The 46,769-nt window shown below is 41.8% G+C and carries 38 protein-coding genes, 1 tRNA gene and 1 pseudogene (1 of these 40 only partly in view); 14 read left to right on the top strand and 26 right to left on the bottom strand.

Annotated elements, in window-relative coordinates; genetic code table 11:
- Nucleotides 1-222: 222 nt before the first annotated feature.
- A pseudogene (locus tag ORI98_RS02120) lies at nt 223-360 on the bottom strand (IS4 family transposase); the annotation flags it as partial.
- Between the two features lie 336 nt (nt 361-696).
- Here ORI98_RS02120 and ygjK point away from each other — a divergent pair.
- Nucleotides 697-3,168, top strand: coding sequence for an alpha-glucosidase (gene ygjK, locus ORI98_RS02115; protein WP_306134052.1), 2,472 nt, complete (start codon nt 697-699; stop codon nt 3,166-3,168).
- Nucleotides 3,169-3,535: 367 nt separating this feature from the next.
- Here the strand turns inward: ygjK and ORI98_RS02110 are convergent.
- From ORI98_RS02110 to rpsU, 5 genes are all read right to left on the bottom strand, one after another.
- A tRNA-Ile gene (locus ORI98_RS02110) sits at nt 3,536-3,612 on the bottom strand.
- A gap of 224 nt (nt 3,613-3,836) precedes the next feature.
- A complete protein-coding gene (rpoD, locus tag ORI98_RS02105; RefSeq protein ID WP_306134051.1) occupies nt 3,837-5,678 on the bottom strand; it encodes an RNA polymerase sigma factor RpoD in 1,842 nt (613 codons plus the stop codon).
- Between the two features lie 147 nt (nt 5,679-5,825).
- Nucleotides 5,826-7,553 (bottom strand): DNA primase, encoded by a 1,728-nt coding sequence (gene dnaG, locus ORI98_RS02100; protein WP_306134050.1) that lies wholly within the window; start codon nt 7,551-7,553, stop codon nt 5,826-5,828.
- 90 nt (nt 7,554-7,643) lie between these two features.
- Nucleotides 7,644-8,087, bottom strand: a complete 444-nt coding sequence (locus ORI98_RS02095; protein ID WP_188841385.1) for a GatB/YqeY domain-containing protein — start codon at nt 8,085-8,087, stop codon at nt 7,644-7,646.
- A gap of 7 nt (nt 8,088-8,094) precedes the next feature.
- Nucleotides 8,095-8,310, bottom strand: coding sequence for a 30S ribosomal protein S21 (gene rpsU, locus ORI98_RS02090; RefSeq protein WP_006080725.1), 216 nt, complete (start codon nt 8,308-8,310; stop codon nt 8,095-8,097).
- A gap of 302 nt (nt 8,311-8,612) precedes the next feature.
- Here rpsU and tsaD point away from each other — a divergent pair, with 302 nt between their 5' ends.
- Nucleotides 8,613-9,626 carry a tRNA (adenosine(37)-N6)-threonylcarbamoyltransferase complex transferase subunit TsaD gene (gene tsaD / locus ORI98_RS02085; protein WP_261297617.1) on the top strand — a complete coding sequence of 338 codons (1,014 nt, stop codon included), beginning with the start codon at nt 8,613-8,615 and terminating at the stop codon, nt 9,624-9,626.
- Between the two features lie 66 nt (nt 9,627-9,692).
- On the opposite strand, the gene plsY is transcribed toward tsaD, so the two are convergent.
- The gene (plsY, locus tag ORI98_RS02080) at nt 9,693-10,304 is read right to left on the bottom strand and encodes a glycerol-3-phosphate 1-O-acyltransferase PlsY (protein WP_306134042.1); all 612 of its coding nucleotides are present in this window, start codon (nt 10,302-10,304) and stop codon (nt 9,693-9,695) included.
- A 243-nt stretch (nt 10,305-10,547) separates the two neighbouring features.
- Between plsY and folB the strand changes: the two genes are divergently transcribed.
- The 4 genes from folB (at nt 10,548) to ORI98_RS02060 (ending at nt 13,233) form a co-directional block, all read left to right on the top strand.
- On the top strand, nt 10,548-10,901 hold the full coding sequence (gene folB, locus ORI98_RS02075) for a dihydroneopterin aldolase (protein ID WP_306134041.1): 354 nt from the start codon (nt 10,548-10,550) through the stop codon (nt 10,899-10,901).
- Between the two features lie 49 nt (nt 10,902-10,950).
- Nucleotides 10,951-11,463 carry a 2-amino-4-hydroxy-6-hydroxymethyldihydropteridine diphosphokinase gene (gene folK, locus ORI98_RS02070; RefSeq protein WP_306134040.1) on the top strand — a complete coding sequence of 171 codons (513 nt, stop codon included), beginning with the start codon at nt 10,951-10,953 and terminating at the stop codon, nt 11,461-11,463.
- Nucleotides 11,464-11,507: 44 nt separating this feature from the next.
- Complete coding sequence (locus ORI98_RS02065; protein ID WP_261297512.1) at nt 11,508-12,308, top strand: undecaprenyl-diphosphate phosphatase; 801 nt, start codon at nt 11,508-11,510, stop codon at nt 12,306-12,308.
- Nucleotides 12,309-12,393: 85 nt separating this feature from the next.
- The gene (locus tag ORI98_RS02060; protein WP_261297513.1) at nt 12,394-13,233 is read left to right on the top strand and encodes a putative RNA methyltransferase; all 840 of its coding nucleotides are present in this window, start codon (nt 12,394-12,396) and stop codon (nt 13,231-13,233) included.
- Nucleotides 13,234-13,504: 271 nt separating this feature from the next.
- Here ORI98_RS02060 and ORI98_RS02055 read toward each other — a convergent pair whose 3' ends face one another.
- Nucleotides 13,505-13,771, bottom strand: coding sequence for an Lpp/OprI family alanine-zipper lipoprotein (locus ORI98_RS02055; protein WP_124017059.1), 267 nt, complete (start codon nt 13,769-13,771; stop codon nt 13,505-13,507).
- A 263-nt stretch (nt 13,772-14,034) separates the two neighbouring features.
- Nucleotides 14,035-15,267 carry a multifunctional CCA addition/repair protein gene (locus ORI98_RS02050; protein ID WP_261297514.1) on the bottom strand — a complete coding sequence of 411 codons (1,233 nt, stop codon included), beginning with the start codon at nt 15,265-15,267 and terminating at the stop codon, nt 14,035-14,037.
- A gap of 128 nt (nt 15,268-15,395) precedes the next feature.
- Between ORI98_RS02050 and ORI98_RS02045 the strand changes: the two genes are divergently transcribed.
- Both ORI98_RS02045 and ORI98_RS02040 read left to right on the top strand, forming a co-directional pair.
- The gene (locus ORI98_RS02045) at nt 15,396-17,039 is read left to right on the top strand and encodes an ExeA family protein (protein WP_306134039.1); all 1,644 of its coding nucleotides are present in this window, start codon (nt 15,396-15,398) and stop codon (nt 17,037-17,039) included.
- Nucleotides 17,039-18,082 carry a general secretion pathway protein GspB gene (locus ORI98_RS02040; RefSeq protein WP_261297516.1) on the top strand — a complete coding sequence of 348 codons (1,044 nt, stop codon included), beginning with the start codon at nt 17,039-17,041 and terminating at the stop codon, nt 18,080-18,082. Before ORI98_RS02045 ends, ORI98_RS02040 begins: the two co-directional genes overlap by 1 nt.
- Nucleotides 18,083-18,158: 76 nt before the next feature.
- On the opposite strand, the gene nhaD is transcribed toward ORI98_RS02040, so the two are convergent.
- The 5 genes from nhaD to ORI98_RS02015 form a co-directional block, all read right to left on the bottom strand.
- Nucleotides 18,159-19,406: a sodium:proton antiporter NhaD gene (gene nhaD / locus ORI98_RS02035; protein WP_261297517.1), complete on the bottom strand. Its 1,248-nt coding sequence runs from the start codon at nt 19,404-19,406 to the stop codon at nt 18,159-18,161.
- 510 nt (nt 19,407-19,916) lie between these two features.
- On the bottom strand, nt 19,917-21,203 hold the full coding sequence (gene hemL / locus ORI98_RS02030) for a glutamate-1-semialdehyde 2,1-aminomutase (protein WP_306134038.1): 1,287 nt from the start codon (nt 21,201-21,203) through the stop codon (nt 19,917-19,919).
- Between the two features lie 27 nt (nt 21,204-21,230).
- Nucleotides 21,231-22,250 carry an aspartate carbamoyltransferase gene (locus ORI98_RS02025; protein ID WP_261297519.1) on the bottom strand — a complete coding sequence of 340 codons (1,020 nt, stop codon included), beginning with the start codon at nt 22,248-22,250 and terminating at the stop codon, nt 21,231-21,233.
- Nucleotides 22,251-22,371: 121 nt separating this feature from the next.
- Nucleotides 22,372-23,445 carry a glucosaminidase domain-containing protein gene (locus ORI98_RS02020; RefSeq protein ID WP_306134037.1) on the bottom strand — a complete coding sequence of 358 codons (1,074 nt, stop codon included), beginning with the start codon at nt 23,443-23,445 and terminating at the stop codon, nt 22,372-22,374.
- Between the two features lie 10 nt (nt 23,446-23,455).
- Nucleotides 23,456-25,180 (bottom strand): chloride channel protein, encoded by a 1,725-nt coding sequence (locus ORI98_RS02015; RefSeq protein ID WP_306134036.1) that lies wholly within the window; start codon nt 25,178-25,180, stop codon nt 23,456-23,458.
- 63 nt (nt 25,181-25,243) lie between these two features.
- Between ORI98_RS02015 and ORI98_RS02010 the strand changes: the two genes are divergently transcribed.
- Nucleotides 25,244-26,068, top strand: coding sequence for a DUF6776 family protein (locus ORI98_RS02010; RefSeq protein ID WP_306134035.1), 825 nt, complete (start codon nt 25,244-25,246; stop codon nt 26,066-26,068).
- Nucleotides 26,061-26,411 (top strand): iron-sulfur cluster insertion protein ErpA, encoded by a 351-nt coding sequence (gene erpA, locus ORI98_RS02005; protein ID WP_055024237.1) that lies wholly within the window; start codon nt 26,061-26,063, stop codon nt 26,409-26,411. The genes ORI98_RS02010 and erpA overlap by 8 nt, the downstream gene beginning before the upstream one ends.
- Before the next feature lie 61 nt (nt 26,412-26,472).
- On the opposite strand, the gene ORI98_RS02000 is transcribed toward erpA, so the two are convergent.
- From ORI98_RS02000 to aqpZ, 3 genes are all read right to left on the bottom strand, one after another.
- Nucleotides 26,473-26,898 carry a hypothetical protein gene (locus tag ORI98_RS02000; protein ID WP_306134064.1) on the bottom strand — a complete coding sequence of 142 codons (426 nt, stop codon included), beginning with the start codon at nt 26,896-26,898 and terminating at the stop codon, nt 26,473-26,475.
- A 96-nt stretch (nt 26,899-26,994) separates the two neighbouring features.
- Nucleotides 26,995-27,381, bottom strand: coding sequence for a DUF2750 domain-containing protein (locus ORI98_RS01995; RefSeq protein ID WP_261297523.1), 387 nt, complete (start codon nt 27,379-27,381; stop codon nt 26,995-26,997).
- A 138-nt stretch (nt 27,382-27,519) separates the two neighbouring features.
- Nucleotides 27,520-28,218 carry an aquaporin Z gene (gene aqpZ / locus ORI98_RS01990; protein WP_261297524.1) on the bottom strand — a complete coding sequence of 233 codons (699 nt, stop codon included), beginning with the start codon at nt 28,216-28,218 and terminating at the stop codon, nt 27,520-27,522.
- A 609-nt stretch (nt 28,219-28,827) separates the two neighbouring features.
- Here aqpZ and ORI98_RS01985 point away from each other — a divergent pair.
- The 3 genes from ORI98_RS01985 to ORI98_RS01975 all read left to right on the top strand — a co-directional run bounded on the left by ORI98_RS01985 (nt 28,828) and on the right by ORI98_RS01975 (nt 35,587).
- Nucleotides 28,828-31,845, top strand: coding sequence for a TonB-dependent receptor domain-containing protein (locus tag ORI98_RS01985; RefSeq protein ID WP_306134034.1), 3,018 nt, complete (start codon nt 28,828-28,830; stop codon nt 31,843-31,845).
- A 446-nt stretch (nt 31,846-32,291) separates the two neighbouring features.
- Nucleotides 32,292-33,386 (top strand): metallophosphoesterase, encoded by a 1,095-nt coding sequence (locus ORI98_RS01980; protein ID WP_306134032.1) that lies wholly within the window; start codon nt 32,292-32,294, stop codon nt 33,384-33,386.
- Nucleotides 33,387-33,439: 53 nt separating this feature from the next.
- On the top strand, nt 33,440-35,587 hold the full coding sequence (locus tag ORI98_RS01975) for a winged helix-turn-helix domain-containing protein (RefSeq protein ID WP_306134030.1): 2,148 nt from the start codon (nt 33,440-33,442) through the stop codon (nt 35,585-35,587).
- Nucleotides 35,588-35,604: 17 nt separating this feature from the next.
- Here ORI98_RS01975 and ORI98_RS01970 read toward each other — a convergent pair whose 3' ends face one another.
- Nucleotides 35,605-36,717: an anhydro-N-acetylmuramic acid kinase gene (locus tag ORI98_RS01970; protein ID WP_306134029.1), complete on the bottom strand. Its 1,113-nt coding sequence runs from the start codon at nt 36,715-36,717 to the stop codon at nt 35,605-35,607.
- A gap of 84 nt (nt 36,718-36,801) precedes the next feature.
- Nucleotides 36,802-38,271 (bottom strand): peptidoglycan DD-metalloendopeptidase family protein, encoded by a 1,470-nt coding sequence (locus tag ORI98_RS01965; protein WP_306134028.1) that lies wholly within the window; start codon nt 38,269-38,271, stop codon nt 36,802-36,804.
- Between the two features lie 186 nt (nt 38,272-38,457).
- Here ORI98_RS01965 and tyrS point away from each other — a divergent pair, with 186 nt between their 5' ends.
- Nucleotides 38,458-39,654: a tyrosine--tRNA ligase gene (gene tyrS, locus ORI98_RS01960; protein WP_306134026.1), complete on the top strand. Its 1,197-nt coding sequence runs from the start codon at nt 38,458-38,460 to the stop codon at nt 39,652-39,654.
- Between the two features lie 107 nt (nt 39,655-39,761).
- Here the strand turns inward: tyrS and ORI98_RS01955 are convergent, their stop codons facing one another.
- The 7 genes from ORI98_RS01955 to gltB all read right to left on the bottom strand — a co-directional run.
- Nucleotides 39,762-40,238 carry a nuclear transport factor 2 family protein gene (locus ORI98_RS01955; RefSeq protein WP_306134025.1) on the bottom strand — a complete coding sequence of 159 codons (477 nt, stop codon included), beginning with the start codon at nt 40,236-40,238 and terminating at the stop codon, nt 39,762-39,764.
- A gap of 1 nt (nt 40,239) precedes the next feature.
- Nucleotides 40,240-40,866: a trimeric intracellular cation channel family protein gene (locus ORI98_RS01950; protein ID WP_261297529.1), complete on the bottom strand. Its 627-nt coding sequence runs from the start codon at nt 40,864-40,866 to the stop codon at nt 40,240-40,242.
- Nucleotides 40,863-41,252, bottom strand: coding sequence for a DUF2721 domain-containing protein (locus tag ORI98_RS01945; protein ID WP_261297530.1), 390 nt, complete (start codon nt 41,250-41,252; stop codon nt 40,863-40,865). Before ORI98_RS01945 ends, ORI98_RS01950 begins: the two co-directional genes overlap by 4 nt.
- A gap of 69 nt (nt 41,253-41,321) precedes the next feature.
- A complete protein-coding gene (locus ORI98_RS01940; protein ID WP_306134024.1) occupies nt 41,322-42,341 on the bottom strand; it encodes a cobalamin biosynthesis protein in 1,020 nt (339 codons plus the stop codon).
- Between the two features lie 42 nt (nt 42,342-42,383).
- Entirely contained in the window at nt 42,384-43,076 is a 693-nt protein-coding gene (locus tag ORI98_RS01935) for a 5'-methylthioadenosine/adenosylhomocysteine nucleosidase (protein WP_306134023.1), read from the bottom strand.
- A gap of 272 nt (nt 43,077-43,348) precedes the next feature.
- Nucleotides 43,349-44,755 carry an FAD-dependent oxidoreductase gene (locus ORI98_RS01930; RefSeq protein ID WP_306134022.1) on the bottom strand — a complete coding sequence of 469 codons (1,407 nt, stop codon included), beginning with the start codon at nt 44,753-44,755 and terminating at the stop codon, nt 43,349-43,351.
- 5 nt (nt 44,756-44,760) lie between these two features.
- On the bottom strand, nt 44,761-46,769 hold the end of the coding sequence (gene gltB / locus ORI98_RS01925; RefSeq protein WP_306134021.1) for a glutamate synthase large subunit. It continues 2,440 nt past the right edge of the window; 2,009 of the gene's 4,449 nt are visible here — the last part of the coding sequence; its start codon lies beyond the right edge, outside the window — the gene reads right to left on this strand; its stop codon occupies nt 44,761-44,763.

The following is a 46,769-nucleotide window of genomic DNA, read 5'->3' as shown; positions in this document are numbered from 1 at the left end:
CACTTTCTTCAACAGACTCATGAACTAATTCAAGCTCTTGCTCAAACATAAAAAATCCCCACCAGAATACTGGTAGGAATTATCATTCATCTTCAAGATCGGTCAAGTGCCCTTAAACGATCGGCATTGATTTATAAAATGGGCTTTTTTGTTTTAAATTGGTGGCCCCTCCCAGACTTGAACTGTTACGTGGGGTATTTAATTCAATAGAGATCGCTATTATCGGCCAAGTTCAGTTAATGTAAGAGTTTTACTGTTGAGTAAGGCTTGGCATGCCAGCGTCAGACTGTTAAGTCGTTTTAGATGAAGTTCAGGGCAGAATTGATAAAGAGAATGGTGTAAAATATTAAATTCGCGCATCTTTTTGTTTGGTTTGTTGTGTTTTGGCCAATTCATTAGATCATATGGAAAGATGCGCTTCAATATAAATCAGTTTACCCTGAAATTATTAGGGGATTCCTCAGCACTAAATTCGCAATAACTAAAATTAGTACGCTGGAGATTCAGCAAATTACTTTTCTTTTTAAAATTAAAATAAGCTACGGAAAACCATTGAATTAAAAACTGCAGTATCAATAGTAAAAGTCACCCTTAATTATAATATAAATAGTACTGTATTAATTATAGCATAATACTTCTTAATTTGGCATGCTTTAGAAATATTGCTATAAGGCAACGATTTGATAGGTAATTTGGATGATGAAAAGTTTAATTTTTTTGAGAATAGGTCTTTGCTTATGGATATCTCTCTCATTTTCTGCTCTAGCAAAATCCAATTCACCTATTGAGATAACTATTGAACATCCCATTGCACGTAATGTTATTGACCGTACTGGTATTCCATACCAACATAAAGAGTATGACAGTTATCAAAACCAAAAATTTAATCCTTTGTTCGATTTAGGCGCTTGGCATGGTTTTTTGTTACCTGATGATAAAAGTGGTTACGGCGCTTTTTCAGGGCCCATGATAATAGCTCAAGAGTACAGTTTGTTCATCGCAGATAAATTAGAGCTTCTAGGTATTATCGATAGCAAAAATAATACAAAGTTGGATTTTTCAAAAGCAACAGTAGCAATATATTCACAACCCGGCGCACTCATTCAGCAATATTCATTTTCTCAATTTGACGTAATGCTAGAACTTCACTTTATAAGTAATAGAACTGCTTTGATCAGTACAAGCATCAAAAATAAAACCAGCAGTCAAAAATCATTGCAACTTAGCTGGAATGGCGCGCTACTTTCCAAATGGGATGATAGACGCTCAGTTGAAAGTGCTTTACCAAATTGGTCGAGAACTATAGTGGCTAATGAAAATAGTCTTATTATTAATTTTGGTAAAACAAGAGAAATATGGGATGTATTAACGAGTGATAGCTCTCAATACAATATTACACGGAGCATAGCAAGTACAACGCAGGTGAATCCAATTAAGAAGAGTTATACCAGTACCGCAAATGTGAAGATTGAGGCACATACTAGTCTTGAACTATTTACCACACAAAGTTATTTTCATAATGAACATGAGGCTAACAAAGAGCAGGCTGCTATTAATGATGCGCTTGCTGAGCCTGAAAAATATATATTAGCGTCAAGAGCAAGATGGCAAACGTATTTAGATAAAGGTATAAATATTGGAGAAAAAACAGATAAACAAAAGCGAGTGGCTATAAAATCTATAGAAACATTAATAGGTAATTGGCGTAGTGCAGCCGGTAATTTATTACATGACAGTGTAACACCATCGGTAACAGCACGATGGTTTAACGGCACTTGGGCATGGGATAGCTGGAAACATGCTTATGCAATGGCTAGCTTTACTCCTAGCTTAGCTAAAAACAATGTTCGAGCAATGTTTGATTATCAAGTTAAAGATAACGATACAATTAGACCTAAAGATCACGGAATGATGATTGATGCTATTTTTTATAACAAAGATAATCCTCGCGGGGGAGATGGTGGCAATTGGAATGAGCGTAATAGTAAACCACCATTAGCAAGTTGGGCTGTATGGCAAATTTTTCTAGCAAGCAAAGACGTTAACTTTATTAAAGAAATGTTCCCGAAACTTCAGCAATATCATCAATGGTGGTACAGAAACAGAGATCATAATCAAAACGGTTTAGTAGAGTATGGCGCGACTAAACATCGATTCCATAATGATGAAAAGAGTAACATCAGTTTTAAAGTACAATACTTAACCTCATCAAAACTTAAATCTGTCGATTTAAAACAATGTAAAGCAGCAAACGAGCACTGGTATCATTGTTCTGGGATGGCTTTGTATCATCAAATCATTAGTAATGGCCAGTATGACGATATTGATATTGGCGCTCAACATGGTGCCGCTTGGGAATCAGGTATGGATAATGCTGCAAGATTTGGATTTATCACTCCGTCGCAATTAAGTATTTATGCAACCCAGCACTATCAGGGAAATATTGAACAGGCCCATAAAGACTGGCAAGTACTATTTTATGAAAATAGAGACGCTTCTGGAGCACTACTTGGTTTTTCTATTAATCAGGAATCTGTTGAGTTAAATACCTATTTAGCACATGAAAAAACACTGCTAGCGAATATGGCTGAATTACTCCAACAAACAAAACTGGCACAGCATTATAGAGAAGCAGCAAAAGTATTAGCAGCAAGAATTAACCAATGCTTTTACGATGATGATAGTGGGTTTTATTATGATAGAGAAATATTAAACCCTGAGGAAAGTTCTACAAAAACGTGTACAGGAAAATTGCTAACTAAACGAGGTAAAGGCCCCGAAGGTTGGAGCCCATTATGGGCAAATATTGCTGATAAGGATAAAGCATCTCGAGTTAAAGACATCATGCTTAATGAAAAAGAATTTAATACTAAAGTACCTTTAGGTACTGCTGCATTGTCAAATCCTGCTTATGATGCTGACATTTATTGGCGCGGTCGCGTCTGGCTTGATCAAGTCTATTTTGGTTTGATCGCTTTAGAGAATTATGGTTATTTTACTGAAGCAAAAAGCTTGTCTAAAAAACTATTAAAAAATGCTGAAGGCTTAAGCGAAGATGGAGCGATAAGAGAGAATTACAATCCGGAAACTGGTGCTGTACAAGGCGCAACCAACTTCAGTTGGAGTGCCGCACATCTATTGATGATTTATCACGAGTTTTCACATTAGATATCGCAGAAGTGTCTGTGCATAAGGTTGCTCTTAGGAATGCTGCCATTACGATATTGTGTATCTATGCATATCAACTGAGGTTGGCAATTGGTCACAATACAGGGGCATGCTTCATATGAACGAGCTAACAATAAATGAGCCATGAGCTAAGAAGTTTAATCAATCTTCATTCGAAGTTCTGTTAATTTGGTGCAAAAGCTAGTTATTTGCATTTCGTGCAGATGAGTGAGTAGGGGATGAACTAAAAGTGGGTAGGGGATTCGAACTGGATTTATTGAGCAATAATCTGCTACATATTTGCTACACAGAACTCCAGATATGAAAAAGGCGTAGTAGGTATTAACCTGCTACGCCTTATCAGAATTGGTGGCCCCTCCCAGACTTGAACTGGGGACCTGACGATTATGAGTCGTATGCTCTAACCAACTGAGCTAAGGGGCCGACTTAAGATAGTCGTCACTATCGAAAGCGGGGGGAATTATACGAAGTTTATCTCTGCTTGTCACCCGTGATTTTCATTGATTTTTAGTATCTTGATTCAATTGGTTATCTGTTAATCAAAAAGCGTGCTATGGGACAGAAAAAAAGCATAAAAAAACCTGCCGAAGCAGGTTTTTGATGAATCAAGATTAAAAATATATTGATTCAATGAGTATGACTAGTGATTACTCATCTAAGAATGATTTTAAAATCTCAGAGCGAGAAGGGTGGCGTAACTTACGTAACGCTTTTGCTTCAATTTGACGAATACGTTCACGGGTTACGTCAAACTGCTTGCCCACTTCTTCTAGCGTGTGGTCTGTATTCATGTCGATACCAAAACGCATACGCAATACTTTTGCCTCACGGGCGGTTAAGCCTGCTAGCACTTCATGCGTTGCATTTTTTAGACTTTCGCTAGTCGCTGAGTCTAAAGGTAGCTCGAGGGTAGTATCCTCGATAAAATCACCTAAATGCGAATCTTCGTCGTCACCAATAGGGGTTTCCATTGAGATTGGCTCTTTAGCGATTTTCAGTACTTTGCGGATTTTATCTTCAGGCATCATCATACGTTCTGCCAATTCTTCAGGAGATGGTTCACGGCCCATTTCTTGAAGCATTTGACGAGAAATACGGTTTAGCTTGTTGATCGTTTCTATCATGTGTACTGGAATACGGATTGTGCGTGCTTGGTCAGCAATCGAGCGTGTAATCGCCTGACGGATCCACCAAGTTGCATAAGTTGAGAACTTATAACCACGACGGTATTCAAATTTATCAACCGCTTTCATCAGACCGATGTTACCTTCCTGAATTAAGTCCAGGAATTGTAAACCACGGTTGGTGTATTTTTTAGCAATCGAGATAACCAGACGTAAGTTAGCTTCAACCATTTCTTTCTTAGCACGGCGCGCTTTCGCTTCACCGATTGACATACGACGGTTAATGTCTTTGATGCCAGCGATGGTTAAATCGGTTTCTTTTTCAACTGCATCAAGCTTGTTTACACAACGAATAACGTCATCTTCAACCATACGTAAACCTTCTGCGTATGGTTTAGTGCTGTTCATTTCAGTGGTAAACCACTCAAGGCTAGTTTCTTTACCTGTGAATGCTTTAACGAAGTTTTTCTTCGGCATTTTTGCTTGTTCAACAACAAGCTTAAGGATAAGACGCTCTTGAACACGCACGCGATCCATCATGGTACGCATGCTTTTTACTAAACGGTCGAATTGCTTAGGGACTAAGCGGAATTCTTTGAATAGCTCACCGATAACAAATAACGAGCCGATTGCTTCAGGATGGTCGCGACCTTTCTCTGCAATGATCGCTAAGCTTTTCTCGTAAGCTTCACGTAATTGAGTGAATTTCTCTTTAGCTTCTTCAGGATCTGGACCTTTTGGACCTTCTTCCTCTTCTTCGCCATCGTCATCATCATCGTCATCATCGTCTTCATCATCTAATTCATCATCAGATAGTTCAGAACCTATGTGTGTTGCCGTTGGGGCAACGTCTTCTTCGTCAGGGTTTACAAATCCAGAGATAATATCAGACAAGCGTATTTCGTCAGCTTCATACTGGTCGAATTGCTCTAAGATCATTGCAATGGCTTGTGGGTATTCACTCACTGAGCATTGAACGGTATTGATACCTTCTTCAATACGCTTTGCAATAACAATTTCGCCTTCGCGGGTTAAAAGCTCGACCGTACCCATTTCACGCATGTACATACGTACAGGGTCAGTTGTACGACCTAATTCACTTTCAACGGTAGCAAGTGCGGCAGCAGCTTCTTCTGCTGCATCTTCGTCTGTGTTGTCTTCCGACATCATCATGTCATCGGCATCCGGTGCTTCTTCAAACACTCGAATACCCATGTCATTTATCATCTGGATAATATCTTCAATCTGATCAGAATCGACCATGTCTGCAGGTAAGTGGTCGTTCACTTCTGCATAGGTTAAATAACCTTGCTCTTTACCTTTAGCGAGCAACAGTTTAAGTTGCGACTGCGGAGTGTGATCCATAGATATCATCCAAGTTTGGGGAACTGAAATAACGATAGGACACTGAGCCTAGCTTAGTGTCGCGCAAATCGTCAATTATAGCTGTGTGGACTCATCTTAGCTAGTCCATGGCGTTGTTTTAACCGCGAAAGTTTTGTCATTTTCGGGTTACTTCGCAACACCTTTCATTATTGAAATCAGCTTAGTAAGCTGCATTTTCTCAGCTTTTGTCAAAGTCTGTTTAAGACTAAGTTCCTGATAGCGTTGTTCTATATATTGGTTAGTCAACCATATCAGGGTTTGTTTAAACTCGGTCAACACATTTTCATCCGCCACTTGATGGTCCCATTGGGCTAACTTTATTAGAGTGCTCTTCTGTTCGTGCTCTCTATGTATCTCAAGTAGTTGTGCGCTATTAAATTGTTGAGTTCGAGTTATTTCAAGCAAATGATTCAGCAAGTCAATGCCAGCCATTTGAATTTTGTTTAATGCTGGTTGCGGGGCAAGTCCAAAGCCTAAGCTTGGTTTTTGCACTAACAATGCAATCGCTAATCTTAACGGTGTGCCTCGCCCTTGTAATCCTTTGGCATTAAGCGGCTGCGGCTTTTTGACCGCAAAACCTAATTTTTTCTTTAAATCATCACTGCTGTTCATGCCCAATTTGTGGGACAAACTTTCTAACAACAGGTTTTGTAATACGCTGTCTTGTACTTTTTCGATTAAAGTTATGGCCTGTTTTGCAAGGGCACCTTTATCGGTTCCATGGTTATTACTTAAGGTCTCAAACAGAAATTCAGGTAACTGCATTGCCTGTTGTATAAGCTCCTCAAAAGCAGCTTTGCCTATTTTTCTGACCATGGTGTCAGGATCTTCACCCTGGGGTAAAAACATGAATCTTACCATGTCCCCGGGTTTTAAAAGCGGCAAGGCCGTTTCAAGTGCTCGCCATGCAGCTTCACGTCCAGCTCTATCACCGTCATAACAACAGATGACTTCTTTGGCACTACGAACTAACAATTGAAATTGTTCAGCTGTCGTTGATGTGCCCAATGAGGCAACGGCATAATCAACACCAAATTGTGCTAGTGCGACGACATCCATATAGCCTTCAACAATCAACACATGTTGTGGATCGCGATGAAGCTGTTTTAATTCGTATAAGCCGTAAAGCTCGTTGCCTTTATGAAATATGGGCGTTTCTGGGGAATTCAAGTATTTAGGGGTGCCTTCACCTAAAACTCTTCCGCCAAAGCCGATAACTCTGCCGCGTCTGTCGCGGATTGGAAACATCAATCGGTCACGAAAACGGTCATAACGCTTACCGCTGTCGTTTTCTATCAACATGCCGGCGGTAAGTAATTTGTCTTGTGCTGATTGGTTTTGACGGTAGCGGCCTAATAATCCGTCCCAGCCGTCAGGCGCAAAACCTATGCCGAAATGTTTAATAACATCATCTGATAAGCCTCTGAAATCAAGGTAATCTAGTACTTTTTGCTTATCTTGATGCTGTCTTAACTGGCTTTGATAGAATAAATTGGCTTCTTCCATCAATTGATATAAATCACGACTTAATCCGTGATCCTGGCGTTTTGCGTTGCCATTTTCTTGTGGTACATCTAAACCAAGTTGACTGGCGAGTTCTTCGATCGCATCGACAAATTCTAATCGATCGTATTCCATAACAAAGTCAATAGCATTGCCATGTGCACCACAGCCGAAGCAATGATAAAACTGTTTATCTCTGCTGACAGTAAAAGAGGGCGATTTCTCGCTATGAAAAGGGCAGCATGCCGAATGATTTTTGCCAGCTTTTTTCAATGGCACTTTTCGATCGATAAGATCGACAATGTCAGTACGAGCAATTAGCTCATTGATAAAATCACGAGGGATCGCCATTGATTGCTATAAATTCTCGAAGTCACTTTATCAACTAATTAAAACAAACAAGCCGTGCAGGTGCACGGCTCATTCAACATTAACGCCTGATTATTTCAATTTTGCGCGGATTAAAGCACCTATGGCACTCATGTCTGCACGGCCTTGAACTTCAGATTTTAATGCTCCCATAACTTTGCCCATATCCGCCATGGATGCAGCACCGACTTTAACAATAGTTGCATCGATAATCGCTGCGACTTCTGCTTCAGTTAATGGTGTTGGCAAGAAGGTTTCAATGACTTGAATTTCTTCTGCTTCAGCTGCTGCAAGCTCTGGGCGATTCGCTGCTTCATATTGAGCAATTGAATCACGACGTTGCTTGACCATCTTGGTTAAGATAGCTATTACCTGTTCGTCATTCAAAGTCTCGCGGGTATCCACTTCAACTTGTTTAACGGCGGCAAGTGCCATACGAATAGTGCCTAAGCGTACCTTTTCTTTGGCACGCATAGCGTCTTTCATTTGGTCTTTTAGCTTATCGACTAGGCTCATAATGAGATTAGTATAAACGTACGCGACGTGCGTTTTCGCGAGAAAGCTTCTTAGCTAGACGTTTAACTGCAGCTGCTTTTGCGCGCTTACGTGCAGTAGTTGGCTTCTCGTAGAATTCACGAGCACGTACATCAGCTAAGATACCAGCTTTTTCACAAGAGCGCTTGAAACGACGAAGAGCTACGTCGAATGGTTCGTTTTCACGTACTTTAATAATTGGCATACGCCATCACCCCTTAGGTGTAGTTGAGTTGGTTATGTTAAGTGTTTTAAGTTTGAAACTTAAACCCTTAAATAGCCAAAAGGCTAATTAAAATGGTGCGGAATTTTACACCGAGCTAAGGGTATTTGTAAACCCTTTGTTCAGATTGTCTGCTTAAGGCCAGTTAAAAAACAATAAATAGCTGATTTTAAACTTATATAAGCGATCAAAAACGATCGTTACATTTGTCTGTTGATTTTATCTGGAGAAAACTTGCACCAAAGGCTAGAATTAGCCGCTTAATTTTACAGGAACAAGACATTATGCGCATTATTGGTATTGAAACATCATGTGATGAAACTGGCATCGCCGTTTATGATGATCAGCAAGGCCTGCTTTCACATGTATTATATAGCCAAGTAAAGTTGCACGCTGACTATGGTGGCGTGGTGCCAGAGTTGGCCTCCCGTGATCATGTACGTAAAATTATTCCGTTAATTAAACAAGCACTGACTAAAGCAAACTCTTCTATTGATGATATTGATGGCGTGGCATTTACCAAGGGTCCTGGCTTAATTGGTGCATTATTAGTGGGTGCCTGTGTTGGCCGTTCATTGGCGTATGCCTGGGGGAAACCTGCGGTAGGCGTGCATCACATGGAAGGACACTTATTAGCCCCGATGCTTGAAGATGATGCGCCTGAGTTTCCGTTTGTTGCCTTGTTGGTATCTGGTGGTCACTCAATGTTGGTGCAAGTGGATGGAATTGGTCAATACCTTGTATTGGGCGAGTCTGTTGACGATGCCGCGGGTGAGGCTTTTGATAAAACCGCGAAATTGATGGGATTAGATTATCCAGGCGGTCCGCGCTTAGCTAAATTGGCTGCGCAAGGTTTAGAAGTGGGGTACAAATTTCCGCGTCCAATGACGGATAGACCGGGCCTTGATTTTAGCTTTTCAGGTTTAAAAACCTTTGCAGCTAACACTATTGCCGCGGAGCCGGATGATCAGCAAACCCGTGCCAATATCGCTAGGGCATTTGAAGAGGCTGTGGTTGATACACTCGCCATCAAGTGTAAACGTGCCCTAAAGCAAACTGGGTATAAGCGTTTGGTTATTGCCGGTGGCGTTAGCGCGAATACGCGTTTGCGTGAGTCTTTGGCTAAAATGATGCAAGACATGGGGGGAAAAGTGTATTACCCACGTGGTGAGTTTTGTACTGATAATGGCGCCATGATTGCGTATGCGGGAATGCAGCGACTGAAAGCAGGACAAGTAGAAGACTTAGCCGTTAAAGGTGTTCCTCGTTGGCCTTTAGATTCATTACCTGCGGTTTAAAACGTTAGCGCCTGATATGCAAGATTAGATAAGATGAGTCATTAAAGCTTAACGTGTTAAATACCGTTAAGCTTTTTTATTACTTCTTTTTCGGCTCACTTTTGTTTCTTCGCCAATCCGCAGCCTTTCAATATTATCTTTATGCCTAATTAAAATCAGTGTCGATAACATGGCTACTGGCAGCACGAAGCGCTCATCCAGCCACCATGTGTACATGGGGGCAAGTACTGCTGTTGCCATGGCTGAAACGGAGGAGTAGCGGGTAATAAAGACTAATACAACCCAAGTTGCCACTAAACAAAGTGCTAAATCATGACCAATAGGGGCCATAGCACCGAAAGCGGTTGCAACGCCTTTACCGCCTTTAAATTGAAAAAATACTGGATAAATGTGACCTAAACAGGCTGCAACAGCAATAAAACCAAGGGATGCAGCATCTAAACCTAGTAAATAACTGAGGTAAGACGGTATAGCACCTTTTAGCATGTCAAAAAACAACACCAGCAATGCAGAACTGGCACCACCAATCCTTAATACATTTGTTGCACCAGGGTTGCCAGAACCGTTTTCTCTTGGATCTGGTAAACCTCTCATTTTGCAAACTAATATCGCACTTGAGATCGAACCTGCCAAATATGCAACAATTATCATCAAAACGGTTACGACTATGGTGTTCAAATTGGTTTCCTTACTCGTCTTAGGGTATTATCGCGCATGTTTTTTTAATGCGCTGTTGCAAATCATTCTGCAAGAATCAAAAACAAGTTCCGTGGCATGAATTAAATTCGTTACCTTTGTTTTGGTATTGGCTTATCCTACTGCTTTACGCTTGCAGGCAAAAGGCCAGACGGTGAGAATATCACTGTTTATCTGCAATTAATTTTGAACAGTCTAACAATATAGGTTTTTCTGGAGGTTCACATGGATAAAGTGCTTATCAGGCAGTTGAAAATTGAAACTGTGATTGGAATTTATGAGTGGGAAAAGAAAATCCATCAAACCTTGTTAATTGATTTAGACATGGCTTGGGATAATCGATTAGCCGCTGCTAGTGATGATTATGCCCATGCATTATGCTACGAAACCGTCTCGAACCGTTTAACGGCCTTGATTACCGAAAAACCATTGGAATTGATTGAAACTGTCGCTGAAATGGTTGCCCAGTGTTTGCTGAATGAATTCAATGTGCCATGGGTGAAGGTGGTGGTAATGAAACCTGGCGCCGTGCCTCATGCCGCATCAGTTGGGGTTGAAATTGAACGTGGCAATGTTTAAAACGACTTTTGATACGCTATCTTATTAATAACCCGGGTTAACACATTTAATGGCAAAAATTTATATCAGTTTAGGCACTAATATTGAACCTGAACTACACCTCCAAGCTGGATTGTTGGATTTGCAGCAACATTTTGGACATTTGTCTTTGTCTCGGGTATTTGAGAGTGAATCGGTTGGCTTTAAAGGCACTAACTTTTTGAATATGGTTGCCTGTGCAGATACCGACATGTCGATTGAAGACGTTGTAGCAACGTTTAAGATGATCGAACAAGCCAATGGCCGAATTAGAGGCGAGAAAAAATTTAGCCCCCGTAGTTTAGACATTGATTTATTACTTTATAATGACGAAATAACCCGCCAGCCTGTTGAACTTCCTCGTGGTGAAATTCTATTTAATGCTTTTGTACTTTGGCCATTGGCAGAGTTAGCCCCTGATGTATTGCATCCCGTTGTTGGATTGTCATATCAAACACTTTGGCAGCAATACGATAAGCAACAGCAACAGTTATGGCCAGTGCCTTTTACTTTCTCTCCCCAGTTACGTTGTACCAGTGTTTGATGATTCAAATCTGCATGCATCACGTTATTTAAACAAGGACAAATATGGAATCGCTACAAGTTATATTTTTGGCTCTTATTCAAGGTTTAACCGAGTTTTTACCTATTTCAAGTTCAGGACATTTAATTTTACCTGCACAACTATTAGGGTGGGAAGATCAGGGCTTATCATTTGATGTGGCGGTAAATACGGGGTCATTGTTTGCGGTGATTATCTATTTTCGCACAGAGATTGTGACCTTAACTCAGGCTTGGATTAAAAGTTTTGCTACTGGTACTCAAACCCAGGAAAGTAAATTGTCATGGTGGATTTTATTGGCCACCATTCCTGCAGTTATCGTTGGTTTTATGGCCAAAGATTTTATTGAAACCCATTTACGTAATACGTTAGTTATCGCAATTACAACTATCTTTTTTGGATTGTTGTTGTGGGTTGCAGACCGAATGTCAAAAGCACAGCTAAATGAGTTTCAGATGGGGTGGAAAAAAGCTCTATTAATTGGTGTAGCACAAGCTATGGCATTAATTCCTGGTACTTCTCGTTCAGGTGCGACAATGACCGCTGCATTAATGTTGGGACTCACCCGAGAGGCCGCAGCGCGTTTTTCGTTTTTAATGTCTATTCCAGTAAGTTGTGGCGCTGCGTTATTAGTGACTAAAGACTTGATAGAAAGCCCGTTACCGATTGACTATCAAGCATTAGGTTTAGGTTTGGTGGTATCATTTGTGGCTGCTTATATCTGTATTCATTACTTCTTGAAGTTTATTAGTCAAATAGGCATGACCCCATTTGTCATTTACCGACTAATATTAGGTAGCATCTTGCTCGGTTTATTGTATTTATAATATTCCGAGTCAGTATCAAATGAATTAAACGGGTATTTTTACCCGTTTTTTATTTTTAGTTTTTTTTCTTATTAAAAGTTTATTTATGATGATTTCTCCATTAATTTGCCCGACCTGTGCCCAGCCATTGCATCAACACGATGCTTCAAAAGGTTTATACTGCGATGCAAAGCATCATTTTGACCGTTTAGCACAAGGCTATTACCCTTTGGTGAAAGTAAAAGCAAAAACACCGCAATCATCGGTAAGTCGACAACAAATGCGCGCACGACAGTTTTTACTGCAAAGCGGTGTTTTTCAGCCTCTGGTTGATACGTTAAAGCAATTAATGCTGTCGCTGACAACTGATAAAAAACAGGTTAACTGGTTAGATTATCAATGTGGTGATGGCTATTATTTAGCACAAATTCATGCTTTTTTGGTCTCACAGCAACAAGCTGATAATGTGTCTACTTGGGGGGTATCAGATGCCGAAAATGCCTTATTTGCGGCATCAAAATTACAGTCACCCGCATGTTTGATTTTTAGTGCACTGAAGGCGTTACCTTTTGCCGATAACAGCATTGATATTGTGACTTTGTTCGATGCGCCAATAAAAGGTCAGGAATGTATTCGAATATTAAAAGATGATGGTCGGATAGTATTAGTGCAGCCAAGTCATCAGCATTTGTGGCAAATCAAACAACAGGTTTACCCCGATTTGGTGGAGAAACCATTTCAAATCAATATTCCTAAGCGTTTAAGTATTGACACCCAAGAGTGCGTGTCATTTGATATCAATGTCAGTGGCGATCAGGCGTTAGGATTGCTAGACAGTTCTTTGTTTGCGTGGCGCGCTAATGATGAGCTTCGTCATCAAATTAAAGCTAAGTCAATTGATGGATTGAAATGTGAGTTTGATGTATTGGTACTAAAGCAGATTTAGAGTGTGCTTAAAGGCAGGATCTGAGCGGGTTATTGATTGCTTATGCTGTTGCAACGAATATCAAATTTAACGATAAAATAGGATGGTATTGGGGTAATACAACAACAAGGGCTGGATAAGGAAACTTATACAGTTTTTTTTGAGCATTAAAAATATCTAACAAACACAAATAATTAAGGCTTGAAGTTGATTCAAACTGCATAGCAGCTAATCCACATTCAAGCCCTAATAATCAACCTATGAAAATAAGCTAATTCTTTATAGCTATGTCTTACTTCTTGTAAGAAGAAGCCATGTTGTCTAAACGGTCGTTAGCACGTTTAGCTTCAGCTTGTGCGTCCATAGAAGCAGCTTTAGCGCCTTTAACATCAGCAGATAATTTGCTTTGCTCAGACTTTAAAGAACCAACTTCTGCAGATAGTTGATCAACTTTGTTACCTAAGTTAGCAACGCTTTCTTCTAGAGCAGTAGTGTTAGCACAGCCACCTAGTAAAGCAGTCATAGCAACACCAGCAATCATCAGTACTTTTTTGTTCATGGGTAAATCCCTTAAATATAGGTTGTAGTTTTAGCGCAAAAGCCTATGCCTTTGCAGCGGCGTAATTATGTCACACATTTTGTTATTTGCTATAGGTAAACAACAAAATGTTTATCTAAAGTAGTTAAATAAATGAAAATTGCAAGCATTTCAATGCGTATTGGGGGGTTTCGTGCCCAATTTTAGCTAAAAGAGTGATTTATCCTAAAATAGTTGATAAAAAAGCAGCTTTCCCCCCCCCCATAGCTGTTTACGCTATAAGTTCATTTATTTTTGATTTGTTGTTTTAAAGCTTGCACGGCTTCGATTCTTTTTTGGTGCAATTGCTGTTTAATTTCTGCGCCTTGAAATCCACCCAATATAATTTGCTTAACATCGACGTCACTTGCTGCGCTGAAGCAGGATTCAAGATACGTTTGTTGCGGATATTCAGCGTATTCAAACCCGGTGCGACCACGCATATCGGCATGGCAACAAATTAACATTTGCTTCAATCGCTGTGGTTTACGCCAAAAATCTGCTTTATCGAATATTTTGATAATGGTTTCAGCTTTTAGTTCAAAAGCATTATGAATATTTTGATGTTGGTCGCTAACTAAAATCGCTAAATCACGATATTCATTTGGCACACGTAACCGTTGGCATAAACGTTTTATCAACGGTACACCTTTTTGACCGTGCCCATGATGCTTAGGTAAGGTTTCTTTGGGGCTAAGGGCTTTGCCTAAATCATGGGTTAAACTTGCAAATCTAATCGCTTTATCTGTCGATAATATACTTGCTTGTGCCAGTACTAATAAGGTGTGTATCCCAGAGTCAATTTCAGGGTGCCATTTCTCGGGTTGAGGAATGCCAAATAGCACGTCAACTTCAGGTAATATCACTTTCAATGCGCCGCAGTTACGTAGCGCTTGAAAAAACACTTCAGGGTTATTACCGCTTAATACTTTGTCTAGTTCTTGCCATACTCGTTCGGGAGTAAGATGTGCCAGTTCACCCGACTGTGCTATTTGCTGCATAAGCGATTGAGTTTCAGGGGCAATAGTAAAGCCTATATGATGAAAGCGCGCCGCAAAGCGAGCTACGCGTAATACCCTTAGCGGATCTTCAATAAACGCGTCTGATACATGTCTAAGAATTTTTTGTTCAATATCCTGTCGACCACCATAAGGGTCAACCAAGTTACCTGATTCATCTTCAGCAATTGCATTAACCGTTAAGTCTCGGCGTAATAGGTCTTGCTCTAAGCTGACATCTTTGGCGGCATAGCAGTCGAAACCCTGATATCCCATACCCGTTTTGCGCTCAGTTCTGGCAAGTGCATATTCTTGTTGTGTTTTAGGATGTAAAAACACAGGAAAATCTTTGCCTACCTGCTGATAGCCTTTTGCCTGCATTTCTTCAACATTACTGCCTACCACAACAAAATCTTTGTCTTTTATTGGAAGGCCAAGAAGTTTGTCTCGCACAGCACCACCGACTAAATAGATCTTCATTTGGGGTCACTTTTGGTCAATATAGTGAATAAATCTTACCAGAGTTCGATTTTTGCGGCTAACTTTTGACAAGCAACCTCGCAGGGATTAACTTGAGCCGTCAGTTTTAGTTAAGGATGCTAAGTCGTATGTATAAAGCTTTTTATGGATTAAACGATAATCCATTTTCTATTGCTCCTAATCCACATTACATGTTTTTAAGTGACCGTCACCGTGAAGCTCTGGTGCATTTGACTTATGGTTTAGGTGAAACCGGCGGTTTTGTGTTGCTTACTGGTGAAGTGGGAACCGGTAAGACAACCGTATCGCGTTGTTTATTACAGCAGTTACCTGAAAATACCGATACCGCATTTATTCTCAATCCTTCATTAACTGAGCAAGAGTTACTGGCTACCCTGTGTGATGAACTTGGCATTACCTATGGCGAAAACCCCAGTATTAAACAACTTACCGATTTATTGAGCCAATATTTACTCAATAGTCATAAAAATGGTCGTAATACGGTGCTTATTATTGATGAAGCACAGCATTTACGTTCTGAGGTGTTAGAGCAGTTAAGGCTATTAACTAACCTTGAAACCGATACTAAAAAGCTATTACAGGTTATTTTAATTGGTCAGCCAGAATTACAACAACTGCTAAAACGCCAAGACCTGCGCCAACTCGCACAGCGTATTACTGCTCGATATCATCTTTTACCGCTTAATGCTGATGAGTTAGCATTATATGTGCAGCATCGTTTACAGGTCGGTGGTCGGCACGAGCCCTTATTTACCGCAAAATCGACTCGCAGATTGCACCATTACAGTGGTGGAATCCCTCGATTGACAAACCTTTTATGTGAAAGAGCATTGATGGCAGGGTATGGCCAATCTAAGGTGCCGATAGATCATAAAATGGTTGATCAGGCAGCTATGGAGGTGCTGGGTGAATCCCTGCCTAACAATGATAAACGTTGGTACGGCGCAATTGCTGTTGCAACATTATTCACTTTTTCTGCGGCATTTTATGTTTTCAATCAAAGTGGTGAATCTAATTTATCTGCAGAGTTACCCAATAATCAACCCACTCCAACGCCGTCTGCTGTAACAAAAGCTGTGGCAAATCCACTGCCTGCAGAGACTTCATTGCAGGTTAATTCGAGTGCGATGAATGCCAACCAAAGGGTGATGCAAAATGCTATGGCACAAAGCCAGAATATTGATGTGGCTTTTGCTGCGTTATTTGGTTTATGGCAATTGCAACCAATTAGCGAGCTAACCCCTTGTCAGGCTGCACAACAACAAGGATTAACCTGTTACCAACAACAAGGTAATTGGAATAGCATTATGCGCCTCAATTATCCTGCGGTGGTGTATTTACAAGATGCAAAAATCAACCCATTTTATGGGGTGATTGTTGAGCGTCAGTATGAGCAAATATTATTGCAATTAGGTGAACAACAATTTTGGGTGGGTAAGGATTGGTTTGATCGCCATTTCAGTGGCACCTTTGAAATTTTATGGCAGTCGGATCAAGCCATGCCAAGAGAAATTGGCCAAAGTGCGCCTTTAGCGCAGGTACAGTGGTTAGAGAATAGTTTAGCCATGATTGAACAACGTCCTGCGCGTTTAGTTAGCCAGTTTGATGGTCAATTAGAACAGCATCTCATGTCGTTTCAGCGTTTGCATGGATTAAAAGCCGATGGCATAGCAGGCAGTCAAACTCTGGTGCAAATTAACTTATATCTGAGCCAAACTGGCCCTAGATTGAGTTTGGCGGAGCGTCAATAATGTCAATTTTATTGGATGCGGTAAGTAAACAAAAACAACAATCGGCCGGAGTATATGATCCGGTTTTGACGCCACGCCCTGCATCACCTCTGATCCAGCGTAAACGTGGTTTGGCAACCAAAGTAACTTTACTCGCGCTTGCTATGTCTGTCGCTATTACCGGTGCGTGGGGATTAAATACCTTGCTCAATACTGCTCATCAAGACGTGGCTAATCTTGATGTGCCGTCGGCAAAGTCTGTTTCGCCAGAGACCAATATTATGCCAGTGGTATCTAAGCAGGTTTTAGAAGAAGAGACACAAACTACGGCAGATTTCAGTTTAGCTGGCAAAGTGGCATTGCCTCGGCCTAAACCACTGTCATCTTCAGCAATGACTGAGCCGCAACTTCGCCTGCAACAGCCTATTAGCAACCAAAATCACCAGCAAGCTTTGTTACAACAACCAAACGCGGCCACTGTTAACTCATCTGATGCATTGACCATAGAGCAATTACAGCAATTAAGTCAGCAATACGATCAACAACTACAGAATGCGTATCAACAATCAAATGATACTCTTGATGCTGAACCGATTATTTTAGGTGCGAATGCAAATCAGCGCGGCTTGCAAGAGTTAGAAGCCTTAAAACTTCAAGTCAATATGGCTGCAAATGAAGTTGATTTTCGGTCGGTTCGCCAGGAGCGTGTCAATCAAGATAACAATCTTGCCGATGCATTTGCTGCGGCTTTAAAAGATGTCGAGTACGAGCAGTCAGCTAATCGCGATGTGACAGAGGCTAAATTAGATCCTATTCCAAAATCTAAGCCACAGGGGATCCCCAAATACGGTGATTTACCGGCCAGCCTTCAGCTGCGTATTCCCGAGTTTAATATTGTTGCGCATGTGTATTCAACAGAGCCCAGTAATCGCTGGTTAAATGTTGATGGCCAAGAGTTACAACAGGGCGATATGATCCAAGATAAATTAACCATTATTGAAATTCGTCCTCGGGATATCATTTTAGATATTGATGGTCAAGAGTTTAAAGTGCCTGCAATTTAATCATTTAATCTTGTATATGATGAACGAGTAATAAAAAAGGCGCCTAAGCGCCTTTTTTGTGTGTGGTAAATAAAGATTAACCGTGTAAGTGATTCGCTAAAAATAATGTTAATGAATAGCCTAAGCAATAACATAGCAAGAGTGCTGGCACATATTTTAAGTAACTGACGAAGGTTAACTCGGGCACTTTACTCATAGCGATGATACCCGACGCGGAACCAATGACGAGTAATGATCCGCCCACCCCCACAGAGTATGTTAAGCCTAACCATTGTGCTGTTGTTAGCACTGGATCCGCTTTTAATAACGCCGCAGTTAATGGTACGTTATCCAGTACCGCAGAACCCACACCTGTGAAAAAGTTAGAAATACTGGGGTCGTACATAGAGTAGACTTCAGTTAATAAATGCAGTGTACCTATTTCTTTTAGCATACCGACAAGTAATAAAATACCTAAGAAGAACAATAAGGTATCGTACTCAACCTGACGGATATATTCTAAAATTTGTACTTCTTCATCTTTACTTTTATTGCTACGTCCCACTAAAAACATCACCGATAAACCGGCTAAAAATGTCAGTACAGGGGGAATTGCGAATAGCACGTTAAGTAGCATAGTCAAAATGATAGTGATCAGGAAAATTACCCCAATAACGATATCGACAGTGTTGTAAGACTGCGCCATAGGCGTGGTGCTGACAGACCCTTCAGCTTTTAAAGAAAACAACACAGCTAATAACAATACGCTAATAGACGCAGGTATAAACAATACTAACAATTCAGAGATATGCACCTTGCCTGCAAGGAAAATCATCAAGGTGGTAACATCGCCGGTGATCAGTGCAACACCACCAGAGTTGACGGCAAAAATAATCAAAACCGCCATGCGTCGACGCATTTGGCTATCTAAATTAAACGTTGTCAGTAACCCTAGTGATACTAAGGTAGCCGTTACGTTGTCACAAAATGTCGATAATACTAAGGAAAACATCCCCACTTGCAGCATCAGCATTCTGACTGAAACCTGTTGTGGGAAGATTTTTTGCACCATGACCTGGATCATGCCCTTCGCGTTAAGGTAGGCCACAAAGGTCATTGTCGACATTAAAAATAGCCATAATGTGGCAATTTCTAATAAGTTCTCGTTCAATTCCTCTGAAATCAAGGCTGATTTCTCAGGCGTTTGAGCGGCAATAAATAAGGTAATCCAAGACACACAGCCTAAAAATAAGGTGGTCTTAGCTTTGTTTATGTGGGTAACTTCTTCAAAAATGATACTAAGTAGTGCGAGTACAGCAAGAGTGAGCAGAAAGGTTTCTAGCATAACGGCAATTCCAACGGCTTGTTAATGACATAGCTGCTATGTCATGAATTTAAGCTAGCTTAATTAAGTTTCAATTAAGCTTTCTTCAGGCGGTGCGGATCACATCACACTATGGCTATTTCTGCAACAGGCTTCTCATTGTTTTAGGCAAATAAATGCAACTCAGAACAATAATCGTTATCAAGCGAAATATTCAACATATGTTATTGAATAATTATCAATTTTGGCAGTGAATTTTTATCATTACCCAATTCCACTTAACTTGGAACGTTCGATGGATTTTAATAGACTCAAATTGAGGTTATTGGCTTCATTGTCAGGAAAAAAACAGATCAACATATCAATAGCGGCTTAAATGGACATAAATCTGATGCAGTCACAAAGATAAAAGCGGTTTGATATTCGGATGTTGGTAAGCGTGGTGATAAGCGTTAATGGCAGGAGTCAAACCAATAAAAAGGCCAATCTGAATCGATTGGCCTTAGCATTAGTACCTGACTAAAGCAGGTTTTATTTCATTGCTGCAAAAATACGGTCAACAGCGGCTAAAGTATAACTAATCTCTTCTTCACCATGCGCCATAGATAAGAATCCAGCTTCATATGCTGAAGGCGCTAGGTAAATGCCCTCATCTAGCATTGCATGGTAGAAATGACGGAAGTGTTCCATATTACATTTGGTCACCTGGCTGAATGAGGTCATTGGCGCTTTATCTTCTGTGAAGAAGAAACCAAACATACCGCCAACATAAGTGATGCTTAATGGAATGCCGTGCTTATCTGCAGCAGCTTTAAAGCCTTCAGCAATACGCTTGGTTTTAGCGGCAAGTGCTTCATATAAACCTGGTTCGTTTAAGGCTTCCATTTGCGCTAAACCTGCGGTCATTGCAATAGGGTTACCCGATAATGTACCTGCTTGATAAACAGGGCCTGTCGGTGCGATAAACTGCATAACATCTTTACGGCCACCAAATGCGCCTACTGGCATACCGCCGCCAATCACTTTACCTAAAGTGGTTAAGTCAGGTTTAACGCCATAATGACCCTGTGCACCGCTCATAGATACGCGGAAACCTGTCATGACTTCATCAATAATCAGTAATGCACCAAATTCATCACAAATTGCACGCAGACCTTGTAAGAAGCCTTCAACAGGAGGAATACAATTCATGTTGCCAGCAACTGGCTCAAGAATGATGCAAGAAATGTCTGTTGGATGTTGTTCAAACAATGCACGTACCGATGCTAAATCATTGTATGTTGCAGTGAGTGTGTGCTTGGCAAAGTCATCAGGAATACCCGGAGAGCTAGGTTGGCCTAAAGTTAATGCACCAGAACCTGCTTTTACCAGTAAGCAGTCTGCATGACCATGATAACAGCCTTCAAATTTCAAGATTTTGTCACGGTTAGTGAACCCACGCGCTAAACGAATAGCGCTCATGGTGGCTTCAGTGCCTGAGCTCACCATACGTACTTGTTCCATTGATGGCACCATAGAAATCACTTTTTCAGCCATTTTGACTTCAAGTTCTGTGGGGGCACCAAAAGATAAACCATTTTCAACCGCTGCTAATACCGCTTCACGGATTTTAGGATGGTTATGCCCTAAAATCATCGGTCCCCATGATCCGACATAATCGATATATTTTTTACCATCAGCATCATAGATGTAAGCACCATCAGCTTTTTCGATAAATAATGGTGAGCCACCTACGCCGTTAAATGCGCGCACAGGTGAGTTTACGCCGCCAGGAATGGTTTTTTTAGCCTGTTCAAATAGTGTTTCGGAACGGGTCATGTGTAATCCTTAATTTATTGCCGCTGATTAACGATCAGCTTTACGTGAATACCAGTTAACAGGACATTCATATTTTTCGAGTTGGTTCTCAACACCTAACGTTAATGCAAACAGTGCCATACGAATTAATAATCCGTTATCCGCTTGACGGAAAATAGCCAAACTTGGGTGGCTGTTTAGGTCGTTATCAAGCTCGTTTGCCTGTTCACGTGAATCACGTGGTAAAGGGTGCATGATCACAGTGTTCGATTTACAGTGTTGAGTATAAATATTATGATTTAATCGGAATTTACCCCGATATTTATTCGCCTCTTCCTGTGAAGGAAAACGCTCTTCTTGAATACGGGTTAAATAAAGAATATCAGCTTGATGCAGATTTCCTTCTAGTTGTTCGGTTATTTTGATCTTATGGCCAGCATTTTCAATGTCGGCGATCACATAGTCAGGCATTGCCAGTTCAGTAGGTGAAATTAATGTGAACTGGATATCTTTATACATGCATAACAAGCGTGATAGCGAATGCACAGTACGGCCATATTTCAAATCACCCACCATTGCGATGTGCATACCATTAATGCCCATACCTGCGTGGCTGAGTTCTTTTTGAATGGTAAATAAATCAAGCAAGGCTTGAGTTGGGTGCTCATTAGGACCATCGCCGCCGTTAATCACTGGCACACGACTGCCTTCAGCAAACTCTTTTACCGAGTATGCATCAGGGTGGCGCATAGCGATAACATCTGAGTAGGTCGACAGCACGCGTGCTGTGTCATACAAAGATTCCCCTTTTGACAGCGAAGACGATGCCATTCCAGTGGTTTCTCGTACATGTCCACCGAGTAGGTTAAATGCACAACCAAAACTAACACGGGTACGGGTGCTGGGTTCAAAAAATAAATTACCAAGAATCGCACCTTCTAATACCTTAGTACGCTTTTCTCGCAGCGCATAAGGGGTCATTTTGTTGGCGACATCAAAAATGGTAGTAATTGAATCCAGATTTAACTGGTTTACGGAGAGGATATGTGAACCTTCGAACTGAGTCATCAGCCTGATTTCCAATATTTGGGGGGTAAATCTTGCTTGAAATTCAGCGCGAGATTTACCCAAGTTGTGTAGGGTGGCTGAGGCGAAATTGTAGCAGACAATCTTGCACAGTTAAACTAGATTACTGTGAACCTGTTATCAAATGAATCGGATTAGCATCAGATAGATAAGCTTCATCAACTTGATCTAAACCATTATAGCGGATCATCGCGCGTAAACTGTCTATGTAAGCTTGGCCGCGTTCAGAATACTTATCTAATGTCCCCGCTAATTCCAGTCCACTTATTGGGGCATTTTTTTCCCTTAACTTGGCACGTAAATCACGTAGTTTTTGATAAGCTTGATTGGTGTTGATATTAATGAGATATCCAATGACCGACGCCAGTGGTGAGTCAAATTTTGCAATACCATAATTACCGAGTTCGGTACGTTGTTGCTTTGGTACCATGCCATTACCGCTAAAATCCCATTGGCCAAAAAAAGCATTACCTTCAATCGTAAATCGAGATGTTGCCCAACCGCTTTCTTCGGCAGCTTGTGCTAACACCAAAGAGGGCGGCACAATATCAACGCGATTAAGCAAAGTGGCTCGTTGTTCATCTGAAAGGCTTTCGATGCTTTGTCGTGTTTCTTCATCAATTACTTTGTATTTTAAGGCAAGCTTGATCACTTTTTCATCGCTGTTGGCCTTGGACTCAATATATCTGCGTTCCAGCAACATTTTTTCATTACTGAGTAAAATCAGTGGCGCCATCAAGCGGAAGAAAATCATTTTCTTCTCATCTACAGGAATATTTTTTGCATTTCGCTGCCATTTTTCGGTGACGGTACTGAAGGTCAGTCTTGGTACTTCACGATTGCCTTGCTGCCAGCTTTGGGAATTATAATTAAGTGAATCGAAGAGGTCTTTAATACTGTCTAACGAATAAATCGGCACCTTTGTAGGCTTTTGGGTTGGACGATTATCAGATATTAACGAAAAACTCCTTTGTAATTGGTCTGGTTCATTGTCAGTAAAGGCGTTTAATGGGGCTAGTTTTATGTCTGTTTTAGCATCTGTGGTATTTTTAACATCGGCTAAATTGATATCAAGGGACTCATCATTGTCTGTAGATAGGCTAAATATGCTATAAGTCAATGCTGAACATATGCCAATAACTAGCAGCGCCCAAAATGGTTTTGTGATCATTTTCATTATTTTAGTCCTATAGTTGGCCAGAGCGAATTTCTTGTAATAAATTAGCCCAGCTGATCACGCCTATAACATTATTTGGGGTGTTACGATAAATATAGACCTCTCCCGACCGTTTTGCTGCAAGCGCCTCATAAGCTTCATTCAGTGTCGCTGAATCCGGCAACCCGACCATCAAATGCCGTGATAAGGTGGTTTCATCTTCAAATGATTGGATTTCTAATCGGAGCATTTCTATCTGATGGTCTGCATTACGAACTAACACTGGTCGACCTTCTGCACGTTTTAACACTTCAAGTAATAATTCATCATCGTCATTTACCACCACAAAGCGTCTATTCATTAATACTCTGACGCCTTTTTTCTGTAAACCTTGATTCATCGGCGCGACTTTATATTCCAAGCCCATAATCTCTAGTTGCTTGATAAAAATGGAGCTGGTATTAAACCCCTGATAAGCAACTAAAAAAGCAGGAATAGTGACAAACATCGCCGGTAAAATAATAGATGCATCGTTGGTTAATTCAAGTAAAGCCACTAATGCCGCAAGTGGGGCACTTAAACATACGCCCATCATGGCTGTCATGCCTATTACAGTATAAAGTCCAACGTAAGGCGCAATAGATGGAAATAGCGCACTGCTGATCAGCGCCAGTATTGCACCGACTAAAGCGCCAATACCGTATAACGGACCAATCAATCCACCAGGCACACCAAAGCCAATAGCGGCGATGGTTGCCAGCATTTTTCCCAGCAATAGCGCAATTAAAAACCACAGGTTGGGTGACTCGCTAATGGCTTCATGGATCGCTAAATCACCAGAACCGAGCGCTTGAGGTAATACCAAACCAATTAAAGTGGTGATTGAACCAGCGATGAGCAACCGGTAGATCAATGGCCAATGCTGGCCTTTAGCGGTGACTTTTAATAATGAGTGATTAAATAACGCCGCCGTGCAACCTAAGCCTAAACCACCCAACAATAATATAGGATAATGATCGAGCGGAATGCGGATCACGTTTATAAGATCGTATTCATGGACATTACCAAACACTATTTGGCTTGAAACTGCACCACAAATGGCAGATAACATGATGGGGAAAAAGTAATGAATTTTATATTCTCTAACAATCACTTCAAACACAAACAGTACAGCAGCTAAAGGTGCGTTAAAGGTTGCAGCGATACCAGCAGCAATACCACTGGCACACATGATCCTGACACTGTTATCGGGTAATTTAAACTTCTCAGCCATGACACTGGCGCTCACGGCACCTAAATGAATTGCTGGACCTTCTCGTCCGACTGAAAAATTTGTTACCAGTGCGATAAGGGCTTGAAAAAATTGGCCCGCAGCAGATTGAAGAGGAACTTTTCCGTAATGGATTTTAAAGCGATGTAAAACATAGGCTATGCCCATACGGCGATAACGTTTCGAACCCAATAATGATAATAACCAAATTAACAGTGCGCCGATCAGGGGTAAATAAGAACGCCAATCGGTAAGGACATTATTGAAGCTAGTTGCATCACTATGGGTATACTGCTCAGCCCATACCAACATGAGTCGGAATAGAATAATCACGCTGGACGCGATAACCGCAAACAGCAATGCTAGGGCACAGAGTTGAACACTTATTTTCGCTTGTGATAATTTATCGCGAAATTCGTTGTTCAGATATTTGCGTGTGGCCCTTTTGGCGTGAATAATAGCAGCTTTATTAAGTTTGAGTTGCACTGTTACGCTCTTGCTTCCCTGTAGTTACTTTTATATTGTATTTTATTAAGGGCTTGTTACCTAATGCTAAATTATCATCGCATGCTGGACACTCTCAAATCAATCGAACGAAAAAAGCGTTCATCAAGTTCCTATCTTATCGCTTTGGTATTAGTCGCTTTCGTCACTGGGGCCTTATCACATCAAATTTGGTTATCCTTGGCACCAGAGGCCGCGCCAAATAGCGTTAGCGGTAAACGTAAATTATTATCTGAGCTTGACTCACAGGCCAAGGTATTAGCCAGTCGTAATTTAGCGTTAACTATAGAACAAGAAGCCAATAAAAATTTGCAGGAAATGTTCAGTGAGCAATTAGTTCGTCAAAAAGCACTAGAAAAAGAGTTGGCATTTTATCGAAGCGTAATGGTGGCCGATGCTGAAGTTGAAGGGGTGATGATCCACAATGTTGAAATAAATGCTGGAATATTGCCTGAACAACAACAGCTTAGAGTTATCTTAACTCAGCAACAAAAGCGTAAGGCTAATTTAAAAGTGGTTGTTGATGCTGTATTCATTGGGATTATGGATGATAAAGTGACTGAACTAACTTTGAGTAAGTTGTTGGGTAAAAAGAATAGTATCGACTTTAAGTATTTTCATATAATGGATAGCGATTTTATCCTGCCTGATGGATTTGAGTTGCAAAGAGTGAAGGTTAAAGTGCTAGTAAAATCATCGCGAGGCGTGAAAGGCGGCGAGATTGAACAGGTATTTAATATTGCCGATATTGCTTCATTAACCACCGAAGTCACAGACAATCAAAAAGAACCTCGGGTAATACTTGAACAAAACAGTCAGGTATCGGATAATTCACCGCAGAAAACTGAAGTAAGAGGTAGTAATGACTGAACAAACTGATGCAGCAATGCCGATCCAATTTACCGATGCTGCGGCGACCAAGGTAAAAGGGCTGTTAGAAGAAGAACAGAACCCTGAATTAAAACTGCGAGTTTATGTTACCGGCGGTGGTTGTTCAGGTTTTCAGTATGGCTTTACTTTTGATGAAAAAGTCAACGAAGGTGACTTCACTATTGAAAAGCAAGGCGTACAATTAGTGGTAGATCCAATGAGCCTACAGTACCTTGTTGGCGGTGAAGTGGATTACACCTCTGGCTTAGAAGGTTCTCGCTTCTTTGTTAAAAATCCCAATGCAACAACAACCTGTGGTTGTGGTGCTAGCTTCTCTGTATAATTGATTTAACTCTGAAGCACAAAAAAGCCGTCTTATGACGGCTTTTTGTTGTTCAATGGGATTAGCTCATAATATTCATGCTTTGTCTTGGTTTAAACCAAGCTTTCACTTTGCTATTAAAGCTTATCCAAACTTGAAGGGCACCCATAAATATTAAAACACTAAAGATTATCCAATCTGACACCACAGCCTGAAACAAACCAAAATCAACCGTTGTTGGACCGGCGACGAGGTTTTCTGGATCGTACATGATAGCAGGCAAGCAACTGTAAAACGCTAGTTGCAATACGCTGTAACCTCTTAGCATGTATAACGCTGCTTTTTGGCGTCCAAATACCGCAATTACCATCAATAAAGTCAACATGCATAACATTGAGCTTAAATCGGATACCGAACCTGCGGACATCAACCCGCTGAATGACGCTGCAGCATATATAAGCATCAGCGCAGTTAAACGCTTGGGCAACGTTGGTTTTGCAGGTTGCATGGACGAAGTGGCAGATAAAGCATCGGCATCTGGCAAAGTATTAGTTTGCACTGGCGTCACAACTTTAGGTTTAGCATCCATTGGATTAATCATAAATTAGTGTTTCTTGTCGCTTTTAGGCGTTAAACGCTGGTCAACTTCAAAAGGAGCGACGACAACACCTAAGTCTTCCTGAACAGGGAAAACGGCAATAAACAAGTCATCATCTTCCATGCCACTCACCCAGCGCTGTTGAAACTCATCAAGGGGAATCGCTAAAGGTTCACAATCTTTCCAATCATCAACTGCCCAAAGTGCTGCCGTTTCTTCAGATGGCCACATAGGGATGCAATCTTCATCTTCGGTGGTTAGCATCACGCAGCCATCGCTATCTTGTAAAGACCAAATGACTTTATTGGCTTTTACTTGCTCAATCATATAGTCATAACGGCCTTCAGGCGTTAGGTTCATTAGTTCAGCGATGGTTTTTTCTTTAGTGCTCATGTGGTTCTCATATGGCTGCAATCAGCAATAGCTATGCTGATCAGGGACAATTATGTGCGCATGATACCATTGACAAGAATAATTGAAAAAGAAAAGTCCGAACACTGTCGGACTTTTCTTAAATAGCGGATGTAAAAATTATTTGGTCGAGGGATTAAAACTGCGATAAATTATCCCAGCTAAAATAGCGCCAACAATTGGTGCAACCCAGAATAGCCACAGTTGAGACAGCGCCCAATCACCCACAAACAGTGCTGGCCCAGTACTTCGTGCGGGATTCACTGAAGTGTTAGATACCGGAATACTAATAAGGTGAATAAGGGTTAAACCAAAACCAATTGCAATGGGGGCAAAGCCTTTGGGAGCGCGATCATCGGTTGCACCTAATATAATCAGCAAGAAAAACAACGTCATGACAATTTCACAAATCAATACTGCAATTAAGTCATAGCCGCCTGGTGAGTGTTCACCAAAACCATTTGATGCAAAACCAGCACTTAATGAAAATCCATCCTGTCCTGATGCAATTAAATACAAAATACCCGCACCCATTGTTGCACCCGAAACTTGTGCAATGATATAGGGAAGTAGTTCACTGGCGTCGAAACGCCCACCTGCCCATAATCCAAATGACACCGCAGGATTTAGATGGCACCCCGAAATGTGCCCAATGGCGTAAGCCATGGTGAGTACCGTCAAACCAAAAGCAAATGATACTCCAAGCAGTCCTATTCCTACATCAGGAAAGGCCGCAGCAAGTACAGCGCTGCCACAACCACCTAATACTAGCCAGAGAGTACCTAAAAACTCTGCTAACATCTTTTGTTTTATATCCATAACTTAATTCCTTTTCTGTGGATTAATGTAGAACGGGGTAAAAGCTTTAAGCACGTATACCTTCATTTATATAACTGGAGAATGGATTTATGAAGTCCTAGTTAAACAGCCATTAAATAGGCTTTCATAAAAACGCTTTCTGCGGTAAATGCTCCTGCATTAATGATTTTTAATACAGTTTATATAACATTATTTTGATTAATCATAGACGCAATATTATCTGCCTTGCACTTTAATTGTCAAATATCAAAAACCAAGCTATGTACCGAAGGCTTTCGTCTTGCTCCTCGATTACTTTACTTACGGACAACTCTGAACCTTCAAAAGCGGTTAATTGTTACACTGGCGTTATAGTTCTATTAAGGTGTTGATTTGTAATGAATAGATATTAAATAGATACAAAACGGGCACAGAAACGAGTCATCATTTATTGCTGCATAACATAGACCGCAGTACAAAAGTATGTGTTTCGTAAATGTTAAATACGTTTCTCATTTGGTGTTAGCAAGGTTGAACTACCCGAATGGTTTTGAAGCGTGTTTGGAATCACGCACCAGTCGTAATAAAAATAAATCCTGCGTTTTTGGCAGAAAAGTGAAGGTGGGAAGGATGAACAAAAATCTATTAACTTTGGCAATACAAGTATCAATATTAGGCGGGATTCCTTCTATGGTATTTGCCGCAGATCCGGTTGAAGTCAAGACTGTTAGCGGCAAAGCCAAGATGGTTGAAATAGAAATTGATAATAGTGTGATAGAAAAAGTAGCAGTAACAGGTTCACGTTTAAAGCGCGATAGCTTTTCTCTTAGCACACCATTGCAAGGGATTGATGCGAAAGATATTGCCGATAGTGGTATCGGTTCTTTAGCTGATATTTTAGTTGACCAAATTCCTGCATTGTCAGAGGGAGTGAGCAGCACCAATAGTCAATCAAGTGTTCAAAACACAGGATTATCAACTATTGATTTGCGAAACCTTGGTACAGATCGTACTTTGACCTTAATTGATGGGCGACGTGTAGTTTCAAATAGTTACAGCGGAAATTACATCAGTTTAAGTACTATTCCAGCAGCAATGGTTCAAAAAGTGGAAATAATTACTGGTGGTGCTTCTGCCGTTTATGGTTCTGATGCTATAGCAGGCGTTGTAAACATTATTACTCAACAAAATAAGACTGGGTTCGAAATTAACGCACGCGGAGGGGAAACAACCGAAGGTGGCGGTGGAGAAAACACTGTTGATCTCGGCTATGGCGCCGACTTTGATGGTGACAAAGGCTATATCTACGCCAGTGCGACTTATGATGAGCAAGATGGATTATTCGCGACTGATAGAGAAAGAGCCCTGTTTGAGTCCAGCTTTGCCTACGATGAAGACTCGATGTGCAATGCGATGAATACCGTGGATGGCGATCAATGCATGCGCGATATCACCCGAGATGATTGGCGCGAGCGCAGCAATGACATTGTGGGTGGACGTTTCAAATCCAATGACTGGTGGTTTGATGGGACTGAGTTAAAGTCTGACTTTAAAGAAGAGCGTGACGGTTATAACGGCTACCAAACGGGGTTGTTAAAGGTACCAGAAGATACCTTGGCCGCAGCAATCAAAGTAGATTATGACCTGACAGATGATATTCGGGCAAACGTGCAAGTACAATTTAGCCGCAATACCGCCTTTCGCCGCACCGATGCCGAAGGCCAAGATTATAACGATGCAGAACTTTATATCGATCCGCTAACGGGTTTACCCGATCGGATTGCTGCTGGTTCTATTTCGCCTAACAATCCTTATGTGCCAGCGGAAATCGCAGCCGTTGCTGGTAAAAGTATTAGTTGGGATCGCCGCTTTCAAGAAGTGGGGCCAGTTGAAAGTAGCAACGAGCGAACCACTTTGCGCACTTGGGCTGGGCTACAAGGGAGCCTGTTCGATACTTGGACGTGGGATGCGTCAGTTGGCTATGGTCAATTTGAACAGCGCCAGCGCCGCAGTAATGAGATTAGCGTTCGCCGCTTACGAAATGCCATCGATGCCGAATATGCCGAGGATGGCGTTACGATTCAATGCGCGAGTGAAGACGCCAGAGCCGAAGGGTGTGCGCCAGTTAATCTCTTTGGTGAGGGGTCTATCAGTAAAGAAGGCGCTGACTATATTCGCGCCAATCCATATATCAACACCGACATTACGCAATTTAACGCCTTAGGATATATTTCAGGTGAATTATTTGAGTTGCCAGCAGGCGGCGTGCAATCGGCGTTTGGGGTTGAGTATCGCCGCGATACTCAGGCAGTCGATACGGATAAAGCGATGCGAGCGGATGCGATAACCTTTAACGACGTGCCGCCGTTTGAAGGTGAGGTGACTGTGTGGGAAGCTTTCGGTGAGGCGAGCCTGCCATTATTACGGGGCGAGGATTTAGCCCACAAACTTGATGTCGATTTGTCGCTGCGCCTCGCTGATTATAGTCAGAAAAACATCGATCTCATGTCAAGTTACCGAGTCGGCGTAATGTGGGAGCCTATCGCTAACTACGCGCTGCGCGCTAACTATTCCCGCTCGCAACGCGCCCCCAATATCACTGAGTTGATTTCACCGCCTCGTGGTGATTACGACAGTATTCGCGATATCTGTGATGGGGTGACCGCCACATCGACAGAGGCTGGCCATGATAGCTGCCGTCTCGACTCAGGAATTGCAGCGTCGATTGCAACCAATGGTTCCTTTGAGGCTGAGAGAGGTTCTAAATATTCGCCTAATGCAGGCAATGAAAATCTCACCGAAGAAACGGCGGATACCTATACCCTTGGCTTTACCATGGCGCCAGCGTTCCTCGAAGGGTTCAACGTAGCGGTTGATTACTACGATATCAGTGTTACCGATGCCATTGGTTCGCTGAGCAATGAGGATATTCTTGGCGAGTGTTATAACTCGAGCAATCCTTATGGCCCTGAGAATGAATACTGCAATGTGATTAGCCGTGATACGGAAGGTCAGATCACTCAAGTCATCCAGCAGGAGCTCAACCTCAATGACATCGTCACTCGCGGCGTCGATATTGCGTTGGCCTATGAGTGGGAGCTGGCACAATACGGTGCATTGACCCTAAAAACCAACTGGACTCATGTACTTGAGTACAGTTCGAGCTATTACGGTGCCGATGGCCTCGTAGAAGATGACTATGTCGGTGAATTGGCGAGCGGGATCTTTGAAGATCGTGGCACTATGTCATTGAGCTGGAGTAACGACGATTGGCGTGTGCGTTGGAGCGCGAAATATAAGAGCGCTATGGTAGATAGCCATGATCGGGTTGACGAGTGGAATGTGCTAAAAGCCGACAATCAAGCGAAGCTGGATAATGGTGACGCTAGCGCGGTGGCTAACCCTGAAACGCCTGCTTTCCTGTTTTATGACGCTTATATCACCCATGATTTATCCGTGTCTTACACTATGGATGTCAGTGATGCCGAGTTACGTTTGTATGGCGGAATGCGCAACATATTTGATAACCAAGGTCCTTGGGTAGCGGATACAGGCGATCTGGTTGAAACCGGCAATGGTAACTACAGCAGCGCTTATGGCGGCGGTGTAGGACGCTATGCCTACTTAGGTGCCGAGCTTAAGTTCTAGATCTTAACGTCTAGTCCTATATAGCCCTTCAAATGTAGTCCCGAATGTTTAAGCCTTCATGGTTAGGGAATTAGACCAGGACGTTAGATTACTTTTTCTAGCGTCATGGCACCTCAATTCGGGCAGCTAAAGTTACACACCGCATGTGTTGTTTTGCATGCGGTTTTGCCACCGGCTTTTTAGCCCATATTGAGTGTGACTGAGCGACTCACTCATCTGTTAGCGACTTATTTGACTGCAAACAATGTGACTGCTAACAATGTGACCGCTAACAACGTGACTGAGAAATAGAAGCTAAGCATTAAGGTAAGTTAGCCCTAGTTATCAAAATGAAAACGTCACAATGAAAGCTTCGGTAACTGATGAAATAAGGGTTTCACATGTCTACCCAGTTAGATTTTGTTTTTTGTTCGACGTATCAACCATTTAAAAAGGTATTTTTTAACGTGAAATCTATTATTTCGCTCATCTCGATTGGACTGTCGGTGTTGTTTGGGGCGTTATTTCCAAGCATTACCTTTGCCGCAGATAACGCCGTTTTGCCGCCCAGCATTACCGATGGCCCCTATGTTTTTCTCAACAATGGCGATGAAAACACCGCCTATTGGATTTGCCAAAGCGAGCTTAAGCAAACAAGCATTGAGGCGAATACTCTGATCCGTCCAGCCAACTGTGGTGATTTACCTGAGCCAAAACTGCATACTGAAGCTGTGATCCCCGACTTGGACACCTTTACGCACGTCGGCAAAATAGTCGCATTAAGTGATGTGCACGGTCAGTTCGATATCATGATTAACTTACTCCAAGCGCATAACGTTATTGATGCAGATCATCATTGGAACTTCGGTGATGGGCATATGGTGATGACGGGCGACATGTTTGATCGCGGCCATCAAGTCAATGAAGTGCTGTGGTTTTTATATGCACTCGATAAAGAAGCACAAGCGGCGGGTGGTCGCTTGCATCTGTTAATGGGCAACCATGAGCAGATGGTCTTTCGCGGCGATCTGCGTTATGTTAACGAGCGCTATCAAGTCTCATTAGATTTGCTAAGTCGTAGCTATGCTTCACTTTATGACAAAGATACCGAGATAGGTCGTTGGTTGCGAAGTAAAAACACCATAGTGAAAATCAACAATTTTTTATTTATGCATGGTGGAATAAGCCCTGAATGGGTTGAGCGTAAGCTCGATATTAGCAGCGTCAATCACTTGTTACGTCAACATGTTGATGATACAAAAGAAGTGTTAAAAAATAACGAGTTGCTTAATTTCTTGTTCTTTACCAATGGCCCCACTTGGTATCGTGGATACTTTGAAGATGCACTGCAAGGATCTGACGTCGACAGTATTCTGCGCTACTTTAACGTAGACCATGTCGTTGTGGGTCATACTTCTCAAGATCGAGTAATAGGACTTTACAATAACAAGATCATTGCGATTGATAGTAGTATCAAAAATGGTAAGTCAGGTGAATTGTTATTGATCAATTCAGATAAACTTACCCGAGGTTTATATAATGGTGACCAAGTGCAATTATAACCGCTTTGACTCGAGTTATTGTACAAAAATCAAGATTAGGTTGTAATTTAAATATGAATGATAAAAGTCAGTTGGTATTTTGCATAGGGCATTGCCGTATTGACCCTACCGATAACTCAATTACATTTCAAATGCAGGGGTGCTCCCCCTTTGCGAATGAAACAACTAAGGTATCGCTACAACCTAAATTTATTGAGGTCCTAAGTTACCTCGCTCTACGCCATCCAAATGTGGTCACTCGAAATGAATTAGTCGAGCAAGTTTGGGAGGGTAATGTCTATGTTGGTACCAAGGCGCTCACTAACGCCATTTGGCATTTAAGACAACACTTATTACCCTTAGCTCACTCCGGACCTGTGATTGAAACCGTTCGCAAAACGGGATATCGATTGCTGTTAGAGCCTGAATATGAACAGCTGAATGTGCTAGAAGATAACCTTAAAATCATTGAGGCTAAGTTAGATACAGCTAATAGGCATATGCAATTTATATTGTTGTTCATGTCAGCTTTAGTTGTGATAACGGGTGTAATTGTCGGAGTGCATTTATATCAAGATAACTTACGCATGATAGATACCCAAATAAAGGTCATTACTCAGGACCCTGGGTCAGAGCGTTATCCAAGACTTTCCCATAACCGAAGATGGCTGGTATATGGCGCAAGTCAGCCAAGTGGCAATAAGAGTCTTTTTCTCAAAGATTTGCAAGGCGATGATTTGCCTGTACGTCAATTAACTTCACTTAATTCGTCAGAGCTTCGAGCCGTTTGGAGTGCAGATGATAGCAAATTGTATTTTGCATCTCATTATTTAGACACAGATGAGTGTGCCATCACCCAATTAGATTTGGCTACTAATGAAATTCATTCTTTAGCCCCCTGCAGCTCAGAAATGGGTGCTATTGATATTTCTTCAGATGGTAATTATTTATCCTACATTTCAAAGCATGAATCAGATAAAAATGGCGGGATTTATCGCTTATCACTTAACACACAAAATGCTAAGGCGGAACGGTTATCCTGTGAATTAACATGTAACTATGAAGATAGAGATTTAGCTTATAGCCCTGATGGAAAGCTGCTTGCTATAGCTAGGCGATTCAGCAATATTTCTGAAGATATTATTATTCGAAACTTGAATACTGGTGAAGAGCACCGTTTAACGGAAGGGCTTGAGGATATACGTGGTTTAACTTGGGCGCCTGATGGTCAACGAATCGTATATGCAACTGAAAATTCAGGATCTAGAAATGGCTTTATTATTGATATTAAATCGGCTCAATTTCGTTCATTGGATATAGACGGTATGAGTTATCCCAATAGTGTATCCGACAAAGGAGAACTGGTTTATCACCAATACCGTCGTCAATTTGAAATGGCTTATTACTCTCTTGGTGGTAATGTGCCAAGCAGTTTATTTCCGCTATTATATTCAGGTGGTGGGCATCGTAATCCTGATTATTCAACACAAGCGGCTCGTTTAGTATTTGTGTCCAGTGATTCAGGTTATAGCGAGATTTGGATTTCAGATATACATGGGGAAAAACTTGAGCAACTCACTTATCTTAAATCACGTGTGGCTTATCCTAGATGGTCACCAGATGGTTTGAAAATCGCTTTTATTGCACCCGATGATAGCCATGAAGGTAATCGTATTTATATTCTCGATTTAGTTAATAAAAATATTTTTGCTTTAGCTTCAGGCTACCATAACCATGGTCGACCAACTTGGAACTGGCAGGGCACCTCAATACTGGCATCAACCAGTGATGGTATTACTGAGTTTTATCTCGATAACAAATCGCCTAAAGTGATTAATGCATTAAAAATGGGGGTGGGTTTTGCTAAATCTTCCACAGAGATAGTCTTTAGCCGCTATGACGTGAAAGGACTTTGGCTTATTGATTTAAACTATCCAAATCGAATAGAACCTTTTATTTCCGACCAGATATTTAATGCTGGGAATAATTGGGTGCTAACAAAGGGGGGGGTCTATTTTAAATCGAAAAACAGTACGGAACAGATTTTGAATTACTGGGATGCTAGCACCCAGCAAGTCACCCCAATATTAAAGCTACCTCGCTCTAGCATAAGCGGATTTGGTTCATTGGCCTATGAACCAAACTCAAAGCGATTAGTCATGACTCTTGATGGTTTTCCACAACGCGACATCATGTTGCTTAAGCACAAGCTTTTGCAATGATTTATGTTTAAACAGGTTTATTTGGCTGAGAACTTTCCACCGAGCACGGCTTCTCTACTTGCACCTGTTACAGCAGGCAAATTTGCAGGTAATTGGTGTTCATAGCGCATGGCTAACCACGCAAAAGCGATTCCTTCTACCCATTTAGGATCAACGCCAATCTCAGTCGTTGTCGCCAGTTTATATCCTGGTAAAAGTAGGCTAAGTCTTCGCATTAAGGCTTTGTTGAGTGCGCCACCACCACAAACGTAAATCTCCCCTTCTGGGTTTAGTTTATTCACATCATTGGCAATGCTGTGGCAGGTTAGGTCGAGCAATGTTGATTGAATATCTTCTTCATCTAAATGACTAAACTCAGAAAGCTGCTGCTCTAACCAAGCTTGATTGAATAGCTCGCGTCCAGTGCTTTTAGGGTAATGTAATGAAAAATAAGCATGGGATAATAGCTGCTTTAATAAGTCAGGGTTGGATGTGCCAGACTCCGCCCACTCACCATCTTTATCAAAGGGCTGTTGTTGGGCTTGTTGGATAAAAGCATCAATTAAATTGTTTCCTGGGCCGGTATCAAACCCTAACACCTGATTTGAATCACCAGGAAGGTAAGTAATATTGGCAATACCACCAATGTTTAATATCACTCTGGAAGTGTCTGATTTGGCAAATACTTGCTGGTGGAAAGCGGGCACAAGCGGTGCACCTTGCCCACCTAAGGCTATGTCTTTACGGCGAAAATCGGCAATAACATCTATACCCGTTTCAACCGCAATAGTATTAGGATCACCAATTTGTAAGGTGAAGCCCATTTCTAGATTTGGCATGTGTCTGACGGTTTGACCGTGAGACCCAATCGCTATCACTTCACTTGGGCTGACACCAGCCTGAGTTAATAATTGATTTACCGCTTTGGCAAATAATAGCCCGACGCTGCGATCAATACGGCCTAAACGATTTATTTCGTCCGTAGATGGCTGGCAAAGGCGTTGCAGACCCTTTAATAAGTGTTCAGGAATGGCTTCTGTATGGGCGAAGACAAGCAAAGGGTAACCGCTGCTAAAATCAACCAATACGGCATCAACGCCGTCCATACTGGTACCAGACATAAGGCCAATATAATATTCAGGCTGCGACATTAATGACATTCCTTGTGATAAGGGTAATAACTCAATGACTTGTATGGGTAAAAGTATATTCACCCATACAATATAGGTAAGGGATTAATTGCTGGCGACTTGTTGCGCTTGGTTTGATTTAAGTTGTGCCATCAGCTGTTTACTTAACCCATCAAATTTTGCTTTTTCACTGCGGTTAATCGGTAAGGATTTTGGCAGATCAACAGTGCGTGGATTACGGTGTACGCCATTGACAATAAACTCGTAATGTAAATGTGCGCCGGTCACTCGGCCAGTGCGTCCAAGAGTACCAATAATCTGACCTTGTTTTACAGTATCACCACGTTTAACGCTGCGCTTAGTTAAATGCAAATATTTAGTGGTATAGGTATCGTTGTGTTTGATAAATACGTAATTACCATTGTACTGGTTGTAGCTTGACTCAATGACTTTACCACCACCCGCCGCCTTGATTGGTGTGCCAATGGCCGCCACATAATCGACCCCTCTGTGGGCTTTTACTTGACCTGTCACAGGATGCAGTCGACGTGGGTTAAAGTTAGAACTTACGTATTTAAAATCAACAGGCGAACGTAAAAAAGCTTTACGCATACTGTTACCTGTTTCTGAGTAGTACTGGCCATCTTTGTAACGAATTGCGGTATAACGCTCGCCTTGGTTAACAAACTCGGCGGCTAAAATATTGCCTGTACGAATAAATTGTCCATCTGCATATTCTTGTTCAAAAATCAGAGAAAAGTGATCGTTTTTACGAATATCTAACGCAAAGTCGATATCCCAACCGAAAATGTTAGCCAATTGCATAATGTGGTTAGCGGATAAACCGGCATCGGCAGCTGCACTCCAAAAATTACTTTTTATTTTGGCAGTAATAAAAGACTGTCGAGTTTCGAGTGATTTTTTGTTGACGGTTTCTTTATACTTATCATTTGCTTTGGTGATAACTAAAGTGGAAATTTTATCCATTCGATAGCTTAATTCGGTTAATTCACCTTGCGCATTTTTACTGATTGCAATCTCTTCGCCAGGAATGATTTTAAGTAAATTCTTTTTCGCTAGCGGGAGGCGGGTAATGTCATAAACATCTTTTGCGGTAAGTCCTGCACGATTGAATAAGCCGCCTAACGTGTCGCCTTTGGTAACTTCATAATACTCAACTTGATTTTCAAGTTCAGCTGCCTCTTTTAATGCTTTTTGCTGTGCTTTTAACTCACCATCAATACGATCTATGATCTGATCAGTTTTAGAGCCAGAAGATAAAGAGGAGAGGTGAGCGCTGAAGGCTTCATCATCGGCTGTGGGTAATGTTGTTTGGTCTTCGCTGTTATCGCTTTTAGCGGATGTTTCGGGTGCGCTAGGGCTTCTAAAAGCTAAAGGCACTTGGTAGCGGGTGTGGCTTTCGAGTTTAGCTGAAGGTTCCATTGATGTTTGTTTAGAAGCCTGTGCATCTTCTGAGGGAAACATCAAAATTAAAGATGTGAATATAGCCAATATTGCTAAGGCTATTTGATGTGCTTTAGGCAGCAACTTAAATAATGTAATCAGCTTTGCCATTGACTCTAGTACCAATTTCCCACTCTTGTTGTTATCCAGTAAGTGTACACTCTTTCATTTGCTGTGGCTAACAAGTAACATAGTCCTCTTTATTTTTATTTATCAGGGTCTGTTGATCTTTCAAGGTTGTTTTTACAGCAAAGATAAACAGGCCTTTATGATTATGCTCTAGGAGTTGCAGTAGAGATGGCTGATTTAGATCAAGTGTTGGCAGAGATCAAACGTGGTACAGACGAAATTTTACTTGAGACAGATCTCATTGAAAAACTCAAAGAAGGTCGCCCACTTAAGATTAAGCTTGGTGCTGATCCTACCGCACCCGATATCCATTTAGGACACACGGTCATTTTGAACAAAATGCGTACTTTTCAAGAGTTAGGTCACGAAGTGATTTTCTTGATTGGTGATTTTACCGGTATGGTCGGTGATCCAAGTGGTAAAAATAGTACACGTCCACCGTTAACTCGTGAGCAAGTACTTGCTAACGCAGAAACTTATAAAGAGCAGGTGTATAAAATTTTAGACCCCGCTAAAACGCGTATCGAATTTAACTCAAGCTGGTTAGAGCCGCTAGGCGCCGCAGGTATGATCCGTCTAGCCTCTCAGCAAACGGTTGCGCGTATGATGGAACGTGACGATTTTAAAAAGCGTTATGCATCAGGTCAGTCAATTGCGATTCATGAGTTTATGTATCCATTACTACAAGGTTACGACTCGGTTGCACTGCAAGCTGATGTGGAGCTTGGCGGCACAGACCAAAAGTTTAACTTACTGATGGGACGTGAATTACAAAAAGCCGAAGGGCAGAAACCACAAACGGTTATTATGATGCCATTGCTTGAAGGTTTGGACGGCGTGAAAAAAATGTCTAAATCGGCCCATAACTACATTGGCGTGAGTGAACCTGCCAATGAAATGTTTGGCAAAATTATGTCGATTTCTGATGATCTAATGTGGCGTTATTTTGAATTATTGTCTTTCCGTCCATTAGAAGAGATTGCAGGGTTTAAGCAAGATATTGAAAATGGGACTAACCCACGAGATATCAAAATTACCTTAGCGAAAGAAATTATTGCTCGCTTCCATGACGATGCAGCAGCAGAAGCGGCTCATCAAGAGTTTATCAATCGTTTCCAAAAAGGTGCGATACCTGATGATATTGAAACGGTTACCCTTGAAGCGGGTGAAGGGTTAGCAATTGCTAACTTGCTTAAAGATGCTGGTTTAGTAGGGTCGACCTCTGATGGAATGCGAATGATTAAACAAGGCGCTGTGAAGATTGATGGCGAAAAAGCCGAAGACAATCGTCAAGTCTTTAACGCAGGGTTTGAGGCGGTAGTGCAAGTCGGTAAGCGTAAATTTGCCAAAGTAGTGTTAAACTAATCAGCACGAATTAAGCAATAAAAAAGGCTCTTAAGAGCCTTTTTTATTGTCTGTTTATCGATGAATGCATTGGCGGATTGATAATCACTATAAATCATAATGGCGTATTACTGAGATTCTAATTGGTCAGCCATGGTTTGGTAATCCATTAAATCCATGTGCTCAATTAAACGCTGGGTATTTTTATCAAACTTCAACGTAGTCACACCTGGAACAGCAATGTCAATTATTCTGCCTGGCTTACCGTATTGATCGCCAGGGCCTCGTAATCGGTAACTGCCGATGATCACAACAATCGAGCCATTATTAAACATATGCTCGATATTAAGCCGATATTCCAACACGCCCTCGTAGGCTCGTGTTAAAAAATCAATAATATGCCGTTCACCCTTATATTCAACTCCCGCTGTTTTATCAAAAAATATGCTTTCACGGGTGTAGAATTGCCTCAAGGTTTTAAAGTCATGTTCAGTGTAGGCTTTAATATATTGCATCGCTAATTGCTGCTCGACAGGCATATCACCGATATTTGCTTGTGCAGGAAAGCTGAAAATGATGCAAAATAGTAGGCTAATTAAACGCACATCAATGTCTCTTCGTTTTTAAATCAAATGCGGGTAATGACAGATGCCAGCGAATAGCGCTTAATCTAATAATTAAGGTGCTTAACATGGCCAAAAACATCGATGTCATACTATCCATTCCAGAGAGTAAGCTCAAGGTATAACATATCCCACCTATAATTGAAGCCGTCGCGTATATTTCAGTTCGTAAAACCATAGGCACTTGGCGACAGAGTAGATCTCGAATAATCCCTCCACCAACGCCCGTAATCAGGCCCATTACTACAGCAATCATGCCAGAGTGCCCCAGTAATAAGGCTTTCTCAGCGCCAATAACGGTAAATAATGCCAAGCCAAAAGCATCGGCTACCGGCAGTGTCATTGGCGGTAATTTGTGTGGTTTACGCACTAACACTAAACAAGCCATAACGGTTGCTAATATGACAATGATGTAGTTGTGATTAGTAATCCAAAATACAGGCGTGGTACCTAATAATGCATCACGGATACTGCCGCCGCCAATTGCGGTGACAGAAGCCAACACGATCACACCAAAGGGATCCATTCGGTGTTTACCCGCCGCTAATGCCCCAGATAAGGCAAATACCGCTGTGCCGCAAAGGTCAAAAAAATAGATCCATTGACTCATTTACTTAACTCTTTCAGGTGAATGTTGAGGGCATCTACTGAGATACGGATTTCGATGACTGACAAAATTAAAGAATACAGCAATAACAATAGACTGATACCAAAAATGATTGAGCCTGTTTGATTAAAACCAGTATAGAGAAAAATCATGCATAACACGCACAGGGCAAAGCTGCTAACACCGGCTTCTTGCATCTTGCGAATGAGGTTAATGCGTTGTTTGAGGTTTCTGATTTGGTTATCGTTTACTGGCTTTCCTGCTTGGCTAAGCTGACGAATTAATGCCGCTAATGCAAAAAATCGATTGGTATACGCCAGTAATAACAATGAAATTGCTGGAAAAAGTAATGCTGGAGTCGTCAGTGATACATGTAAATTATTGAACAATTGGCTTTCCTATTGAAAAAGCATTCATGAAAAAAACAGCCGCGAATAATACCGTTTTTGATTGCTGATTTACACCGTTTGTAACGCTGCCCAAAGTAAAGGCAACAAAATTACCAAACTTAGGAAGAAAAACTTACCATTTTGGCTGGCTTTTATCGCTAGCTGAATATGTTGATATTGTGGCAATGGTCCTGCAATGACTTTTGCGAGGGTCACTTTTTCCACATTCGCGTCTGAAGCAGGAACTTGTTTATAAGCTAATGTTTGAGTTGTTGAAGTGGATAAAAACTGTTGCGGTCCGCCCAGTTCAACTTTGAGTAATTTGGCCCCAAGATGAAGAGTGCGGTAATCGTTATTGAGTCCCTGACTTTGTGTGTCACTCACCCACATGCTTTTTAAACCTAACTGACCAAATTGAATCGCTAAGGAGCAATGCCAAATCCATTGTGGCACAAAAAATAACATTCGATTAAATTGGCTGATGAAGCTAGCAAAGTTGATATATTTTTTCTGATAGGGTGGCCATGATAACTCTAATTGCTTTAATAAATGAACAGCAATGACCGTTGATGCGCCGCCGACAGTGAAAAAAACAATACTTGAAATACTGCCATAAATGGGCGATGTGAGGGTTTTCTCTATTGTTGTTTTACATAAACCAATACTCGACAACCTTTGTGTGCTTTGGCTAACCCAGGGAGCTAACAATTCCTTGGCTTGTTGATTGTTGTTTTGTTCAAGTGCAATTTGAATGCGTTTTGCTTGGTGGGTAAATTGATAATCACTGATGCAGCAGTACAAAACAATAAAATCGAAAAACCAGGGGAATGCGGCAAATTCCAATAAAAAACTAGCGATCAACGTGATTGGAGTAACCAATAACAAGGTTGCTAAAATTCCAGCGGTCATTTGTTGCGACACAGGACGATTACTATGATTTACCTTTGATGCCAGTTCAGTGGCTAGTATTCTAAAGCCATTAAATGGCTGCCATCGCTTAGGAAGAGGCGCGACTTGTGCCACAGTAATAACAGCCAATAGCACTAGGCATTGTTGGATGAGCTCGTTTTGCAGTAGTAGACTTTCCATATTGATTTGCATATCCGTCGCAAGCTCACACAGGGCGTTTTGTTACAGCTGTTGCAATAACGCGATGACCATCATAGCCGAATGATGGCCTGCTTTAATGATGTACGAGTCAAAATCGACAGGTGAGTCATTATTAGCATTGTCAGACAGTGAGCGAATGATCACAAACGGGGTGTTAAATTGGTGACAAACCTGTGCAATAGCAGCGCCTTCCATTTCACATGCTGCCATTGTTGGGAAGTTAGCTCGCATGATTTTAGTGCGCTCTGGATCGCAAATAAAGCTGTCGCCAGTACAAATTAACCCTTCAATAGCCTTAACTTCACCGAGAGATGAAACCGCTTGTTGTGCCGCTTTGACTAATTCAGCATTTGGAATGAATGCCGCAGGTTGTTGAGCCATTTGGCCAATTTCATAACCAAATGCTGTGACATCAACATCGTGGTGACGCACTTCAGATGATATAACAATATCACCAATGGCTAAGTCATCAACAAATCCGCCCGCAGAGCCGGTGTTAACCACATGACTGACTGAAAACTTTTCAATCAGTAACGTTGTTGCAATACTTGCGGCTACTTTGCCAATGCCAGAGCGGGTAACCACCACATCTTTGTCAGCAATTTTGCCGCTAATAAACTCAATACCGGCAATGGTGGTATGAACTGGAGAATGAATAGCTTGAACAAGATGAACGACTTCGGGCTCCATAGCGCCGATAATACCGATTTTCATTGGGTAACCTTAAACGAGTTTTAAACAAATTGATTTGGTGAATAATATATCACGCCAGAATAGGCTTTGTGAAAACTCTATTCATTCTGTTGCTGCATAGTTTGGGATAAGTCTATTTTACTGATTTAATGTTGAGTTTAGTCTAAGATTTTTTGGGAAAGTTATGGGCAATCGACTTTGTAACATAAGTTGTCAGCAACTTAGTTAAACGCGAGGCAAAAAAATGCACACCCTAAGGTGTGCGAATTCACAAGCAAACTGGGTTAACAGCTTTAGTCGATAAAGTTTAAAATACCTAATGCGGCATCACGGCCTTCAGCTATCGCGGTAACAACAAGATCTGATCCTCGTACCATATCCCCACCAGCAAATACTTTAGGGTTAGTCGTTTGGAACGGGTTAGCATCTGTCTTGGTTGCTTTAACAAGTCCCCATTCATTGGTTTCAATGCCAAAATCTTCAAACCAAGCGGCAGGGCTGGCCTGAAAACCGAAGGCGACGATAACCGCATCGGCTTCTAGCACTTGTTCGCTACCGGCAATGACTTCAGCACGGCGACGTCCTGTCGCATCGGCTTCACCCATTTGGGTTTCAACGCACTCAATACCCACCACAACACCATTGTTCGCTTTAACGGCAACTGGCTGACGATTAAATAAGAATTTAACGCCTTCTTCGCGAGCATTTTGTACTTCACGCACCGATCCTGGCATGTTTGCCTCGTCACGACGATAAGCACAAGTGACGCTTTTTGCGCCTTGGCGTACTGCGGTGCGAACACAATCCATTGCAGTGTCACCACCTCCTAGCACCACAACATTTTTACCTTCTAGGTTGATGTAAGGTGTTGCAGCGTCAGATGTCCCCATAACTTTGTGCGTGTTACCAATCAAATAGGGTAGGGCTTGTAAAACACCTTGAGCATCTTCGTTAGGTAATTTTGCAGGCATGGCGGTGTAAGTTCCCATCCCTAAGAAAACAGCATCGTATTCATCTAACAAACTTTGGAAGCTAATATCTTGACCTATGGTGGTATTCAATTTGAACTGAATACCCATACCTTCCATCACTGAGCGGCGAGTCGCCATGACGGTTTTATCCAACTTAAATGATGGAATACCGTATGTGAGCAGACCGCCAATTTGAGGGTACTTGTCATATACCACAGCTTGCACCCCGTTACGGGCAAGTATGTCTGCACAGCCTAAACCTGCAGGCCCAGCACCAATTATGGCAACGCGTTCTTTACGCGGAGTCACATTGCTTAAATCTGGACGCCAGCCTTGAGAGATTGCGGTGTCAGTGATGTATTTCTCTACATTACCGATAGTCACAGCGCCAAAGTCTTCATTGAGAGTACAGGCGCCTTCACATAATCTGTCTTGAGGACACACTCGGCCACAAATTTCTGGCAGGGTGTTGGTTTCATGGACTAAGTCCGCAGCTTCCATAATACGCCCCTGTTTGGCTAAATTTAACCAATTAGGGATGTAGTTGTGTAATGGACACTTCCATTCACAATATGGGTTGCCACAATCTAAACAACGATCGGCTTGACTGCTTACTTGTGGTTGAGTAAACGGCTGATAAATCTCAATAAACTGAGTAGCACGTTTTTCTGCGGCGTGCTTGGTTGGATCAACACGGCCAACTTCGATAAATTGAAAATCATTACTCATGTTTATTATCCCGCCTTAACAACTAATTCAGGGCTTTTCTGTTCTATTTTTAACAGATCAGCAACGGCAATATTTTTAGGTTTAACCAGTACGAAACAGTCAATCCAATTGTCAAAATCACTTAAAATCATATTGGCATGCTCACTGCCTGTTTCAGCAACATGGGCTTCAATCAAGCCTTTTAAGTGTTGACGATGGATGGTTGATTCGACTTTTAAGGTATCGACTAATTCGGTATTCACACGGCGATTAAAGCGGCCGAATTGATCAAATACATACGCAAATCCTCCCGTCATACCAGCACCGAAGTTAACGCCTGTTTTACCGAGTACAACAATGATCCCGCTGGTCATGTATTCACAGCCGTTATCACCTAAACCTTCCACCACAGCAATTGCGCCAGAGTTACGTACCGCAAACCGTTCTCCAGCTTGACCTGCAGCAAATAACTTACCGCCAGTCGCGCCGTATAAACAGGTGTTTCCTAAAATGGCACTGCGTTCAGATTGGAATGGGCTGCCAATAGGAGGGTGGATAACAATCTTACCGCCTGACATGCCTTTCCCCACGTAATCGTTGGCATCACCACATAATTTGAGGTTTAACCCAGGGCTATTCCATACCCCAAAGCTTTGGCCAGCACTGCCACTAAAACCTAGCGAAATAGGTTCTTTGGTTCCAGCAACACCCTGTACTTTGGCAATATAGCCTGATAGCGTCGCGCCTACTGAGCGGTCGGTATTATTGATAGCATATTGGTATGCATGTGGCTCACCAGCATCAACAGCATGCTTACAATCGGCTAGTAAGGTTTGGTTTAGCTGGCCGACATCAGATGGTGGGTTAATTTCTTTCCAAGTGAGCGATGATGAGCTTGGCACCACTGGTTTGTACAAAATGGGGGCAAGATCTAAGCCTTGTTGCTTAGCTGTTTGACCTTCAAGTGCATGTAACCATTCGCTACGGCCGACTAAATCTTCGAATTGGCTTACGCCTAATGCCGCCATCCACTCACGGACTTCTTGTGCCACAAACTCAAAGTAAGTCATTACCCGTTCAGGTAGTCCGTGGTAATGGTTATCACGTAAGTTCTTATCCTGAGTAGCAACACCGGTGGCACAGTTATTTAAATGGCAAATACGCAGATATTTACACCCTAATGCGATCATTGGCACGGTACCAAAACCGAAGCTTTCAGCACCTAATAGCGCCGCTTTAATCACATCTGTACCGGTTTTTAAGCCACCATCGACCTGTAAGCGGATCTTATGGCGCAAGCCGTTTTCGACCAATGATTGTTGAACTTCAGCTAGACCAAGTTCCCAGGGGGAACCTGCATATTTTACAGAAGTAATTGGGCTTGCCCCTGTGCCGCCATCATAGCCTGAAATGGTAATCATATCGGCGTATGCTTTGGCTACACCCGTGGCAATGGTTCCCACACCAGGCTCAGACACTAACTTCACTGAAACCAGTGCCGTTGGGTTAATTTGCTTTAAATCGAAAATCAGCTGAGCTAAATCTTCAATTGAATAAATATCATGATGTGGTGGCGGTGAAATTAGGGTTACACCAGGACGAGCATGACGTAATCCAGCAATTTCAACACTGACTTTGTGACCCGGTAATTGACCACCTTCACCTGGTTTTGCGCCTTGTGCGACCTTGATTTGCAATACATCAGCATTAACAAGGTAGTGGGCTGTGACACCAAAACGACCAGAAGCAATTTGCTTAATGGCTGAGTTACGTTCAGTGTTAAAACGACGCGCATCTTCTCCACCTTCACCTGAGTTAGAACGGCCACCTAAGCGGTTCATGGCAACCGCTAATGCCTCATGTGCTTCAGGGCTTAATGCTCCAATACTCATCGCGGCGCTATCGAAGCGAGTGTATAAATGGCTGGCATCTTCCACTTTGTCTAAGTCGATTGCTGCTTGACTGCCTTTGATACCAATTAAGTCTCGTAGGGTCGCAATGGGGCGTTCATCCACTAACTTGGCAAACTGTTTGT

The sequence above is a fragment of the Shewanella sp. ULN5 genome (assembly GCF_030731885.1).
Classification (GTDB): Bacteria; Pseudomonadota; Gammaproteobacteria; order Enterobacterales; family Shewanellaceae; genus Shewanella; species Shewanella holmiensis.
This window is presented reverse-complemented; position numbering and strand designations above follow the sequence as displayed.

Excerpts from the sequence above, each read along its gene's own strand:
- ygjK (WP_306134052.1), top strand. The coding sequence starts at position 697 with ATGATGAAAAGTTTAATTTTTTTGAGAATAGGTCTTTGCTTATGGATA.
- rpoD (WP_306134051.1), bottom strand. The coding sequence starts at position 5,678 with ATGGATCACACTCCGCAGTCGCAACTTAAACTGTTGCTCGCTAAAGGT.
- dnaG (WP_306134050.1), bottom strand. The coding sequence starts at position 7,553 with ATGGCGATCCCTCGTGATTTTATCAATGAGCTAATTGCTCGTACTGAC.
- ORI98_RS02095 (WP_188841385.1), bottom strand. The coding sequence starts at position 8,087 with ATGAGCCTAGTCGATAAGCTAAAAGACCAAATGAAAGACGCTATGCGT.
- rpsU (WP_006080725.1), bottom strand. The coding sequence starts at position 8,310 with ATGCCAATTATTAAAGTACGTGAAAACGAACCATTCGACGTAGCTCTT.
- tsaD (WP_261297617.1), top strand. The coding sequence starts at position 8,613 with ATGCGCATTATTGGTATTGAAACATCATGTGATGAAACTGGCATCGCC.
- folB (WP_306134041.1), top strand. The coding sequence starts at position 10,548 with ATGGATAAAGTGCTTATCAGGCAGTTGAAAATTGAAACTGTGATTGGA.
- folK (WP_306134040.1), top strand. The coding sequence starts at position 10,951 with ATGGCAAAAATTTATATCAGTTTAGGCACTAATATTGAACCTGAACTA.
- ORI98_RS02065 (WP_261297512.1), top strand. The coding sequence starts at position 11,508 with ATGGAATCGCTACAAGTTATATTTTTGGCTCTTATTCAAGGTTTAACC.
- ORI98_RS02060 (WP_261297513.1), top strand. The coding sequence starts at position 12,394 with ATGATGATTTCTCCATTAATTTGCCCGACCTGTGCCCAGCCATTGCAT.
- ORI98_RS02055 (WP_124017059.1), bottom strand. The coding sequence starts at position 13,771 with ATGAACAAAAAAGTACTGATGATTGCTGGTGTTGCTATGACTGCTTTA.
- ORI98_RS02050 (WP_261297514.1), bottom strand. The coding sequence starts at position 15,267 with ATGAAGATCTATTTAGTCGGTGGTGCTGTGCGAGACAAACTTCTTGGC.
- ORI98_RS02045 (WP_306134039.1), top strand. The coding sequence starts at position 15,396 with ATGTATAAAGCTTTTTATGGATTAAACGATAATCCATTTTCTATTGCT.
- ORI98_RS02040 (WP_261297516.1), top strand. The coding sequence starts at position 17,039 with ATGTCAATTTTATTGGATGCGGTAAGTAAACAAAAACAACAATCGGCC.
- nhaD (WP_261297517.1), bottom strand. The coding sequence starts at position 19,406 with ATGCTAGAAACCTTTCTGCTCACTCTTGCTGTACTCGCACTACTTAGT.
- hemL (WP_306134038.1), bottom strand. The coding sequence starts at position 21,203 with ATGACCCGTTCCGAAACACTATTTGAACAGGCTAAAAAAACCATTCCT.
- ORI98_RS02025 (WP_261297519.1), bottom strand. The coding sequence starts at position 22,250 with ATGACTCAGTTCGAAGGTTCACATATCCTCTCCGTAAACCAGTTAAAT.
- ORI98_RS02020 (WP_306134037.1), bottom strand. The coding sequence starts at position 23,445 with ATGAAAATGATCACAAAACCATTTTGGGCGCTGCTAGTTATTGGCATA.
- ORI98_RS02010 (WP_306134035.1), top strand. The coding sequence starts at position 25,244 with ATGCTAAATTATCATCGCATGCTGGACACTCTCAAATCAATCGAACGA.
- erpA (WP_055024237.1), top strand. The coding sequence starts at position 26,061 with ATGACTGAACAAACTGATGCAGCAATGCCGATCCAATTTACCGATGCT.
- ORI98_RS02000 (WP_306134064.1), bottom strand. The coding sequence starts at position 26,898 with ATGCAACCTGCAAAACCAACGTTGCCCAAGCGTTTAACTGCGCTGATG.
- ORI98_RS01995 (WP_261297523.1), bottom strand. The coding sequence starts at position 27,381 with ATGAGCACTAAAGAAAAAACCATCGCTGAACTAATGAACCTAACGCCT.
- aqpZ (WP_261297524.1), bottom strand. The coding sequence starts at position 28,218 with ATGGATATAAAACAAAAGATGTTAGCAGAGTTTTTAGGTACTCTCTGG.
- ORI98_RS01985 (WP_306134034.1), top strand. The coding sequence starts at position 28,828 with ATGAACAAAAATCTATTAACTTTGGCAATACAAGTATCAATATTAGGC.
- ORI98_RS01975 (WP_306134030.1), top strand. The coding sequence starts at position 33,440 with ATGAATGATAAAAGTCAGTTGGTATTTTGCATAGGGCATTGCCGTATT.
- ORI98_RS01970 (WP_306134029.1), bottom strand. The coding sequence starts at position 36,717 with ATGTCGCAGCCTGAATATTATATTGGCCTTATGTCTGGTACCAGTATG.
- ORI98_RS01965 (WP_306134028.1), bottom strand. The coding sequence starts at position 38,271 with ATGGCAAAGCTGATTACATTATTTAAGTTGCTGCCTAAAGCACATCAA.
- tyrS (WP_306134026.1), top strand. The coding sequence starts at position 38,458 with ATGGCTGATTTAGATCAAGTGTTGGCAGAGATCAAACGTGGTACAGAC.
- ORI98_RS01950 (WP_261297529.1), bottom strand. The coding sequence starts at position 40,866 with ATGAGTCAATGGATCTATTTTTTTGACCTTTGCGGCACAGCGGTATTT.
- ORI98_RS01940 (WP_306134024.1), bottom strand. The coding sequence starts at position 42,341 with ATGGAAAGTCTACTACTGCAAAACGAGCTCATCCAACAATGCCTAGTG.
- ORI98_RS01935 (WP_306134023.1), bottom strand. The coding sequence starts at position 43,076 with ATGAAAATCGGTATTATCGGCGCTATGGAGCCCGAAGTCGTTCATCTT.
- ORI98_RS01930 (WP_306134022.1), bottom strand. The coding sequence starts at position 44,755 with ATGAGTAATGATTTTCAATTTATCGAAGTTGGCCGTGTTGATCCAACC.